Annotated in this window: 38 protein-coding genes; 19 read left to right on the top strand and 19 right to left on the bottom strand. The window is 67.9% G+C overall.

Features of this window, described 5'->3' with window-relative positions:
- Nucleotides 1-40: 40 nt before the first annotated feature.
- The 4 genes from ZRA01_RS12645 to argS are packed head-to-tail and all read right to left on the bottom strand — an operon-like array spanning nucleotide 41 to nucleotide 4,077.
- Nucleotides 41-811, bottom strand: a complete 771-nt coding sequence (locus ZRA01_RS12645; RefSeq protein WP_141352724.1) for an SDR family oxidoreductase — start codon at nucleotides 809-811, stop codon at nucleotides 41-43.
- A 55-nt stretch (nucleotides 812-866) separates the two neighbouring features.
- Nucleotides 867-1,505, bottom strand: coding sequence for a thiol:disulfide interchange protein DsbA/DsbL (locus ZRA01_RS12640; protein WP_141352722.1), 639 nt, complete (start codon nucleotides 1,503-1,505; stop codon nucleotides 867-869).
- A gap of 29 nt (nucleotides 1,506-1,534) precedes the next feature.
- A complete protein-coding gene (locus ZRA01_RS12635) occupies nucleotides 1,535-2,326 on the bottom strand; it encodes an SPOR domain-containing protein (RefSeq protein ID WP_141352720.1) in 792 nt (263 codons plus the stop codon).
- A 17-nt stretch (nucleotides 2,327-2,343) separates the two neighbouring features.
- A complete protein-coding gene (gene argS / locus ZRA01_RS12630) occupies nucleotides 2,344-4,077 on the bottom strand; it encodes an arginine--tRNA ligase (protein ID WP_141352718.1) in 1,734 nt (577 codons plus the stop codon).
- A gap of 156 nt (nucleotides 4,078-4,233) precedes the next feature.
- Between argS and ZRA01_RS12625 the strand changes: the two genes are divergently transcribed.
- From ZRA01_RS12625 to ZRA01_RS12605, 5 genes are all read left to right on the top strand, one after another.
- On the top strand, nucleotides 4,234-4,902 hold the full coding sequence (locus tag ZRA01_RS12625) for a hypothetical protein (RefSeq protein ID WP_141352716.1): 669 nt from the start codon (nucleotides 4,234-4,236) through the stop codon (nucleotides 4,900-4,902).
- Between the two features lie 69 nt (nucleotides 4,903-4,971).
- The gene (gene ubiB, locus ZRA01_RS12620) at nucleotides 4,972-6,498 is read left to right on the top strand and encodes a ubiquinone biosynthesis regulatory protein kinase UbiB (RefSeq protein WP_141352714.1); all 1,527 of its coding nucleotides are present in this window, start codon (nucleotides 4,972-4,974) and stop codon (nucleotides 6,496-6,498) included.
- 96 nt (nucleotides 6,499-6,594) lie between these two features.
- Entirely contained in the window at nucleotides 6,595-8,724 is a 2,130-nt protein-coding gene (gene rocD / locus ZRA01_RS21260; protein WP_141352712.1) for an ornithine--oxo-acid transaminase, read from the top strand.
- Complete coding sequence (locus ZRA01_RS12610) at nucleotides 8,721-9,071, top strand: YajD family HNH nuclease (RefSeq protein ID WP_141352710.1); 351 nt, start codon at nucleotides 8,721-8,723, stop codon at nucleotides 9,069-9,071. Before rocD ends, ZRA01_RS12610 begins: the two co-directional genes overlap by 4 nt.
- A gap of 463 nt (nucleotides 9,072-9,534) precedes the next feature.
- A complete protein-coding gene (locus tag ZRA01_RS12605; RefSeq protein ID WP_141352708.1) occupies nucleotides 9,535-10,797 on the top strand; it encodes an Hsp70 family protein in 1,263 nt (420 codons plus the stop codon).
- A gap of 22 nt (nucleotides 10,798-10,819) precedes the next feature.
- Here the strand turns inward: ZRA01_RS12605 and ZRA01_RS12600 are convergent, their stop codons facing one another.
- From ZRA01_RS12600 to scpA, 8 genes are all read right to left on the bottom strand, one after another.
- Nucleotides 10,820-12,094, bottom strand: coding sequence for a GGDEF domain-containing protein (locus ZRA01_RS12600; protein WP_170182972.1), 1,275 nt, complete (start codon nucleotides 12,092-12,094; stop codon nucleotides 10,820-10,822).
- The gene (locus ZRA01_RS12595; protein ID WP_218028716.1) at nucleotides 12,091-12,828 is read right to left on the bottom strand and encodes an ABC transporter substrate-binding protein; all 738 of its coding nucleotides are present in this window, start codon (nucleotides 12,826-12,828) and stop codon (nucleotides 12,091-12,093) included. The genes ZRA01_RS12600 and ZRA01_RS12595 overlap by 4 nt, the downstream gene beginning before the upstream one ends.
- A 104-nt stretch (nucleotides 12,829-12,932) precedes the next feature.
- Nucleotides 12,933-13,664, bottom strand: coding sequence for a glutamine amidotransferase (locus tag ZRA01_RS12590; RefSeq protein WP_141352704.1), 732 nt, complete (start codon nucleotides 13,662-13,664; stop codon nucleotides 12,933-12,935).
- A gap of 283 nt (nucleotides 13,665-13,947) precedes the next feature.
- On the bottom strand, nucleotides 13,948-15,951 hold the full coding sequence (gene accC / locus ZRA01_RS12585) for an acetyl-CoA carboxylase biotin carboxylase subunit (protein ID WP_141352703.1): 2,004 nt from the start codon (nucleotides 15,949-15,951) through the stop codon (nucleotides 13,948-13,950).
- A 19-nt stretch (nucleotides 15,952-15,970) separates the two neighbouring features.
- Nucleotides 15,971-17,506, bottom strand: coding sequence for an acyl-CoA carboxylase subunit beta (locus ZRA01_RS12580; RefSeq protein WP_141352701.1), 1,536 nt, complete (start codon nucleotides 17,504-17,506; stop codon nucleotides 15,971-15,973).
- Nucleotides 17,507-17,540: 34 nt separating this feature from the next.
- Nucleotides 17,541-18,506 carry a methylmalonyl Co-A mutase-associated GTPase MeaB gene (gene meaB / locus ZRA01_RS12575; RefSeq protein WP_246093660.1) on the bottom strand — a complete coding sequence of 322 codons (966 nt, stop codon included), beginning with the start codon at nucleotides 18,504-18,506 and terminating at the stop codon, nucleotides 17,541-17,543.
- Between the two features lie 25 nt (nucleotides 18,507-18,531).
- Nucleotides 18,532-19,137: a GIY-YIG nuclease family protein gene (locus tag ZRA01_RS12570; RefSeq protein WP_141352697.1), complete on the bottom strand. Its 606-nt coding sequence runs from the start codon at nucleotides 19,135-19,137 to the stop codon at nucleotides 18,532-18,534.
- 24 nt (nucleotides 19,138-19,161) lie between these two features.
- Nucleotides 19,162-21,324 (bottom strand): methylmalonyl-CoA mutase, encoded by a 2,163-nt coding sequence (gene scpA / locus ZRA01_RS12565; RefSeq protein ID WP_141352695.1) that lies wholly within the window; start codon nucleotides 21,322-21,324, stop codon nucleotides 19,162-19,164.
- 282 nt (nucleotides 21,325-21,606) lie between these two features.
- On the opposite strand from scpA, the gene ZRA01_RS12560 reads away from it, so the two are divergent.
- Nucleotides 21,607-22,278 carry a GntR family transcriptional regulator gene (locus ZRA01_RS12560; protein ID WP_141352693.1) on the top strand — a complete coding sequence of 224 codons (672 nt, stop codon included), beginning with the start codon at nucleotides 21,607-21,609 and terminating at the stop codon, nucleotides 22,276-22,278.
- A 122-nt stretch (nucleotides 22,279-22,400) separates the two neighbouring features.
- Here the strand turns inward: ZRA01_RS12560 and ZRA01_RS12555 are convergent, their stop codons facing one another.
- Complete coding sequence (locus tag ZRA01_RS12555; protein WP_141352691.1) at nucleotides 22,401-24,065, bottom strand: cation acetate symporter; 1,665 nt, start codon at nucleotides 24,063-24,065, stop codon at nucleotides 22,401-22,403.
- The gene (locus ZRA01_RS12550; protein ID WP_141352689.1) at nucleotides 24,065-24,400 is read right to left on the bottom strand and encodes a DUF485 domain-containing protein; all 336 of its coding nucleotides are present in this window, start codon (nucleotides 24,398-24,400) and stop codon (nucleotides 24,065-24,067) included. The genes ZRA01_RS12555 and ZRA01_RS12550 overlap by 1 nt, the downstream gene beginning before the upstream one ends.
- A gap of 220 nt (nucleotides 24,401-24,620) precedes the next feature.
- On the opposite strand from ZRA01_RS12550, the gene ZRA01_RS12545 reads away from it, so the two are divergent.
- The gene (locus ZRA01_RS12545; RefSeq protein ID WP_141352687.1) at nucleotides 24,621-25,403 is read left to right on the top strand and encodes an enoyl-CoA hydratase/isomerase family protein; all 783 of its coding nucleotides are present in this window, start codon (nucleotides 24,621-24,623) and stop codon (nucleotides 25,401-25,403) included.
- Between the two features lie 54 nt (nucleotides 25,404-25,457).
- On the opposite strand, the gene ZRA01_RS12540 is transcribed toward ZRA01_RS12545, so the two are convergent.
- Nucleotides 25,458-26,270 carry a sulfite exporter TauE/SafE family protein gene (locus ZRA01_RS12540; RefSeq protein ID WP_141352685.1) on the bottom strand — a complete coding sequence of 271 codons (813 nt, stop codon included), beginning with the start codon at nucleotides 26,268-26,270 and terminating at the stop codon, nucleotides 25,458-25,460.
- Nucleotides 26,267-26,737, bottom strand: a complete 471-nt coding sequence (locus tag ZRA01_RS12535) for an EVE domain-containing protein (RefSeq protein ID WP_246093659.1) — start codon at nucleotides 26,735-26,737, stop codon at nucleotides 26,267-26,269. Before ZRA01_RS12535 ends, ZRA01_RS12540 begins: the two co-directional genes overlap by 4 nt.
- Before the next feature lie 209 nt (nucleotides 26,738-26,946).
- Here ZRA01_RS12535 and ZRA01_RS12530 point away from each other — a divergent pair, with 209 nt between their 5' ends.
- The 5 genes from ZRA01_RS12530 (at nucleotide 26,947) to ZRA01_RS12510 (ending at nucleotide 31,217) form a co-directional block, all read left to right on the top strand.
- Nucleotides 26,947-28,641: a mechanosensitive ion channel family protein gene (locus ZRA01_RS12530; RefSeq protein ID WP_141352681.1), complete on the top strand. Its 1,695-nt coding sequence runs from the start codon at nucleotides 26,947-26,949 to the stop codon at nucleotides 28,639-28,641.
- A 45-nt stretch (nucleotides 28,642-28,686) separates the two neighbouring features.
- Nucleotides 28,687-28,923: a hypothetical protein gene (locus ZRA01_RS12525; protein ID WP_141352679.1), complete on the top strand. Its 237-nt coding sequence runs from the start codon at nucleotides 28,687-28,689 to the stop codon at nucleotides 28,921-28,923.
- A gap of 115 nt (nucleotides 28,924-29,038) precedes the next feature.
- On the top strand, nucleotides 29,039-29,896 hold the full coding sequence (locus tag ZRA01_RS12520) for a DMT family transporter (RefSeq protein WP_174851614.1): 858 nt from the start codon (nucleotides 29,039-29,041) through the stop codon (nucleotides 29,894-29,896).
- Nucleotides 29,893-30,447 carry a crossover junction endodeoxyribonuclease RuvC gene (gene ruvC / locus ZRA01_RS12515; protein WP_141352675.1) on the top strand — a complete coding sequence of 185 codons (555 nt, stop codon included), beginning with the start codon at nucleotides 29,893-29,895 and terminating at the stop codon, nucleotides 30,445-30,447. The genes ZRA01_RS12520 and ruvC overlap by 4 nt, the downstream gene beginning before the upstream one ends.
- Nucleotides 30,448-30,506: 59 nt before the next feature.
- The gene (locus ZRA01_RS12510) at nucleotides 30,507-31,217 is read left to right on the top strand and encodes a hypothetical protein (RefSeq protein WP_141352673.1); all 711 of its coding nucleotides are present in this window, start codon (nucleotides 30,507-30,509) and stop codon (nucleotides 31,215-31,217) included.
- Nucleotides 31,218-31,302: 85 nt separating this feature from the next.
- Here the strand turns inward: ZRA01_RS12510 and ZRA01_RS12505 are convergent, their stop codons facing one another.
- A complete protein-coding gene (locus ZRA01_RS12505) occupies nucleotides 31,303-32,055 on the bottom strand; it encodes a sulfite exporter TauE/SafE family protein (RefSeq protein WP_141352671.1) in 753 nt (250 codons plus the stop codon).
- Nucleotides 32,056-32,307: 252 nt separating this feature from the next.
- Between ZRA01_RS12505 and ZRA01_RS12500 the strand changes: the two genes are divergently transcribed.
- The 5 genes from ZRA01_RS12500 (at nucleotide 32,308) to ZRA01_RS12480 (ending at nucleotide 38,481) form a co-directional block, all read left to right on the top strand.
- The gene (locus tag ZRA01_RS12500) at nucleotides 32,308-33,078 is read left to right on the top strand and encodes a (Fe-S)-binding protein (protein WP_141352669.1); all 771 of its coding nucleotides are present in this window, start codon (nucleotides 32,308-32,310) and stop codon (nucleotides 33,076-33,078) included.
- Nucleotides 33,075-34,481, top strand: a complete 1,407-nt coding sequence (locus ZRA01_RS12495) for a LutB/LldF family L-lactate oxidation iron-sulfur protein (RefSeq protein WP_141352667.1) — start codon at nucleotides 33,075-33,077, stop codon at nucleotides 34,479-34,481. The genes ZRA01_RS12500 and ZRA01_RS12495 overlap by 4 nt, the downstream gene beginning before the upstream one ends.
- Nucleotides 34,482-34,512: 31 nt before the next feature.
- Nucleotides 34,513-35,154 (top strand): LutC/YkgG family protein, encoded by a 642-nt coding sequence (locus ZRA01_RS12490; protein ID WP_141352666.1) that lies wholly within the window; start codon nucleotides 34,513-34,515, stop codon nucleotides 35,152-35,154.
- Nucleotides 35,155-35,248: 94 nt separating this feature from the next.
- Nucleotides 35,249-36,538 carry a cyclic di-GMP phosphodiesterase gene (locus ZRA01_RS12485; protein WP_141352664.1) on the top strand — a complete coding sequence of 430 codons (1,290 nt, stop codon included), beginning with the start codon at nucleotides 35,249-35,251 and terminating at the stop codon, nucleotides 36,536-36,538.
- On the top strand, nucleotides 36,535-38,481 hold the full coding sequence (locus ZRA01_RS12480; RefSeq protein WP_141352662.1) for an ATP-binding protein: 1,947 nt from the start codon (nucleotides 36,535-36,537) through the stop codon (nucleotides 38,479-38,481). Before ZRA01_RS12485 ends, ZRA01_RS12480 begins: the two co-directional genes overlap by 4 nt.
- A 15-nt stretch (nucleotides 38,482-38,496) precedes the next feature.
- Here the strand turns inward: ZRA01_RS12480 and ZRA01_RS12475 are convergent, their stop codons facing one another.
- A complete protein-coding gene (locus ZRA01_RS12475; RefSeq protein WP_141352660.1) occupies nucleotides 38,497-38,916 on the bottom strand; it encodes a hypothetical protein in 420 nt (139 codons plus the stop codon).
- Between the two features lie 211 nt (nucleotides 38,917-39,127).
- Nucleotides 39,128-40,030: an ROK family protein gene (locus tag ZRA01_RS12470; protein WP_141352658.1), complete on the bottom strand. Its 903-nt coding sequence runs from the start codon at nucleotides 40,028-40,030 to the stop codon at nucleotides 39,128-39,130.
- 287 nt (nucleotides 40,031-40,317) lie between these two features.
- Between ZRA01_RS12470 and ZRA01_RS12465 the strand changes: the two genes are divergently transcribed.
- Together ZRA01_RS12465 and ZRA01_RS12460 are read left to right on the top strand one after the other, a co-directional pair.
- Nucleotides 40,318-42,864 (top strand): type VI secretion system Vgr family protein, encoded by a 2,547-nt coding sequence (locus tag ZRA01_RS12465; protein ID WP_141352656.1) that lies wholly within the window; start codon nucleotides 40,318-40,320, stop codon nucleotides 42,862-42,864.
- Between the two features lie 25 nt (nucleotides 42,865-42,889).
- The coding region (locus tag ZRA01_RS12460) for an esterase/lipase family protein (protein ID WP_141352655.1) at nucleotides 42,890-44,562 on the top strand (1,673 nt) is incomplete at its 3' end.

Below are 44,562 nucleotides of genomic sequence, written 5' to 3'. Positions count from 1 at the left end.
TCCCCACGGGGGGCGGGGCGAAGCCCGGCCCTGGGGGCGCTCAGGTGTCGAGCAGACCACGGGGCTTACGCCCCGCGCGCGCAAAAATCCGGTCGAAGAGCGGGTTCGGCAACAGGCGCAGCAGCTTGGCCACCACGCCCATCTGCCAGGGGATCACCGTGTAGCCGGTGCCGGCGTCGATGGCCCGCGCAAAGCGCCGCGCGGCCTCGTCGGCCGGCAGCATGAAGGGCATCGGGTAATCGTTGACGACCGTCATCGGCGTCTCGATGTAGCCCGGCGCGATGGTGACGACCTTCACGCCGCTGCCGTGCAGCTCGACGCGCAGGCTCTCGAGGTAGGCGATCACCGCCGCCTTCGAGGCACTGTAGGCACCCGCCCCCGGCAGGCCACGGATACCCGCCACCGACGCGATGCCCACCAGCCGGCCCGCCCCGCGCTCACGCATCGGCGCGACGAAGGGCTGGAAGGTGGCGACCATGCCGAGCACGTTGGTGCGCAGCACCCGCTCGAAGGCGGCCAGATCGCCGGCCTCCTCGGTGAGGGTTCCCACCGACACGCCAGCGTTGGCGATCACCACGTCGGGCAGCCCGAAACGCCCATTGAAATCGGCCGCTGCCTCGGCCAGCGCGGCCGGTGCAGCCACGTCGAGGCGATACACCGCGTGCTCACCGGGCAGGCTTCGGGCGAGCGCGTCGAGGGCGTCCCTGCGACGCCCGACCAGCCCGAGCGTGGCCCCGCGGGCGGCATAGTGGCGGGCAAGCGCCGCGCCGATGCCGCTGGATGCGCCGGTGATGAAGACCCGCAATGGCATGGGGGGACGAATCGGGAGATCGGCAGGTGCCGCCCGGGCGGGCCGCACCGCCAGCTTACTTGCGGCCCTGCTCGCCGCGGGCGCGGACGATCAGCTGGTCCGCCGACTTGAGCGCGGCTTCATGGCTGCCGGCGATCGAGGCCGACGTGAAGTACTTGCCATCGACGGCCAGCAGCGGCACGCCCTGAACCTTGTAGTTGCGGCCCAGATCTTCGATGCGCTTGAGGCGCACACCGACGTTGAAGGAGCGATAGGCCTCGGCGAACTTCTTGGCGTCGACACCCTTCTTGACCGCCCACTCCTGGGCACCCGCCTCGGTGTGCAGCGGCAGCTTCTCGGACTGCACCGCGTCGAAGATCTGCCCATGCAGGCGGGCGTGGTCGCCGGTGGTCTCGAGGGTCAGGAAGAGCTTGGCCAGGCCGGCGAGCTGCGGGTTGCCCCAGGTCACCGGCACGCGGGTGAAGACCACGTCGGAGGGCAGCTTCTTGACCCACAGCTCGAGCAGCGGATCGAAGCTCTTGCAGTGGGGGCAGCCGTAATGGAAGAACTCCAGGATCTCGACCTTGCCCTTGGCCTCGGTGGGCTGGGGCGGCGCCACCAGCTCGTAGCCCACGGGCTGGGCCAGGGCCGGCAGGCCCACGCCACCGAGAACCGCCAGCGCGGAAAGCTGTTTGAGGACGTCACGACGCTGCATTACGCTTACTCCTAGGTTCTTCAAAGCACTCATTGAGGGGCCGGGGCGGGTTTTGGTTCCTTCGGCTTGATCTTGACGACGGCGGTGCCGATGCCGCTGGCGGTGAGCTGCTCACGCGCCTTGCTCATCGCCTCCTGGCCCATGTAGGGGCCGACGCGCACCCGGTGCATCGTGCCTTTCTCGGGCACGTCGACCTTTTGCACGCTGGCCTCCACCCCCATCAACGCAAGACGCGCCTTCAGGTTGTCCGCCTCGGAGGGATCTTCGAAGGCGCCGGCCTGCAGGTAGAACTTCTCGGGCACCAGCGGCTTGTCGAGGAGGGCCGCCTCGGCCTTGGCACGCTCGGCGTCGTCCTTCGACTTGTCCACCTTGTCGGCCTTGTCTTCCTTGGCAGGTTTTGCCGCCTCGTCGGGCTTGGCGGGCTTGGGCTTGTCGGCCTTGTCCGTCTTGTCGACCTTGTCGGCTTTCTCGGGCTTGACGATCTCGGTGGTCTCCTCGGGCTTCTCCGGTGCGGGCAGCGCGTCGGAACCCTTGGGCAGCACGTTGTAGAAATCGAAACGCGGCTTCTCGACCGGCTTGTCACCCGGCTTGCCGGGCAGGGCGATGGGCTCGCTGGCGGGCTTGGGCGGCTGCGGCGCCGGCGCGGGCCTGTCGTCCTGCCTGGCTTTGGGGAAGGGCGACGACGAGGTGAAGTACAGCGCAATGCCCGCCGCGACCAGCGCACCGAGGATCAGGCCGACGAAAATCCCCACCAGGGTGCTGCCCCGGCTGGCTGACTTGGGTGTCTTGGTCTGCAGGCGAGGCTTTTGATCGCGGGTCATGAACAGGCCGTCTGAAATTACATGGAATCGGGAGCGGACACACCCAGCAGCGCGAGGCCGCTGCGGATCACCTGACGCACCGCCGCGGCCAGCGCCAGGCGGGCCAGCTTGAGGCCTTCGTCGTCCACCAGCATGCGCTCGGCGTTGTAGTAGCTGTGGAACTCGCCGGCCAGATCCTTGAGATAGAAGGCGATCTGGTGCGGCGCGTAGTCGGCCGCGGCGCCCTGCACGACTTCGGGGAAGGCCGTGAGGCGGGCGCACAGGGCCAGCTCGCGCTCGTTGTCGAGGCGGGCGAGGTCGGCGCCGGGCAGGTCGGCCAGCACGCCGTTCCACTGGCCCAGCACCGAGCACAGGCGGGCGTGGGCGTACTGGATGTAATACACCGGGTTCTCGTTGCTCTGGCTCTTGGCGAGGTCGAGGTCGAAATCGAGGTGCTGGTCGGCCTTGCGCAGCACGTAGAAGAAGCGGCAGGCGTCGTTGCCAACCTCGCGGCGCAGCTCGCGCAGGGTGACGAACTCGCCCGAGCGGGTGGACATCGCGGCCTTCTGGCCGTCGCGGTAGAGCACCGCAAACTGCACCAGCGCCACGTCGAGCTTCTCGGGCGGCAGGCCCAGCGCCTGCAGCGCGCCCTTCACGCGCGGGATGTAGCCGTGGTGGTCGGCGCCCCAGATATCGATGATGCGGTCGAAGCCGCGCTCGTACTTGTTGGCGTGGTAGGCGATGTCGGATGCGAAGTAGGTGAACAGGCCGTTCTCGCGCTGCACCACGCGGTCCTTCTCGTCGCCGAAGGCGGTGGAGCGGAACCACTTGGCGCCGTCCTGCACATACAGGTGGCCGCGGGCCTCGAGCTCGGTGACGGCCTTCTCGACCAGGCCGGTGTCGAACAGCGAGCGCTCGGAGAACCACTTGTCGAAGGTGACGCCGAACTCTTCAAGGTCCTCGCGGCCGTCGCCGAGCTGCTCGGTGAGCGCAAAGCCGTGCACCCAGGCGTAGTCGGCGCCGAGCAGGTTCTTGGCGTTGGCGATCAGCGCGTCCAGGTGGCCTTCCTTGTCGGCCTCGACGGACGGCGCGTCCTGCAGCACCTCGGCGGCGCTCACCTTGGCGAAGCGGTCGGCGTGGGCTTCCTTGATCTGGGCGGCCATGTCCTTCACGTAGTCGCCCTGGTAGGCGTTGGGCGGGAAGGCGATGGCGATGCCGAAGAGATCGAGATAACGCAGCCAGGTGGACAGCGCGAGGATGTCCATCTGCCGGCCGGCGTCGTTGATGTAGTACTCGCGGGTCACGTCGAAGCCGGCAAAATCGAGCACGTCGGAGAGCGACGCGCCGTAGGCCGCGCCGCGGCCGTGGCCGACGTGGAGCGGGCCGGTGGGGTTGGCGGAGACGAACTCGACCTGCACCTTGACGCCGCTCTTCTGGCCGCGGCCGAAGGCCTCGCCCTGCTCGAGCACGCGCTGCACGACCGCCGTCTTGGCGTCGGAGGCCAGCGTGAAGTTGATGAAGCCGGCGCCGGCCACCTCGGCCTTGGCGACCAGGCTGGAGGCCGGCAGCTCGGCCAGCAGCAGGTTGGCCAGGTCGCGCGGGTTGCGCTTGAGGGGCTTGGCGAGCTGCAGGGCCAGGTTGCTCGCAAAATCCCCGTGACCGGCCTGCTTCGGACGCTCCAGGTTGATGGGGGTATCGGCCTGTTCGGGGGCCACGCTGAGGAGCGCGGCACGCAGGAGGTCGGCAAGCTGGGTCTTGGAATCGGCGCTCATGGCAAAAAGCTGCGGCTAAAAGTCCCGGATTATATCGAAGCGGGGGGCATCCCGGCGGCTGCGCTCACGCCGGGCGCCAACAAAGTGCGGCGGAGGTGACGAAGACCCGCCCGATGGCGTATGTTTGAGGGATCACGCAGCCCAGCGAGTCACGCCGTGGATCTTCGCCGCCGTACCAATTGCCGCCCCTGGCCCTCCCTCCGCCGTGGCACCGCCACCCTGCTGGGGGCCTTAGGCTTGCTGGCCGCCGGCAGCGCGCTGGCCGAGCCGCCCACCCTCGACTGGCGCCTGCCGCTGCCGGCCGGCGTGGGCTGGCGTGTCGTCGAGTGGCGCGCGGGCCAGGGCGTCCGCCACGAGGAATACATCCCCCGCGACCAGGGCATCGAGGACTACCGCGACCGCCTCCTGGTGCAGCGCTTCGCCGACCAGGGCATGAGCCCCGACGCCTACCTCGGCCACATCGCCAGCGGCCTCGCCTCCCACTGCAGCCCCTTCACCACCAGCGGCCTCACCAGCGGCGAGCGCGACGGCCTGCCCCACGCCACCCGCACCGCCTACTGCGGGCGCTTCGGCGAGCGCAACTACGGCTACGTGCTGGCCCAGAAGGCCATCCGCGACGGCGACCACCTCTTCGTGGTCGAGCGGGAATGGCGCCTGCCCCCCTTCGGCGTCGATAGCGACGGCCTGGCCCGCCTCGACTTCGGCACGCCCGCCGCCGACGAAGCCCTCAGGCGCGACATCCGCAACACCGTGCGCTGGCTCGTCGAGCAGGTCCATCCGGGCGTCCAGCCGCCGCCGCCCGAGCGCCCGCGCCGTCGGCGCTGAGGCCGGCCCGCCGCTTTCACCGCCCGGGCTTTCCGGGCACAATCCGCGTTTTCCCTTCTGCCTGCCGCCGTGCGCCTCTTTCGCCTCGTCAAGATCATCTCCGTCAGCCTGAAATACGGGCTCGACCAGATGATCCTCTCCAACGAGCCGACCGGCCGGCTCGCTTGGCTCAGCCGCTACCGCCGCCGCTTCGACGAGCCCGCCGGCGCCCGCCTGCGCCAGGCCCTCGAATCCCTCGGCCCGATCTTCGTCAAGTTCGGCCAGATGCTGTCCACCCGCCGCGACCTGCTGCCGCCGGCCATCGCCGAAGAGCTCGCCCGTCTCCAGGACCGCGTGCCGCCCTTCCCCACCGAAGAGGCGCTGGCCCAGCTGCACGCCGCCTACGGCAAGCCGGTGGACGAGGTCTTCGCCCGCTTCGACCGGCAGCCGGTGGCCTCGGCCTCGATCGCCCAGGTGCATTTCGCCCAGCTGCCCGACGGCACCGAGGTGGCGGTCAAGATCCTGCGCCCGGGCATCGCCCCGGTCATCACCCACGACCTGGCCCTGCTCGACGCGGCCGCCACGGTGCTCGAGAAGGTGTGGCCCGAGGGCCGCCGCCTCAAGCCGCGGGAGGTCGTGGCCGAGTTCTCCAAGTATCTGCGCGACGAGCTCGACCTGATGCGCGAGGCCGCCAACTGCTCGCAGCTGCGGCGCAACTTCAAGGATTCCGAGCTGCTGGTGGTGCCCGAAGTGCACTGGGACTGGTGCGCCACCAACGTGATGGTGATGGAGCGCATGAAGGGCATCCCCATCTCCCAGCTCGACAAGCTGCGCGCCGACGGCATCGACCTCAAGGCCCTGTCCCGGGCCGGCGTCGAGATCTTCTTCACCCAGGTCTTCCGCGACGGCTTCTTCCACGCCGACATGCACCCGGGCAACATCTTCGTCGCCACCGAGGGCCCCGCCCGCGGGCGCTACATCGCGCTCGACTTCGGCATCATCGGCACCCTCAACGACTCCGACAAAAAATACCTCGCCACCAACTTCCTGGCCTTCTTCCAGCGCGACTACCGCCGCGTGGCGCTGGCCCACATCGAGGCCGGCTGGGTGCCCGCCCACACCCGGGTGGACGAGTTCGAAGGCGCCATCCGCGCTGTCTGCGAACCGATCTTCGACCGCCCGCTAAAAGACATCTCCTTCGGCAAGACCTTGCTGCGCCTGTTCCAGACCGCCCGCCGCTTCGAGATGGAGGTGCAGCCCCAGCTGGTGCTGCTGCAAAAAACCCTGCTCAACATCGAGGGCCTTGGCCGCCAGCTCGACCCCGACCTCGACCTCTGGAAAACCGCCAAGCCCTTCCTCGAACGCTGGATGAACGACCAGATCGGCTGGCGCGCGCTGGTCAACCAGCTCAAGAACGAAGCCCCCGACTGGGCCGGCACCCTGCCCCAGCTGCCGCGCCTGATCCACCAGCACCTCACCGCCCCCCACAGCGACGCCCTGCCCGCCCAGGTCGCCCGGCTGGCCGACGAAACCCGCCGCCAGAACCGCTGGATCGCCGCCATGGCCGGCCTGCTGGCAGTGCTGATCGGCCTCGAAGCCTGGCGCTGGCTGCACTGAGGCCCAGCCTCGCCCACACCCCGCCGGCGGCCTGAACGAATCGGCCGCCCGCCCGCTCCAACAGGCAAGACTTCCGCCCACCCGCGAAGGACCATCATGCCAGCCCCGTTCGTGCCCTCCCGCCCGGTCCACATCGTCGGCGTCGGCTCCTGCCTCGGCGCCCCCATCTTCGGCCCCGCCGCCGGGCCCCGCGCCCTGCGCGCCCTCGGCCTCGACGCCCAGCTCCGCCAGCGCGGCGTGCGCGCCCGCTGGGAGGCCCTGTTCGAACCCTCGGCCCCCAAGCCGCCCCACCCGCCGATGCCCGAGCGCCTGGCCCTGGTCAGCAACCTGCTGCACGACCTGGCCGACAGCGTCGCCGGCATCTGCGACGAAGGCGCGATCCCCCTCGTGCTGGGCGGCGACCACGCCATCGGCGCCGGCACCTGGCGCGGCGTCGCGCGCAGCCTGGCCCCCCGCGGCAAGCTCGGCCTGATCTGGATCGACGCCCACCTCGACGCCCACACCGAGCGAACCACCCACACCGGCAACATCCACGGCATGCCCCTGTCGGCGCTGCTGGGGGTCGGCCACGAGGCTCTCACCGGCCTGCCCGGCCCGCACCTCGACCCGGCCCACGTGGCCATCGTCGGCGCCCGCTCGTGGGAGCCCGAAGAGCTGGAGCTGCTCCAGAAGCTCGGCGTGAAGATCTTCTTCATGCCCGAAGTCCAGGCCCGCGGCCTGCCCGCCGTGCTGTGCGAGGCCATGACCATCGCCCGCGAGGGCACCGCCGGCTTCGGCGTGTCGGTGGACCTCGACTCCATCGACTGCGCCGCACTGCCCGCCACCACCTGCCTGGTGCCCGACGGCCTCGACCCGCAGGAGCTCGTCGACGCCCTCCACGGCCTGCGCAGCTGCGCCGACCTGATGGCCCTCGAGATCGTCGAATACGTGCCCGAGCGCGACCGCGACGGCAGCGGCGCCGGCTGGGTGCGCGACATCGCCGCCGCCGCCCTCGGCCCCACCACCGCCCAGCTGCGCCAACGCGAAGACACCTTCGGCGCCCGCAACTACGCCCCGCTGCCGGTGGTGTTCACCCGCGGCGAGGGCGTCTGGCTGTGGGACGTCGAGGGCCGGCGCTACCTCGACATGATGAGCGCCTACTCGGCGGTCAGCTTCGGCCACAGCCACCCGCGCCTGGTGCGCGCCCTCACCGAGCAGGCCAGCCGGCTCGCACTCACCTCGCGGGCCTACTCCAACGACCGCCTGCCGCTGATGCTCGAGCGCCTGTCGGCCCTGCTCGGCTACGACCGCGCGCTGCCGGTAAACACCGGCCTCGAAGCCGTCGAGACCGCCATCAAGGCCGCCCGCAAGTGGGCCTACAAGCTCAAGGGCGTGGCCGACGGCCAGGCCGAGATCATCGTCTGCGCCAACAACTTCCACGGCCGCTCAACCACCATCGTCGGCTTCTCGTCCGAGGCCCAGTACCGCGACGGCTTCGGCCCCTTCGCGCCGGGCTTCTGCAGCATCCCCTACGGCGACGCAGCGGCCCTCGAGGCAGCCATCACCCCCAACACCACGGCCTTCCTGTTTGAACCCATCCAGGGCGAAGGCGGCATCGTGATCCCGCCCGCCGGCTGGCTCGCCCGCTGCGCCGAAGTCTGCCGCCAGCACAACGTGCTCTTGATCGCCGACGAGGTGCAGACCGGCCTCGGCCGCACCGGCCGCCTGCTCGCCTGCGAACACGAGGGCGTGCGCCCCGACGGGGTGATCCTCGGCAAGGCCCTCGGCGGCGGGCTGCTGCCGGTGTCGGCCTTCCTGGCCAACGACGCGCTGATGCAGGTCTTCCGCCCGGGCGACCACGGCTCCACCTTCGGCGGCAACCCGCTCGCCGCCGCGGTCGCCGACGAGGCCCTGCGCCTCCTCGCCGACGAGCGCCTGGCCGAGCGCGCAGCCCGCCTCGGCGCCACCTTCCTGGCCCGGCTGCAGGCCATCGAGAGCCCGCTGATCCGCGAAGTGCGCGGCCGAGGGCTGCTGATCGGCATGGAGCTCGACACCCGCCGCGTGAACGCCCGCACCGCCGCCGAATGGCTGCTCGCCCGCGGCCTGATGACCAAGGACACCCACGACAGCGTGCTGCGCTTCGCCCCGCCGCTGATCGTCGGCGAGCCCGAGCTCGAATGGGCCGCCGAAGTCATCGAAGACGCCCTGGCCGACCTGGCCACCCGCTTCCCTGGAGCCCAAGCATGAGCGAAAAACTCGACCGCCTCGTCCTCGAAGCCCGCCGCGCCGCCGACAAGCGCGCCGAGGGCTACCGCGAAAAAGCCCTCAAGATCTACCCCTGGATCTGCGGCCGCTGCACCCGCGAATTCACCCACGCCAACCTGCGCGAACTCACCGTGCACCACCGCGACCACAACCACGACAACAACCCGCCCGACGGCAGCAACTGGGAGCTGCTGTGCCTCTACTGCCACGACAACGAGCACCAGCGCCAGCTCGAAGCCACCCAGGGCAACGTCACCGCCAAGCAACCCGGCAAGGCTGCGACGCACAATCCGTTTGCAGCGCTGGCGGGGTTGATCAAGAAGGAGTGAGGCATCCGGGCTGGAAGACATCTCGCGCGCTCCGCTCTACCGCCCCGCGCTGCCAGCGCATACCCGGCGCAAGGTAAAAGATACCTCAGGGGGATTTTTTGATTCCTCCGGGCTCCCAACAAATACGAATTCCTCGTGCCCCTTCACGAGGTCGGGATTTAAAAATCCCAAAACGGCTTTACTTAATCCCGATTCGCTCCTAAAAAATCCCTCGCCGGTCCAAAAAATAAGCTCCGAGGGATCTTTTAATCCCGTTTTTCTGCAGATAAATAAGGCAGCAGGGATTTCATTTTGCCGTCGAGCAATTAATTAATCGCCCGCGGGAATTAATTTGGACGTTTCCGGGATCAAACTCGGCAGATCGGGCCGGCCATCACCCCGCCGCCGAAGGCGGGCAGCCCCCCTCTTCCTCGCCAACGCCAAGGGGCGTAACATCCGCCCCCCGCTCTCTCCACGCCCGCCCATGAGCCCCGCCCCTGCCCGCGCCTGCGGAATCGACTTCGGAACCTCCAACTCCACCGTCGGCTGGCTGCGGCCCGGGGTGCCGGCGCTGCTGCCGCTGGAGGATGGCAAGCCGACGCTGCCGTCGGCGGTGTTCTTCAATGCCGACGAGGAGAGCACCCACTACGGGCGCGACGCACTGCAGGAATACCTGGAGGGCTACGAAGGCCGGCTGATGCGCGCCCTGAAGAGCCTGCTCGGCAGCAACCTGATGGAAGGCAGCACCGAGGTGGGTGGGCGGGCGCTGCGCTACAGCGACCTGCTGGCGAGCTTCATCGGCGAGCTCAAGCGGCGGGCCGAGCGCGAGGCCGGGCGGCCCTTCGAGCAGGCGGTGTTCGGCCGCCCGGTGTTCTTTGTGGACGACAACCCCGCCGCCGACCGCCGCGCCCAGGACACCCTGGAGCACATCGCCCGCCAGGTGGGCTTCCGCGAGGTGAGCTTCCAGTTCGAGCCGATCGGCGCGGCGCTGCACTACGAGGCCTCGCTGGCCCGCGAAGAGCTGGTGCTGATCGCCGACATCGGCGGCGGCACGGCCGACTTCTCGCTGGTGCGCCTGTCGCCCGAGCGGGCCCGCCACATCGACCGCCACAGCGACCTGCTCGGCAACGCCGGCCTGCATGTGGGCGGCACCGATTTCGACCGGGCCCTGTCGCTGGAGTGCGTGATGCCGCTGCTGGGCCACAAGGGCCTGATGAAGAGCGGCGCCGCGATCCCGTCGGGGCTGTTCTTCCAGCTCGCCACCTGGCACACCATCAACTTCGCCTACACCCGCCAGGCCTTCGCCGACTTCCAGCACATCTACCGGGACGCCACCGCCAAGCGCGAGCTCGACCGCCTGGCCCGCCTGATCGGCCAGCGCGAAGGCCACTGGCTGGCGCTGCAGGTGGAGCAGGCCAAGATCGAGCTGTCAGCCGGGGCGAGCACCCGGCTGCAGCTGGACCGCCTGGAGCCGGGGCTGGAGCACGACATCAGCCGCGAGGATTTCGCCCAGGCCACCCACAGCCTGGTGGAGCGGGTCGCCAGAACCGTGGATGAGCTGCTGACCCAGGCCGGCGTGGCCCGGGAGCACGTCGACAGCCTGTATTTCACCGGGGGCGCCAGCGGCGTGCCCCAGCTGCGGGCGCGCATCGCCGCCGAGCTGCCCCGGGCGCGCTGCGTGGAGGGCGACCTGTTCGGCAGCATCGGCGCCGGCCTCGCGGTGGAGGCGGCGCGGCGTTACGGGTGAACCTGGGGTGATCCCGGGGTGATCACAGCCCGTCCGGCCGGCGGGTGACGACCGTGCGGTTGCGGCCGGCGCGCTTGGCTTCGTAGAGGCCCAGATCGGCCCGGGCGAGGCTCTCTTCGAGGCCGCAGCCAGAGGCATCGGCCAGGCCCAGGCTGAAGGTCACGCTCAGGTGGCGCCCGTCGGGCAGCACGGGGGGGCTCTCGAGCAGGCGGGTGCGCAGGCGCTCGCCGAGCAGCTGCGCCTCTTCGGGCGTGGTCTCGGGGAGCACGAAGGCGAACTCCTCGCCGCCGTAGCGGCACACCCGGTCGGTCTGGCGCAGGGTGTCGCCGAGGAGCATGGCGAAGGTCTTCAGCACATGGTCGCCCGCGGCGTGGCCGAGGGTGTCGTTGACCTGCTTGAAGTGGTCGAGGTCGGCGATGCCGACGGTGATCGGCCGGCCGTAGCGGGCCGCCCGCGCCATCTCGTCGGCGGCCAGCGCCATGAAATGGTGCCGGTTGAACAGCCCGGTGAGCCCGTCGGTGGTGGCCAGGCGCTCGAGACGCAGGCGCACCTCGTCGTTCTCGAGCAGGGTGGCGTGGAAGCGGACGATGGCGTCCTCGACGGCCCGGATCTCGGCCATCGGCCCGGGCGGGAAGGCCGGCACCGGCCCGCGGGGGTCGAGGGCTGACAGCACCCGGCGGATCCGCTGCAGAGGGCGGATCAGATAACGCCGCACGACCAGCAGGAAGGCCGCCATGAAGCCGGCCATCAGGGCCAGGTTGAAGAGCAGCTTGTAGCTCGCCTGCGCCATCTCGCCAGACATGCGGCCCAGCTCGCGGCCCATCCGCTTGCCACCTTCCACCGACAGGTCGTCGGCCATCAGGCGCAGGCGGCTGGAGAGCGCCTCCCAGACCTGCATGTCAGCCGGCGTCGCCGGGGCCTCGACCTGCTGCAGGAAACGCTCGACCTCGGCGGCCAGGCTGGCCGTGCGCGGGTCGTCCGCCATGCCCGGCTGGGCCGACAGCACATGCACCAGGAACAGCGCGTCCTGGCGACCGGCCGGGCTGGATGCCGTCAATACGCGCTGGCCCTCGAGGCGCAACTGTTCGAGATTGCGCCCGAGGCGCTGGCGCTCGATGGTCCACGGCACCGTCTCGCCCTGCAGCCGCCCCGCCGCCACGCCGACCGCGTAGAGATCCACCGCCAGCCAGACGACCCCGCACACCGCGATCGCCGCAAAGACGCTGGTGAGCGCCAGCAGCACACGCCCGGCCCGCCAGGTTCGATGCACATCAGCGGGCTTGGCGGGGGTCGTCACTGGAGGCGGAAAGGGATGAAGCGCGTGTTGATGCGATCGAAACGACCATCGCGCTTGATCTCGTCGATGGCATCGTTGAGCTTGTCGAGCAGCGCTCGGTCACGCGGATTGACCCCCAGCGCGGCATCGCCGGCGAGTTCCGGGTCCTGGACCACGGTGCTGGCCAGACCCTGGGCAGACATGCGGGGGTCCTGCTGCAGCGCGACGGCGTTCGCCATCGGCAGCAGGGTGGCCTGGGCCTGCCCGGTGGCAAGCGCTCCAAAGATGGCCTCGTGGTTGTCGAAGGGCAGCTGCGCCCAGCCGCGGGCCTGGGCGTAGCGGGCCTGGATGCCGCCCTTCACGACAGCGACCCGCGCCTCGCCAGGCTTGACGCCGGGCCGGGCAAACCAGACGCTGATCGAGCGGTAATAGGGCTTGGTGAGCAGCAGCCGGGCGCGGCGTTCGGGGGTGACCAGCAGGCTCACGGCGGCGAAGTCGACCTCGCCTGCAGCCACGGCGTCGACCACCCGGTCGAGAGTGAGCACGACCGTCTCACAGCGGGCGGCCAGCTCCTTGCACAGCTCACGCATGACTTCGACATTGAAACCGGTCAACCCGCCAGAGGCGTCGACGTATGACATGGGCGGTGAATGGTGGATCACCCCGACCTTCAGCACGCGCTCGGCCCCGTGGGCCAGGCCGACGACCGCCAGCAAGAGAAAGACGGACCAGCACCGGAAGATCGTTTTCGCCACCCCTTGGCTCCCTGCGGCACTCACGGGTGGATTCTACATGCAAACGCCATCAGCAGCGCCCGGCGCCAGCGACACGGCCCCGGAGGCGCTCAGTTTCGTTGCATTCAGGCACGCACGCCCACGGCTCGCTCCATGACGAAGCGCCCGAAGCGGGCCAGGATGGCCGCTGCGGCCGGGGTATCGATGACCGTCCGGGCGAGGGCCTCGGGGTCGGCCCCGTCGCTGCGCAGGGCATCGGCCAGATGCCGGATATAGCCACGCATCGCGGAGGCGTCGAACTCCGGGTGAAACTGCACGCCCCACGCGGCCTCGCCGACGCGGAAGGCGTGGTGAGGTTCGAAGTCGTTGCGGGCCAGGCATTCGGCCCCCGGGGGCAGGCGCACGGCGCTCTGGCGATGGACGGCCTGGGCATGGAAGACTTCCGGGAGCTCGGCAAACAGCGGGTCGGCGATGGCCGCCGGCGTCTTGCGGACGGCCACCGTGCCGATCTCGATGCCTTCCGGGTGCCAGTCGGCCTCGCCGCCCAGGGCGTGGGCCAGCAATTGATGGCCGTAGCAGATGCCGAGCACCGGCTTGCCGGCAGCCACCACCCGGGCCAGCCAGCGCGCGGTGGTCTCGCTCCAGGCGGCCCGGTCGGTCACCATGGCGCGGGAGCCGGTGACGACGGCGGCAGAGATCTCACCGGGATCGGGCAGGCCATGTGCATCAAAACGGGGATCGACGACCCGCACCGGTGCATCGCCCAGCGCTGCGGCGATCCAGGTTTCGAAGCCTCCCCTGCGGGCGGCGAGGTCAGGAATGGTGTCGCCAAGCTTGACGATGAGCAGGGGTAACACTTTCGGCGTCTCCGGGTGGTTCAGGCCATTCTGCAGCGGGTGCGGCCCGGCTCACCGTTAAATGTTGAACGGATGCGCCCAGAAACGGCCGCGGCCTGCGTCTTCCTGACCAAGCAGATCATGTGCCAACAACAAGGGGGCAAGATAAAAAAAGGGGTCGTCCTTCGACGACCCCAACTCCCTCGACAGGAACCCGCCCACAGGACGGGTCTCCCTCCCCATCGAACGAAACCTTGCAGACCCACCGGGCGGGAAGAACGCCCGGGGGGGTCGTTGGTGGTGCTTATTCGAACTCGATGATGACTTCGTCGACGGCCAGGCTGCCACCGGCGGAGGCCACAATCTTCTTGACCTTGCAGTCCTGCTCGGCCTTGAGGATGTTCTCCATCTTCATCGCCTCGATGACCGCCAGCTTCTCGCCAGCCTTCACTTCCTGGCCGACCTGGACGGAGACCTCACGCAGCAGGCCCGGCATCGGCGACAGCAGGAACTTGGAGAGGTCGGGCGGCAGCTTCTCGGGCATCAGGGCCAGCAGCTCGGCAGCGCGGGCGCTCATCACCATGAAGTCGGCACGCGTGCCCCAGTGGAACAGGCTGTACTTGGTCTTGTGACGCTCGACCTGCAGGGTGAAGGGCTCGCCGTTGCAGGTGCCGTTGAAGAGCGATTCGCCGAGCTTCCAGTCGGACTTGAGCTCGTATTGCTCGCCCTTGTACTCGACGTGGTAGCCGCCGGGGATCGGCTTGGCCGTCACCGGGTGGTTCTCGTTGCCTTCCTTGTTCAGGCGGATGACCATCCAGTGGTCGCCGACCAGACGCTCGTGGCCCTGGAGCTGGCCGGAGATCGAGGCGGAACGGTCGGTGAAGGCGCGGTAAACGTAGGCGGCCACCGAAACCAGCAGCGCCGGATCATCGTGGGGCACCATCGAGGCATCGAAACCCGTCGGGTAGTGCTTGGGGATGAAGCCGGTGTCGAAGATGCCGGAATGGAAGACCGGGTGCTGCATCAGCGCGGCCTGGAACGGAATGTTCGACGAAATGCCGCGGATCACGAAGGCATTGAGCGCGTCGCGCATGCGGGCGATCGCCTGCTCGCGGGTGGCGCCGTGGACGATCAGCTTGGCGATCATCGAGTCGTAGAACATCGAGATCTCGCCACCGTCGTAAACGCCGGTATCGACGCGCACTTGGCCCGGAATCTCGGCCGGCGGCTGGAACTTGACCAGACGACCGGTGGAGGGCAGGAAGCCGCGGAACGGGTCTTCGGCGTTGATCCGGCACTCCATCGCCCAGCCGTTGATCTGCACGTCGGCCTGGGCCAGCGGCAGCTTCTCGCCGTAGGCGACACGGATCATCTGCTCGACGAGGTCGAGGCCGGTGATGAGCTCGGTGACCGGGTGTTCCACCTGGAGACGGGTGTTCATCTCGAGGAAGTAGAACTCCTTGGTGGCGCCGGAGACGACGAACTCGACGGTGCCCGCCGATTCGTAATTGACCGCACGGGCCAGGGCCACGGCCTGCTCGCCCATCGCCTTGCGCATCTCGGGGTCGACGAAGGGGCTCGGCGCCTCCTCGATGACCTTCTGGTGGCGGCGCTGGATGGAGCAATCACGCTCGTTGAGATACACGTAGTTGCCGTGGGAGTCGCCCAGCACCTGGATCTCGATGTGGCGCGGCTCGAGCACGTACTTTTCGATGAAGACGCGGTCGTCGCCGAAGGAGTTGCGGGCTTCGTTGACGCAGGACGAGAAGCCTTCGTGGGCCTCGGCGTCGTTGTAGGCAACCCGCAGGCCCTTGCCGCCGCCGCCGGCGGAGGCCTTGATCATCACCGGATAGCCGATCTTCTTGGCGATCTCGACGGCTGCATCGGGACCGTCGATGGCATCGTTGTAGCCGGGGATGGTGTTCACGCCAGCTTCGATGGCGAGCTTCTTGGACTCGATCTTGTCACCCATCTTGGCGATGGAGTAGTGCTTCGGACCGATGAACTTGATACCCTCTTCTTCGAGGCGGCGGGAGAACTCGGCGTTCTCGGACAGGAAGCCGTAGCCCGGGTGAACCGCCTGGGCGCCGGTCTGCTTGCAGGCGGCGATGATCTTGTCGGCGACCAGGTAGGACTCTTTGGAGGCCGCCGGGCCGATGCACACGGCTTCGTCGGCGAGGTCCACGAACAGGGCGTCCTTGTCGGCCTCGGAGTACACGGCGACGGTGGCGATGCCCATCTTGCGGGCGGTCTTGATGACACGGCAAGCGATTTCGCCGCGGTTTGCAATCAGGATCTTGGTAAACATGTCTTGGCGTCCTCGGCGATCACAGCGGAATGTTGCCGTGCTTGCGCCACGGGTTGTCGAGCTGCTTGTCCTTCAGCATGGCCAGCGAGCGGGCGATGCGCTTGCGGGTGGCGTGGGGCATGATGACGTCGTCGATGAAGCCACGGGCGCCCGCCACGAAGGGGTTGGCGAACTTGGCCTTGTACTCGGCTTCGCGCTCGGCGAGCTTGGCGGGGTCGTTCTTTTCTTCGCGGAAGATGATCTCGACGGCGCCCTTCGGGCCCATCACCGCGATCTCGGCCGACGGCCAGGCGAGGTTCACGTCGCCGCGCAGGTGCTTGGACGACATCACGTCGTAGGCACCGCCGTAGGCCTTGCGGGTGATCACGGTGACCTTCGGCACGGTGCATTCGGCGTAGGCGTAGAGCAGCTTGGCGCCGTGCTTGATGATGCCGCCGTATTCCTGGGCGGTGCCCGGCATGAAGCCCGGCACATCGACGAAGGTGACCACCGGGATGTTGAAGGCGTCGCAGAAGCGCACGAAGCGGGCAGCCTTGATCGCCGACTTGATGTCGAGACAGCCGGCCAGCACCAGCGGCTGGTTGGCGACGATGCCGATCGGGCTGCCGTCGATGCGGCCGAAGCCGATGATGATGTTCTTGGCGTAGTCGGGCTGCAGCTCGAAGAAGTCGCTGTCGTCGACAACCTTGACGATCAGCTCTTTCATGTCGTACGGCTTGTTGGTGTTGTCCGGCACCAGGGTGTCGAGGGAATAGTCGAAGCGGTCGGCCGGGTCGTTGGTCGGCGTGACCGGCGGCATTTCCTTGTTGCTGGCCGGGATGAAGTTCATGAAGCGGCGCAGCATCGACAGGGCTTCGACGTCGTTCTCGAAGGCCAGGTCGGCAACACCGGACTTGGTGGTGTGGGTGACCGCGCCGCCCAGCTCTTCGGCGGTAACGTCTTCGTGGGTCACGGTCTTCACGACTTCGGGGCCGGTCACGAACATGTAGGACGAGTCCTTCACCATGAAGATGAAGTCGGTCATCGACGGCGAATACACCGCGCCGCCGGCACACGGACCCATGATCATGGAGATCTGCGGCACCACGCCGGAGGCCATCACGTTGCGCTGGAACACGTCGGCATAGCCGCCCAGGGAGGCGACGCCTTCCTGGATGCGGGCACCGCCCGAGTCGTTGAGGCCGATCACCGGGGCGCCGACCTTCATCGCCTGGTCCATCACCTTGCAGATCTTCTCGGCGTGGGTTTCGGACAGGGAGCCGCCGAACACGGTGAAGTCCTGGGAGAACACGAACACCAGCCGGCCGTTGATGGTGCCGTAACCGACGACGACACCGTCACCTGGGGTCTTCTCGGCCTGATCCATGCCGAAGTCGACGCAGCGGTGCTCCTTGAACATGTCCCATTCTTCGAAGGAATCGGGATCGAGCAGGAGTTCGATGCGCTCGCGGGCCGTCAGCTTGCCTTTCTTGTGCTGGCTGTCGATACGCTTCTGGCCGCCACCCAGGCGGGCCGCTTCGCGCTTCTTTTCCAGCTGGTGGATGATGTCGTGCATTTACAGCCTCCAGTAAAAATCCGAATTTTGTTCTTCAGCCCAGATAACCCAGCAGCCGCATCGCTGCGGCCGACGGGGTGGTCTGGCCGGCCTCTACGGCCGCCTGCAAACCGGGCAGATCGTGCTGCACCCGGGCGTGACTCGCGAACCGGGCCCGCAGGCCCTGATCGATCAGTTCCCACATCCATGCCCGCGCCTGGTGACGGCGTCGGGCCTCGAACTCACCGCTCCGCTGCATCGTGGAACGATAATTTTCAATGGTATTCCAGAATTCGGCGATCCCCTGCATTTGTAACGCAGAAAGCATCAGCACCGGCGGCGTCCAGTTGGGCGAGGCATGGCGCAACATGCCCAGCGCGCTCTTGATCTGGGAGCGGGCCACCGTGGCCGCCTGGGGGTTGATGTCGGCCTTGTTGATGACGATAAGGTCGGCGATCTCCATGATGCCCTTCTTGATCGCCTGCAGGTCGTCACCGGCGTTGGGCAGCTGGAGCAGGCAGAAGATGTCGGTCATCCCCGCCACCGCGGTCTCCGACTGGCCGACGCCCACCGTCTCGATGATGATCACGTCGAAGCCGGCCGCCTCGCAGACCAGCATGGCCTCGCGGGTTTTTTCGGCGACGCCGCCCAGGCTGCCCGCCGACGGGCTCGGCCGGATGAAGGCCTCGATGCGCTGGGAGAGCAGCTCCATGCGCGTCTTGTCACCCAAGATCGAGCCACCGGTGACGCTCGACGACGGGTCGACGGCCAGCACCGCCACCTTGTGACCCTGCTCGATGAGATAAAGCCCCAGCGCTTCGATGAAGGTGGACTTGCCCACCCCCGGCACGCCGGAGATGCCCACCCGCATCGACCTGCCGGTGTGGGGCAGGAGACCTTCGAGCACGCTGCGGGCGCGCTGCTTGTGGTCGGGCCGCTGGGACTCGATCAGGGTGATCGTCTTGGCGAGGGGGCGCCGCTGTTCGGCGAGCACGCCGTCGACGAGGGCCTGGTCGGACATCTGGGGCAATAGCGTCGTCCCCATACTAGGTAACATCAGCAGGTGGTTTACAAAAGTTGAGAGTCCCCAGAACCTTATTACCTATCGGTTTAGACAAGCGCAATATCAACGCCTCCACATGTTTTGGATAATCCAGATGTTCAACATAGGGAATCTCATACGCAGAGATGAAAGAAACAACTTGCCATCTTTTTTCAGGCGGATTAGCTACAGATTTTGAGAAACTAACACCCAAAGGATTGCGTAGTTGTTGATATATCTCTTTCTTTAAACCTGTACTCGCCTTTCCTACATAAAAAAGATTGCACATGGAGTCATAAAAGGCATAAATACCTGCCTTATTATGATTCCCTCCAAGAACCCTGGACAACTCAGGCCCAATCTCCCCGGAACTATCTACTCTTATCGGTTCATATTCACAAACCACCGTAAACTCTGGCGCAAGTGTCTTTGACATCAAGTAGCGCAGGGTGGCGGCTCTCGGCCTTCTCTCTCCAGCCATCCAACTTTTAATCTGCTGCTTGCTGTATCCAGTGCTTTCGGCCAATGTAGCCAACTCACCGCCGTAATATTGATCAACTAAAAATCTCACCAATTGGCTGGTAAAGTCCGGCGGAGTGTCGGCAGGCATTTAATTACATTCCGATCTGAAAATTTAAACTTTCCTCGCCGCGCGGATCTGCTTGAGCACCTCGCGGGCCGAGGTCTGGATCGGCGTGCCGGGCCCGAAGATGCCGGCGGCACCGGCCTGGTAGAGGGCTTCGTAGTCCTGGGCCGGGATCACACCACCGACGAAGGTGATGATGTCGTCGGCGCCCTGATCCTTGAGCGCCTTGATGATGGCCGGCACGAGGGTCTTGTGGCCGGCGGCGAGGCTGGAGCAGCCCACCGCGTGCACATCGTTCTCGACCGCGTGGCGGGCGGCTTCTTCGGGGGTCTGGAAGAGCGGGCCGATGTCGATGTCGAAGCCGAGGTCGGCGAAGGCCGAGGCCACCACCTTGGCGCCGCGGTCGTGGCCGTCCTGGCCCAGTTTGGCGATCATGATGCGCGGGCGGCGGCCCTCTTCGGCGACGAAGGCCTCGATGTCGGCCTTGAGGGCCTGCCAGTCGTCGTTGCCCTCGACCACCGCGTTGTAGATGCCGGTGACGGCCTGCGGGTTGGCGCGGTAGCGGCCGAAGACGACCTCGAGCGCGTCGGAGATCTCGCCGACGGTGGCGCGCAGGCGCACGGCCTTCACGGCGAGATCGAGCAGATTGCCTTCGCCGGTTTTGGCGCACTCGGTGAGGGCGGCCAGGGCGGCGTCGACGGCGGCCTGGTCACGCATCGCGCGGATACGGGCGAGGCGCTCGATCTGGGCCTCGCGCACGGCGTGGTTGTCGATGTCGAGGATCTCGATCGGGTCTTCCTTGGCCAGCTTGTACTTGTTGACGCCGACGATGACGTCCTTGCCGGAGTCGATGCGGGCCTGCTTGTCGGCGGCGCACTCCTCGACCTTCATCTTGGCCCAGCCGGATTCGACGGCCTTGGTCATGCCGCCCATGGCTTCGATCTCTTCGATCAGCGCCCAGGCCGTGTCGGCCATGTCCTGGGTGAGCTTCTCCATCATGTAGGAGCCGGCCCACGGATCAACGACGCTGGTGATGTGGGTTTCTTCCTGGATGATGATCTGGGTGTTGCGGGCGATGCGTGCCGAGAACTCGGTGGGCAACGCGATGGCCTCGTCGAGGGCGTTGGTGTGCAGCGACTGGGTGCCGCCGAACACCGCCGCCATCGCCTCGATGGTGGTGCGCACGACGTTGTTGTACGGGTCCTGCTCGGTGAGCGACCAGCCGGAGGTCTGGCTGTGGGTGCGCAGCATCATCGACTTCTGGCTCTTCGGCTCGAACTGCTTCATGAGGCGCCACCACAACATGCGCGCGGCGCGCATCTTGGCGATCTCGAGGTAGAAGTTCATGCCCACCGCCCAGAAGAAGGACAGGCGGCCAGCGAAGGTGTCGACGTCCATGCCCGACTTGATGCCGGTGCGCACATACTCGACGCCGTCGGCCAGCGTGAAGGCCAGCTCGATGGCCTGGTTGGCGCCCGCTTCCTGGATGTGATAGCCCGAGATCGAGATGCTGTTGAACTTGGGCATGTGGGTCGACGTGTAATTGAAGATATCAGCGATGATCTTCATCGACGGCGTCGGCGGGTAGATGTAGGTGTTGCGGACCATGAACTCCTTGAGGATGTCGTTCTGGATGGTCCCGGACAGTTTGTCCTGCGAAACGCCCTGCTCTTCTGCAGCCACGATGTAGCCGGCCAGGATCGGCAGCACGGCGCCGTTCATGGTCATGGACACCGAGACCTTGTCGAGGGGGATCTCGTTGAACAGGATCTTCATGTCCTCGACGGAGTCGATGGCCACGCCGGCCTTGCCGACGTCACCGACCACGCGGGGGTTGTCGGAGTCGTAGCCGCGGTGGGTGGCGAGATCGAAGGCCACCGACACGCCCTGGCCGCCGGCAGCGAGCGCCTTGCGGTAGAAGGCGTTGGAAGCCTCGGCGGTGGAGAAGCCGGCGTACTGGCGGATAGTCCACGGCCGGGCGGCGTACATGGTGGCCTGCGGGCCACGCAGGAAGGGCTCGAAGCCCGGCAGGGTGTTGGTGTACTTGAGGCCTTCGAGGTCGGCCGCGGTGTACAGTGGCTTGACGCTGATACCTTCCGGCGTCACCCAGTTCAGCTTGGCGACGTCGCCTTCAGGCGCCGACTTGGCGGCAGCCTTGTTCCAGGCAGCCAGATCGGGTTGGGGGAAGGTCGGTTCGTTGTTGTTCGCCATGCTTTATTCCCTCTGGTTACGGGGCCACCGGACGGCCCGTGTCAGTTCGATCATGTACGGCAGGACCGGCCGTGACCCCTGGCCACGGCCGGCTGTCGTGCCCTGCGCAGGGCATTCTCCCTCCCTCTATGTTTTGTTCGGCCCGGCGGCGAGGCCACCGGACAGATCTGGGTATAGATGCTGCGCAGGAACTTGACTTGATATCTTGTAAATAATACTTTATCCATAATTATGGATGCAATAGCTGAAGCCCCTCATCAACAAAACACATCACGCCAATCCATGAACGCTGGCCGGATAGCCCCTCTCGCCCTGTACCAGGAAGTCGCGGAACGCCTGCGCCAGCGCATTTTTGCCCACGAACTCCCCCCCGGCACCTGGGTGGACGAACAAGCCCTGGCCGCCGATTACGGAATCTCGCGCACCCCGCTGCGGGAGGCCCTCAAGGTGCTCGCCTCCGAGGGGCTCGTCACGCTCAAACCCCGGCGCGGCTGCTACGTCACCGAGATCTCCGAGCGCGACCTCGACGAAATCTTCACCGTCATGGCCCTGCTCGAAGGCCAGTGTGCCGCCGACACCGCGCGCAAGGCCAGCGAGACCGACCTCATTCATCTGCGCTCGGTGCACGACGAGCTCGAACGCGCCGCCGGCAGCAACGACATCGACGGCTTCTTCGAGGCCAACCAGGCCTTCCACCAGGAAGTCCAGCACATCGCCGACAACCGCTGGCTGACCCAGGCCATCACCGACCTGCGCAAGGTCATCAAGCTGTCGCGCCACCATTCGCTGTTCAGCGATGGCCGCCTCAAGCAATCGCTTGCCGAACACCGGGCCATCCTCGACGCCCTCGCCCACCGCGACGTGGCCCGCAGCGAGCGGCTGATGCGCGAACACATCTCCAGCGGCCGCCAGGCCCTCGCCAAGGTGGCCGCCCGCCGCGACAGCGCCGCCTGAGCCGCCCCCCCTCCGAGCGCCAACACCACAGCCGGCCCCACAACACAAAACCCCCGCCGAGCCAGGCTCGAGCGGGGGTTTTTTGCATCCGACAGCGCCCTCGCGGGCGCCCTTCGAATGAATCAGTGCGAGCTGGCGTCGGCAGCGCCGAAGCCGGTCTGGGCACGCACGTACTGGTCTTCGAAGGCAGCGCGCTCGGCCTGGGCCTCGGCGCTGTTGTCGAGCTTGGACACGATGAACGTGATCAGGAAAGCCAGCGGCATGGAGAACAGGGCCGGCTGGTCGTACGGGAACAGCGCCTGGGCGTTACCCAGCACGGTCACCCACACGGACTTCGAGAGCACCACCAGCAGCACCGCAGCCACCAGGCCGGCGTAACCACCAGCGATCGCGCCGCGGGTGGTCAGGCCCCGCCAGTACATGGACAGGATGAGCACCGGGAAGTTGGCGGAAGCGGCGATACCGAAGGCCAGGGCCACCATGAACGCCACGTTCATCTTCTCGAAGGCGATGCCGAGGACGATCGCCACCAGGCCCAGGCCCACGGAAGCGAAGCGGGACACGCGGAGCTCTTCGGTCTCGGTCGCGGAACCCTTGCGGATCACGCGGGCGTAGATGTCGTGAGAGATGGCAGCCGCACCGGCCAGCGCCAGCCCGGACACCACCGCCAGGATGGTCGCGAAGGCCACCGCCGACAGGAAGCCCAGCAGCAGGTTGCCACCCACGGCCTTGGCCAGGTGCATCGCGATCATGTTGCCGCCGCCGACGATCTTGCCGCCGATCTGGCCGCCCTCGAAGAACTCGGGGTTCTGGCCGACGATGATGATGGCAGCGAAGCCCATCAGCAGGATCACGTTGAAGAAGTAGGCCACGAAACCGGACGCGTAGAGCACCGACTTGCGGGCTTCCTTGGCGTTGGTCACCGTGAAGAAGCGCATCAGGATGTGCGGCAGGCCAGCGGTGCCGAACATCAGGCCGAGGCCCAGCGACAGCGCGGTGATCGGATCCGGCAGCAGGGAGCCCGGGAACAGCAGCTTCTCACCCAGCGAATGCAGCGAGACGGCCTGACCCATCATCTTCTCGAAGCTGAAGCCGAACTGGGACATTGCCAGCACCGCCACCAGCGTGCCGCCGGCCAGCAGCATGCAGGCCTTGATGATCTGCACCCAGGTGGTGGCAACCATGCCGCCGAAGGTGACGTAAACCATCATCAGCGCGCCGACGACGAACAGGGCGATGTTGTAGTCGAGGCCGAACAGCAGCTTGATGAGCTGGCCAGCACCGACCATCTGGGCCACCAGGTAGAAGCACACCACGGTGAGCGAAGACACCGCCGCCATCGTGCGCACCTTGCTCTGGTTGAGCCGGTAGGAGGTGATGTCGGCAAAGGTGAACTTGCCCAGGTTGCGCAGGCGCTCGGCCATCAGGAACAAAATGATGGGCCAGCCGGCGAAGAAGGCGATCATGTAGATGTAGCCATCGACGCCCTTGGTGTACACCAGCGCGGTAAGACCGAGCAGGGTGGCCGCCGACATGTAGTCGCCGGCGATCGCCAGGCCGTTCTGGAAGCCGGTGATGCCGCCGCCGGCGGTGTAGAAGTCGGACGCCGACTTGGTGCGGCCGGCCGCCCAGTAGGTGATCCCCAGGGTCATCGAGACGAACAGCACGAACATCCCGATGGCGTGGAGGTTGAGGGGCTGCTTCTCGGTGGCGGAGATCGCGTCACCGGCGAAGGACAGGGCCGGCGCCAGGAGGCCCAGCAGTGCAATATTGAGACGGGCCAGCATTACTTCACCCCTTTCGCGGCATCGCGGACGACTTCTTCGGTGATGGCGTCAAACTCGCCGTTGGCGCGCTTCACGTACACCGCGGTCAGCACCCAGAAGAAGATGAACATGAACAGTTCGGCGGCGATCCCGACCGTGACGTAGGAGCCCTCGGAGAGGCGCTGGCCGATCAGGTTCGGGTTGAAGGCCACGACCATGAAAAAGCCGTAGAAGATCGTCAAAACGATCACCGACAGCAGGGTGGCAAAGCCCTGGCGCTTCGAGACGAGCTCGGTGAAGCGCGGGTTTTTGCGGATGCGTGCGTAGACCGCACTTTGGTTTGAAGTACTCGACATGTTTCCTCCCTAAGAACTGAGTGGATGTGGCGCGAACTGCCTGTTGGTTCTTTCTTGTGGCGACCCGCAGACTGCTTTGTTGTTGTTATATGTAAATTACCCAAGGCGAAGCCGCGCCGCAACAACGCCCAGACGGATGATATAACATATACAAGACTCCATACCACAGCGTATGGGATTTTTTTGCAGCGCAACACCTTCAACCCACACGGAAGCCCCCATGTCCGGAGAAATCCACTTCAGCCAGGCCTCGGGCATCGCGACCCTCAGCCTCTCCAACCCCGACAAGCTCAACGCCGTGGACGCCGACATGTGGCGCGCCCTGCAGGCCCGCATGAGCGCCCTCAACGCCGATCCGGAGGTGCGCTGCGTCATCCTGCGCGGCGCAGGTGACAAGGCCTTTGCAGCCGGCGGCGACATCGAGGAGTTCCTCGTCGTGCGGGCCACCGTCGACGACGCCCTGCATTACCACGAAGAGCTCGTCGCCGCCGCCCTCGACGCCATCCGCGCCTGCCCGGTGCCCACCGTGGCGATGATCCAGGGCGCCTGCATCGGCGGCGGGCTCGAGATCGCCGGCTGCTGCGACATCCGCATCGCCGGCGAATCGAGCCGCTTCGGTGCGCCGATCAACAAGCTCGGTTTTTCGATGTACCCGGGCGAGATGGCCGGCCTGCTCGAGCTCGTCGGCCCGGCCGTGCTGCTGGAGATTCTCCTCGAAGGGCGCATCCTCGGCGCCCACGAAGCCCTCGCCAAGGGCCTGCTGACCCGCGTGGTGGACGACGAGGAGGTGGAGCGCGAAGCCCTCGCCACCGCCGCCCGCATCCTCAAGGGCGCGCCGCTGGTGGCCCGCTGGCACAAGCAGTGGGTGCACCGCCTGATGAAGGGCACCCCGCTGTCGGCCGACGAAAAACGCGCCGCCTTCGACTTTCTGGCCACCGAAGACTACAAGGAAGGCCTCGACGCCTTCTTCGCCAAGCGCACGCCGGTGTTCAAGGGGCGCTGAAAGCAAAGAGCCCCGGGCTCGCCGGGGCTCTCGAAACAAAGGCCGTGCTGGCGGCTAGCCCCCCAGCACCGTATGCAGCATCTTCGCCGACAAGGCGATCAGCAGCCCGGCGAAGACCTTCTTCAGCGTCGCCACCGGCAGCTTGTGGGCGAGCCTGGCGCCGATCGGCGCGGTCAGGCTGGAGAGCAGGCTGAGCAGCACCAGCGCCGGCAGGTACACATAACCGAAGCTCCACTCGGGCAGCCCGGCCACGCTCCAGCCGTTGATCAGGTAGCCCAGCGCGCCGGCGACGGCGATGGGCAGGCCGATGGCCGCCGAGGTGCCGATGGCGTTGTGCACCTTCACGTTGCACCAGGTCATGAAGGGCACCGACAGCGAACCACCGCCGATCGCCACCAGCGACGAGATGCCGCCGATCACGCCGCCCACGCCCATCAGCCCGACGGAGCCCGGCAGCTCGCGGCTGGGCTTGGGCTTGACGTTGAGGATCATCTGCACCGCCACGTAGGCAGTGAAGCAGGCAAAGAAGATCGCCAGCGGCTGGGTGGGCGCCCGCGACGCCACGAAGGTGCCGGCGAAGGTGCCCGCCAGCACGCCCGGGGCGATGCCGCGCACGATGTCCCAGCGCACCGCGCCGTGGGCGTGGTGGGCGCGCAGGCTGGAGATCGAGGTGATCACGATGCCGGCCATCGAGGTGCCCAGCGCCAGATGCACCAGGTGCTCCCGCGGGAAGCCCTGGGCCGCGAAGAAGGTGGTGAGCATGGGCACCATCAGCGCACCGCCGCCCACGCCGAGCAGCCCGGCAAAAAAGCCCACGAAGGCGCCGAGCGCCAGGTAGGCGGCCAGCCATTCGATACCGATGTTCATGTCCAGTCCTGCAGGTCGGTTGCGCCGAGCAGTTGCCCGACGATGAAACGCCACTCGGCCGGCTCGACCGGGGTGATCGACAGCCGGTTGCCGCGGGCGAGGACGCGCATGTTCTCGAGTTCGGGGCAGCCGCGCAATTCGGGCAAACCCACCAGCCGGGTCTTGCGCACGAAACCCACGTCCACATGCAGCCAGCGTGGTGCCTCGGGGGTGGACTTTGGGTCGAAGTACTTGCTCGCCGGATCGAACTGGGTGGCGTCCGGGTAAGGCTCGCTCGCCACCCGGGCGATGCCGGCAATCCCCGGCTCGGCGCAGCCGGAGTGGTAGAACAGCACCCCGTCGCCCACCCGCATGGCGTCGCGCATGAAGTTGCGGGCCTGGTAGTTGCGCACCCCATACCAGGGCACCGTCTGGCCGGGCCGGGCGGCCAGGCTGTCGATGGAGACGTCGTCGGGTTCGGATTTCATCAGCCAGCAGCGCATGGCGGCACCTCGTTGCGGGTTGGACGCGCGAGCGGAGGCGCGCGCCGAAGCCGCGGTTGTCGCGCAAAACGCCGCCGAGCACAAGCCGGCGGGCCCGCAAAAGCGCCTCCCGCCCCTGCGAACCGCTATCATCACGGCATCTCCCGCCCGGTCCGGATGCCCGGCCGGCATACCTCAACCGCGAGTCCACCGCCATGCGCCCCGATTTTCTGTGCCTGCCCCGCGGCAGCATCGTCCGCCTGTTGTTCGTGGCCTGGGCCCTGTGGCTGGCGGCAGCCGGCTGCAGCGCCGCCTCCGGCCACACACGCCACGCGCCGGTGGCCGCGGCCGAGCCCGCGCCGCCGGCGGCTGTCGCCGTGCCGGCCGGAGAAGAGGCCGAGCTGGTGCTGATGAACCGCCAGATCGTGCGCTTCCGGGCGGCCTTCCTGGGTGCCCCGCCCCGCCAGCGGGCCGAGCGCGGGCGGCTGGCGATCGTCGCGCAGCTCGAGCGGGGCGGCAGCGACACCGTCAGCGTGCAGCCCAACCCGGTCGGCAACATCGTTCTGGTCGGTGGCCAGCTGGCCTTCGTGCTCACCCCCGAGGACACCGACAAGCTCGCCGGCGAGACCCTCGACGCCCTCACCGACACCACCCTGGCGGCCCTCCGCACGGCCCTCGCCGAATCCCGCGAGAGCCGCGACAGCAAGACCCTCGTCGAAGGCCTGGCGGTGTCAGCCGGGCTCACGCTGGTGTTCGCCATCCTGCTCTCCGGGCTCGGGCGCCTGCGCGGCTGGATCGCCGGCCGCCTCGCCGCTGCCATCGACGCGCAAACCCGCCGGCTGCGGCCGGGCGGCGCCGAGCTGATCCGCGGCGAGCGCGTGCTGGCCGCGGTGGGCTGGCTCACCGGCGCCGCGTTCTGGCTGCTCGCCGCCCTGCTCGCCTACGCCTGGCTGGCCCGGGTGCTGGCGCTGTTCCCCTACACCCGGGCCTGGGGCGAGCAGCTCGACGACTACCTGCTCGGCGTGCTGGCCCGGCTCGGGCTGGGCATCCTCGAGACCCTGCCCAACCTGCTGGTGGCGGCGCTGATGTTCCTCGTCGCCCGGGCGGTGGTGGGCCTGCTCAAGCCCGTCTTCGACCACGCCGCCAGCAGCGGCAACGGCGTTGGCTGGCTCGACAAGGACACCGTCGAACCGACCCGCAAGATCACCAACATCCTGATCTGGATCTTCGCGCTGGTGATGGCCTACCCCTACCTGCCCGGCGCTCACACCGAGGCCTTCAAGGGCATGTCGGTGCTGATCGGCCTGATGGTGTCGCTGGGCGCCTCGAGCGTGGTCGGCCAGGGCGCCAGCGGCCTGATCCTGATGTACTCGCGCACCCTGCGCACCGGCGAATACGTGCGCATCGGCGAGCACGAGGGCACCGTCGCAGCGATCACCCTCTTCAACACCCGGCTGCGCACCGGGCGCGGCGCCGAGGTCACCATCCCCAACGCGCTGATCGTCGGCAGCGCCACCCGCAACTACTCGCGCACCACCGACGGGCTGGGCTTCATGATCGACATCACGGTAACGATCGGCTACGACACCCCCTGGCGCCAGGTCGAGGCGATGCTCCTCGAGGCCGCCCGGCGCACCGCCGGCGTGCTCGCCGACCCGGCGCCGCGGGTGTTCCAGACCGCCCTGTCCGACTTCTACCCCGAATACTGCCTGGTCGCCCAGGCCGCCCCCACCGGCGACGCGCCGCGGGCGCGGGTGCTCAGCAACCTCCACGCCAGCATCCAGGACGTCTTCAACGAGCACGGCGTGCAGATCATGTCGCCCCACTACATGGCCGACCCGGCCCAGGAAAAGCGCGTACCCCCCGAAAATTGGTACGCCCCACCAGCGCGCAAACCGGATGCAGGCTGAGCGCCGGGTTATCATCCCGCCCGCGCCCTTCCCGGACCGTTGCCCATGAACCCGACCCCCGAACGCCGCAAGAACCTCGCCCTGCGCGAGGCGGTGGACCAGGCCTACCGCCTCATCGAGCCCTTCTTCGACCCTGCCAACGCCTGGAACGGCCAACAGCTGGAGCACCTGGCCTACCGGCTCATCCGCGAGAACCTGCCCCAGCTGCCACCGGCCGACGTGCAGGCCATCGTCACCGCCGCCACCCGCATCTACCGCAGCCGGCACCCGGCCGGGCAGTAGGCGCCGCGGCAAGGCTTCCGGCCATTGCCCCCGCCCCGTCGGCCCTTTTCCATTTTTTCCATCTTTTCCAGGCCACGGCTGGCTGCAGCCAAGCCCCAACGGCCCTTACCCACCCGTGACGCGCTTCTACCCCCTTCTCTTCGTGTTGCTGTGGAGCACCGGCTTCATCGGCGCCCGCTACGGCCTGCCCTACGCCGAGCCGCTCAGCTTCCTGAGCCTGCGCTACGGGCTGGTGATCGTGCTGATGGGCGCCGTCGCCCTGGCCACCCGCGCCCCCTGGCCGCAAACACCCCGACAGTGGCTGCACATCGGCCTCACCGGGCTGCTGGTGCACGGGGTGTATCTGGGCGGTGTATTTACGGCGATCAGCCACGGTCTGCCGGCCGGCATCGCCGCGCTGGTGGTGGGGCTGCAGCCGCTGCTCACCGCGTTGGGCGCCGGCCTGCTGCTGGGCGAGAAGGTGCGGCCGCGCCAGTGGGGCGGGCTGGTGCTGGGCCTCGCCGGGGTGGCGCTGGTGGTGTCGCACAAGGTGGTCGGCGCCGCCGGCACGCCGCAGCTGGCCGCCATGCTCGGCCCGGTGCTGCTGGCGCTGGTCGGCATCACCGCCGGCACGCTGTACCAGAAGCGCTTCTGCCCGGCCTTCGACCTGCGCACCGGCTCGGTGATCCAGTTCGTGCCGACCCTCCTCGCCACCAGTCTGGTGGCCAGCCAGACCGAGGCGATGGTGGTTACCTGGAGCGGCCACTTCGTGTTTGCGCTGCTGTGGCTGGTGCTGGTGCTGTCGGTGGGCGCCATCAGCCTGCTCAACCTGCTGATCCGCAGCGGCAGCGCGGTGAATGTGGCGAGCCTGTTCTACCTCACGCCGCCCACCACCGCGCTGATCGCCTGGGCGGTGTTCGGCGAAACGCTCACCGGTCTGGCCCTGGTGGGCATGGGCGTCACGGTATTCGGCGTGTGGCTGGCCCGCAAATGAGCACGCCGGCCGCGTCCAGCACCGTCGCCACGCGCATCCTGGGCATCGACCCGGGCCTGCGCAACACCGGCTTCGGCGTCATCGACACCCTCGGCAGCCAGCTGCGCTACGTGGCGAGCGGGATGATCCGCAGCGGCGAGGGCAGCCTGCCCGAGCGACTCAAGGTGATCCTCGACGGCGTGCGCCAGGTGATCACCACCTACCAGCCCGACCAGGTGGCGATCGAGATCGTCTTCGTCAACGTCAACCCGCAATCCACGCTGCTCCTCGGCCAGGCCCGTGGCGCGGCGATCTGCGGGGCGGTGTCGTGCGACCTGCCGGTGGCCGAATACACCGCGCTGCAGGTCAAGCAGGCGGTGGTGGGCCACGGCAAGGCCGCCAAGGAACAGGTCAGCCACATGGTGCAGCGCCTGCTCAGCCTGGACGGCAGCCCGTCCAGCGACGCGGCCGACGCGCTGGCCTGCGCCATCTGCCACGCCCACGGCAGCAGCGGGCTGGCCGCCATGGCCGGGGTCGGCACGCGCAAGCGGGGCGGGCGGCTGCGGCTGTAGCCGGCAGTTTTGCCGAAATGATGCTAACAATATAAGTGAGCATACACGGGAGGAAAACCATGGCACGCATCGGCAACTTTTACTGGGCCAGTCTTTTTCTGACGGGCTTTCTGGCCGGTTGTGGCGGGGGCGGCGGAGGCGGCAACGCCTGGACACCGATCGCCTCGACCGAGGTGTTCCAGCTGAAGACCGCCTGGGACAACATCGTCCGCGACACCGGCACGCGCAGCTTCACCGTGTCCGGCACCTACGCAGGGCTGGCCCTCAGGGGCTCCGGCAGCATCACCCAGGGCGGGCTCGTAGGAGCCGTCTTCGAGGGCGTCGCCGCCCAGCAGAAGCTCACCACCGTCAGCGCCACGATCACCGGCGGCGGGCAGACGGTCACCGATACGGAGTCGGGCAGCGACTTCTACGACAGCAACTACCTGCCCCTCGGCACCCAGACCGCCGACGAATACACCGTCGTCAATGGCAGCGCCACCATCCCCCAGACAGCGCGCGTCGGCGACACGGGCACGGCCTATTCCGACAACCGCTACACGAACTCCAGCAAGACGAGCTTCCTGGGCACCAACACCTACACCTACGCGCTGCAGGCCGACACGGCGAGCACCGCCATCGCGCAGATCGTCGGTATCGAAAAGGACGGCCTGGGCGCCACCACCTACACCCGCACGCTGCGCTACCGGATCACCCCGGCCGGAGCGGTGACGCCGCTCTCCGAAACCGTCACCGACAGCGACGGCTCGATGGTGTTCACCTACAACTGAACGCCGCCAGGGGCGGGCCTGCGCCTCCTTGAAAGCGCTCTCCTGCGCGCCGCCCGCGGGCGCGGGCTGCCGTCTTGGCAGGACGTCAGCCCACCACCCCGTCCCACAGCAGCTTCACGCCCGACAGGCCCAGCGCCGCCGTGGCGAAGAGGTAAAACGGGCGCTCCGGGATGTGCTTCAGGATGCGCATGCCACTCCACACGCCAACCGGCACCAGCGGAATGAACAGCGCCGACATCACCAGCGTCTCGCGGGTGAACAGGTCCAGCCCGATGTAGAACGGCAGCTTGGCCAGGTTGATCACCGCAAAGAAGAACACCGAGGTGGCCACGAAGGTCTCGCGGGGCTGGCGGCGGGACAGCAGGTAGATCATCACCGGCGGCGCGCCGGCGTGGGCCAGGGTGCTGGTGAAGCCCGACCCCGCCCCCCACAGCCAGCCGACCGCCCGCGGCGGCCGCGCCTCGCTGGCCGGCGGGCGGCCCTTCCCGAGCAAGCGCTGCACGGCGAAGCCCACCGCGATCAGCCCGATCGAGCCCTTCACCACGCGGTCCGACATCACCCCGAAGGCCAGCGTGCCGAGGGCGATCCCGACCAGCGCGCCGGGGATCAGCGTGCGCAGATCCTGCCAGTCGGCCTTGCCCCGCCAGGCCCGGATACCCACCATGTCCATCGTGATGAGCACCGGCAGCATCACCGCCACCGCATCCCGCGGCGACATCCACATGCTCATGAAGGGCACCGCCAGCCCGCCCAACGCGCCGCCGAGGCCGGATTTCGAAATGCCGGTGATCAGGATCGCAAACCCCGTCACCAGCCAGCCGGCCAGATCCATCTCCATTGCTCGAACACCTGCACGAAAAGGGGCGATCTTTATACCACCCCGACGCAGCCCCCGCCCCCCCACCGGGGCCCCGCGGCGGAGCAGCCGCTGGCCGCAATGGCCCGGCGGGCCAAGGCTGGCGGCCAACTTGCTCACGCCCCGCGCCCGGACGTAGCGGCTAAAATGGGCAGTGGCACCGCCGCCACGCCCGCCACCCCCGTAACGGGCAAACCGCCGCCCGACGCCCGCCCCGTCTTCAAGGAATCATCCATGCCTCCCCGCGTAGGCCTCTTCGCCACCTGCCTGATGAACCTGTTTCGCCCCAATGTGGGTTTTTCCGCGGTAAAACTGCTGGAAGCGGCCGGATGCACCGTCGAAGTGCCCCTTGATCAGACCTGTTGCGGCCAGCCGGCCTATAACAGCGGCGACTTCGACGCCACCCGGGCGCTCGCGAAACAGCTCATCGAGGCCTTCGAAGGTTTCGACTACGTGGTCGGCCCCTCCGGCTCGTGCATGGCGACGATCCGCAAGGATTACCCGCGCCTCTTCGCCGACGACCCGCCCTGGCGCGCGCGGGCCGAAGCGCTGGCCGCCAAGAGCTTCGAGCTGATCTCCTTCCTCACCGACGTGCGCGGCATCACCACCACAGACGCGGCCTACGCCGGCAGCGCCAGCTACCTCGACTCCTGCTCGGGCCTGCGCGAGCTCGGCATCAAGGCCCAGCCGCGCCTGCTGCTCGGCAGCGTGGGCGGGCTGCAGCTCGCCGAGATGGCCGACACCGAGGTGTGCTGCGGCTTCGGCGGCAGCTTCTGCGTCAAATACCCCGAGATCTCCGGCCGCCTCGCCGACGACAAGCTCGCCCGCCTTGCCGAGACCGGCGCCGACACCCTCCTGGGTGGCGACCTGGGCTGCCTGCTGCACCTGGCCGGGCGCCTGAAGCGCTGCGGGTCAAAGGTCAAGGTCTTCCACACCGCCGAAGTCCTGGCCGGCCTCGCCGACGGCGACGGCATCGGCGGCGCGGCTGGGGGCGCCTCACAATGAAAGTCAGCAGCCCCCAGTTCAAGGCCAAGGTCGTCACCGCCCTCGCCGACCCCCACCTGCGCGATGCTCTCGGCCAGTCGCGCAAGGGCTTCGTCAATGGCCGCGGCGCGCTGGTGGCCGGGCTGCCCGAGTTCGAGCAGCTCCGCGACCAGGCCCGCGACGTCAAGAACCACGTGCTGGCCCACCTCGACTACTACCTCGAACGCTTCGAGGCCCAGGTCACCGCCGCCGGCGGCCAGGTGCACTGGGCCGCCGACGCCGAGGACGCCCGCCAGATCATCCTCGGCATCTGCCAGCGGGTCGGCGCCCGGACGATCACCAAGGGCAAGTCGATGGTCTCCGAGGAAGTCGGCCTCAATGAAGCCCTGGAGGCCGAGGGCTACCAGGTGATCGAGACCGACCTGGGCGAGTACATCATCCAGCTCGCCGACGAGCCGCCGTCCCACATCATCGCCCCGGCCATCCACAAGACCCGCGCCCAGGTGGCCGAGCTCTTCGAGGCGGCCCACGGCGGGCCGCGCAAGACCACCGTCGGCGAGCTCGTCACCGAAGCCCGGCTGGTGCTGCGCGACAAGTACTTCAAGGCCGACGTGGGCATCACCGGCGGCAACTACCTGGTGGCCGAGACCGGCTCGTCGGTGATCGTCACCAACGAAGGCAACGGCGACCTCACCCAGACCCTCGCCCGGGTGCATGTGGTCACCAGCGGCATCGAGCGCATCGTGCCCAGCCTCGAGGATGTCTCGCTGTTCCAGCGCCTGCTGGCCCGCAGCGGCACCGGCCAGGAGACCGAGACCTACACCACCTTCTCCACCGGCCCGCGCCGCCCCGGCGACCCCGACGGCCCCGACGAATACCACGTGGTGCTGGTGGACAACGGCCGCAGCAAGATGCTGGGCGGCAAGTTCCAGGACATGCTGCGCTGCATCCGCTGTGGCGCCTGCATGAACCACTGCCCGGTGTATGGCGCGGTGGGCGGGCACGCCTACGGCTGGGTCTATCCGGGGCCGATGGGCTCGGTGCTCACGCCGCTCTTCGTCGGCCTCGACAGCACCTACGACCTGCCCAACGCGTGCACCCTCAACGGCCGCTGCCAGACGGTGTGCCCGGTGCGCATCCCGCTGCCCGAGCTGCTGCGCGAACTCCGCCACCGCCAGAGCCAGGCCGGCCTGCGCCCGCGCGCCGAAACCCGGGCCCTGCAGGCCTGGCGCTTCGTGGCCGAGCGGCCGCGCCTCTACCGCGCCGCCAACCGCCTCGCCGCCCGGGCCCTGAAGGCCGCCGGCGGCAGCCAGGGCCGCCTCGCCCGCCTGCCCTTCGGCGAGGCCTGGAGCGGCCTGCGCGACCTGCCCGCGCCCGAGGGGCAGACCTTCATCGAAATGTGGCACGCCCAAAAACGCCGCTGACACGGCCGCCCTAACCTCAAACATCCCGCCCATGTTCTCCCGCTCCGCCATCCTCGACCAGATCCGCCGCCAGCTCGGCCGCGGCCCGCTGACGCCCGAGGCCGTCGCCGCCCTCGAGGCCCGCCGGCCCGCCCACACCCGCATCGCCGTGGGCGATGAGCTCGTCGAGCGCTTCATCGCCAGGTTCGAGAACCGCTCCGGCAGCGTGGCGCGGGTCGCCACCCGGGGCCAGGTGCCCGAGGCGGTGGCCGCCTACCAGGCCCGCCTCGGCCTGCCGGCCCGCGCCGCCGTCGCCCGCCCGCTGGCCGGGCTGGCCTGGCCGGCTGGTTTCAGCCACCACCCGGGCCCGGCCGGCCAGAGCGAGATCCTCTCGGTCACCACCTGCCTGGCCGGCATCGCCGAGGTGGGCAGCGTCGTCCTGCCCTCCGGCCCCGACAGCCCGACCAGCCTCAACTTCGTGCCCGACCACCACCTCGTCGTACTGCACTGCAGCCAGATCCTGCGCCACTTCGAAGACGTCTGGCCGCTGGTGCGGGCGCTGCCCGGCGGCATGCCGCGCACCGTGAACATCGTCGCTGGCCCGTCGCGCACCGGCGACGTCGAGCTCACCCTGCAGCTCGGCGCCCACGGCCCCCGCAGCGTGCATGTGATCCTGGTGGACGCACCCATGTGACCCCTATCACGACGCGAGGCCGGGCGGGGCCGGAAAGCCTCAACTTCACCGCAGCCAGGCCGAAATAGCCTTACTGATCGCCCTTTTTGCCACCATGCCCGCGCCTCCGCCCCAGGACTTCGTCGTCACGCCCGACCAACTGTGCGTCGGGCTGTTCGTGCACCTCGACCTGCCCTGGTTCAGCCATCCGTTCAGCTTCAACAGCTTCAAGATCCGCACGCCGGAGCAGATCAAGACCCTGCGCGAGCTGGGCGTGCGGCATTTCCGCTACGACCCGGAACGCTCCGACACCCAGCCCCGTAGCAACACGCTGCAGCCCGTCGTCGCGCCGCCCCCGCCACCACCGCCCGCAGACCCCGCCACCAGCGCCAGCCTGGCCAGCAAGCGCGAACGCATCGCCCGCCTGGCCGAGCGCAAGCGCAAGGTGGTCGAGGTGGAAAAGGCCTTCGTGAAGGCCGCCGGGGTGATGCGCAACATCAGCAAGAACCTCTTCGCCCGGCCCAAGGAGTGCCTCGAGGAAGTTGGCGAACTGGTCAATCAGATGGTCACGGCCTTTCTCGACCAGCCCGAAGTGGCCCTGCACGTGATGGGCGAGCACCCGGGCGGCGAGGAAACCTACTTCCACGGCCTCAACACCTCGATCCTGGCGATGATGCTCGCCAAGGAGCTCGGCTTCGAGCGGGCCAGCAGCCAGGCCCTCGGCGTCGGCGCGCTGCTCCACGACATCGGCCTCGCCGACATCCCCGACCGCGTCGCCCGCCCCCGCCACGAGCTCACCGCCCCCGAACGCCACCTGCGCGAGCTGCACTGCGACTACGGCGTGCGCATCGGGCGGCAGATCGGCCTGCCCGAGCCGGTGCTGCGCATCATCGCCCAGCACCACGAGCTGGCCGACGGCAGTGGCTACCCGAAGGGCCTCAAGGGCGAGCAGATCGACCCCCTCGCGCGCATCGTGTCCCTCGTCAATTACTACGACAACCTGTGCAACCCGGCCGACCTGGCCAAGGCCATGACGCCCCACGAGGCCCTGTCGCTGATGTTCGCCCAGCGCCGCGCCAAGTTCGACGCCCGCGCGCTGCAGGTGATGATCCGCTGCCTCGGCGTCTACCCGCCCGGCTCGGTGGTGCGCCTCTCCAACGACGCCCTCGCCCTGGTCTCGTCGGTCAACCCGCAACGGCCCCTGCGGCCGTGGGTCACCGTCTTCGACCCCCAGGTGCCGCGGGACGAAGCCATCATGCTCGACCTCGACGAAGAGCCCGACATCAACATCACCAAGGCCCTGCGCCCCATCCACCTGCCGCCCGAAGTGTACGAGTACCTCAGCCCGCGCAAGCGGGTGACCTACTACTTCGACGCCGACGCTCGCCAGGGGCGCACAGCATGATCCGCACCTATCAACGCGCCCTGCTGGCCGCCGCCGAGGAGATCCTGCTGCTGGTCGACCCGGCCAGCCTGCTCATCCTGGCCGTCAACCCCGCCACCACGCGCCTGCTCGGCTACCCCGAAGAGCAGCTCGTCGGGCAGGCCGTCACCGAGATCGAGTGCGCCCTCACCGACGTCTTCTTCTGGGAAGACGTGCGCAGCGGCGGCCGGGTGGACGAGCAGGTCATGGAGGGCCTCTACCGCCGCGCCGACGGCAGCCTGCTCACCGCCCGCAAGACGGTGCGGCGGATCCCCGAAGGCGTGCTGGTGCGCGCCACCGACATCGGCGCCCAGAAGCGCGCCGAGGACGAGCTGGCGCAGATGGCGTCACACCTGCGGGCAACCCTCGAAGCCACCACCGAAGGCATCCTGGTGCTCGACGGCGAAGGCCGCATCGTCAACATGAACCGCCGCCTGGCCGACCAGTGGCCGCTGCCCGAGGCGCTGCTGGCCCGCCGCGACGACGCCGCCATCCTCGCCCACATGGCCGCCAGCCTCACCAACCCGGCCGCCTTCCAGGCCCTCGTCGCCACCAGCAGCCAGGCCGAGACCTTCGACATCCTGCACGCCACCGACGGGCGCATCTTCGAGGTCAGCTCGCGGCCGGCCCGCCACGACGACGAGGTGATCGGGCGGGTGTACTGCATCGTCGACGTCACCGAGCGCCGGCGCGCCGAGCAGGCCATGATCGACGCCCGCGACGCCGCCACCGCCGCCAGCCGCGCCAAGAGCGACTTCCTGGCGATGATGTCCCACGAGATCCGCACCCCGATGAACGGCATCATCGGCATGGCCCAGCTGCTCGAAATGACGCCCCAGAGCCCCGAGCAGCGCGAATACATCGCCACCATCCGGCACAGCAGCCAGGCCCTGCTGGGCATCCTCAACGACATCCTCGACTACTCCAAGATCGAGGCGCGCAAGCTCAAGCTCGAAAAAATCGGCTTCGACCCGCACCAGCTGGTCAGCGAGGTGGGCGCCCTGTTCCAGCCCAACGCCGCCGAGCGCGGCATCCGCTTCAACTGCAGCGTGGCCCCGGATGTCCCCCACGCCCTCGTCGGCGACCCGACCCGGCTGCGCCAGATCCTCCTCAACCTCGTCGGCAACGCCTTCAAGTTCACCACCCAGGGCGCGATCCGGGTGCATCTGCGGGCCGGCGAGCAGGCCGGCGGCAAGGTCGGCCTGCACTGCAGCGTGCACGACACCGGCATCGGCATCGCCCCCGACAAGCGCCGCCACATCTTCACCCCCTTCGAGCAGGCCGACATGTCCACCACCCGCCGCTACGGCGGCACCGGCCTGGGGCTGGCGATCTGCCGCATGCTCTGCGAGCTGATGGAGGGCAGCATCGGCGTCGAGAGCGAAGAGGGCGTCGGCTCGGAGTTCTGGTTTGCGGTGAAACTCGAGACCGGCCTGCTCGAGGGCGCGGCCATCGCCCACCAGGCGCCGCGCATGATCCTGCGCCGCGCCACGCGCATCCTGGTGGTCGAGGACAACCCGATCAACAGCACCGTGCTGGCGCGCATGCTCGAGAGCATCGGCGCCCAGGACATCGTCTTCGCCCGCGATGGCGAGGATGCCCTCGCCCGCTGCGCCGAAACCGACTTCGAGCTGATCTTCATGGACGCCCGCATGCCACGGATGGACGGCCTCACCGCCACCGTCGCGCTGCGCAAGGCCAACACGCCCGCCTACATCATCGGCGTCAGCGCCGACGCGATGAGCGAGGAACGCCAGGCCGCCCTCGCCGCCGGCATGAACGACTACCTGCCCAAGCCGGTCGACCGGCTCGCCCTCGCGGCGGCCATCGAGCGCTGGCGTGAAACCTTGATGGTGGCCAACGCTCGCCCGGCCGACGCCGAAGACATCGCGCCGCAAGCGCCCGAAGACCGGCGCCGGGCCTGAACGCCCGGCACCGCCTCAGCGGAGGGCGCCGCGCTTCAGCCCGGGCAGGCCCGGCGCGGGCAGGGCGCGCTGCGGCACAAAGGGCAGCAGGCGCAGGGGCAGCGCTTCACCGCCGGTCTCGAAGGCCGCCTCGAGGCAGCGGATGTGGGCGTTGGTGAACTCCTCGATGTAGCTGCGCAGGATCGTCACGCAGCCCTCGGCCCCCGCATCGAAGAGCACCCCGAGCCGCTCCTCGAGCTCCACGCAGTCGGCGGCATAGTAAGCCTCGTCGCGCCGCAGGATGAACTGACGCAGGCTGTTCTCCATCACCCCCATCGACAGACGGCACGCCAGATACTGGAGGCGCTGGGTGACATCCGCCTGGGAGAGGCTGAGGCGCCCCAGCAGTTCGGTGTAATGCAGACCCAGCAGCGCGGGGTGGCGGAGGACAGGCATGGTTGAACTCTCGTTGGAAATCATCGCGGGGAATTCTGAAATCTAGTCGGCGGGCCGCACGAGTCAAGGCCGGGCGAAACGAGGCCCGGCCCCGGGTACAGGCTGCCGAACATTGCTTCACGGCCGCAACCCATCAGGGCCGGGCGTTTCCGCCCCTTTGCGCCCCATAAATGCAACGTCCCCCATTTTGCGCCATCCCGGGGCAAAACGGTCAATCGGGCCACAACCAGGCCGCACCCCACACCCCCGACGAATCCCCGTGCCGGGCCTGCACCAGCCGCGTCGCCACGTGGTCGGAGAACACATGGGGGCACCACAGGCTGGGCACCCGCTGGTAGAGGCGCTCGATGTTCGACAGCCCGCCCCCCAGCACGATCACGTCCGGGTCGAGGATGTTGATCACCCCCGCCAGGGCCCGCGCCAGGCGTTGCTCGTAGCGCGCCAGGCTGGCCTCGCAGGCCGGGTCGCCCTCGGCGGCGCCCGCCACGATGCCCTCCGGCCGCGCCAGCTCACCGCTGCAGCGGGCATGATCCATCGCCAGGCCCGGCCCCGACAGATAGGTTTCGATGCAGCCCGCGCGGCCGCAATAACACGCCGGCAAGGGCAGGTCGTCACCCGCCGGAAGCGGGAGCGGGTTGTGGCCCCACTCGCCGGCGATCCCGTTGGCGCCATCCAGGGCCCGCCCGTTCACCACGATGCCGGCGCCGACCCCGGTGCCGAGGATCACCCCGAACACCACCTGCGCCCCCCGCCCGGCCCCATCCACCGCCTCGGACAGGGCAAAGCAGTTGGCGTCGTTGGCGACGCGCACCTCGCGGCCCAGCAGGGCCTGCAGGTCGTCCTTCAGCGGCTCGCCGATCAGGCAGGTGGAATTCGCGTTCTTGATGAGGCCGCTCACCCGCGACAACGCCCCCGGCGTGCCGACCCCCACCGTGCCCCGCCGGCCGGTCTCGCGCTCGACCCGCTCGACCAGCCCCACCACCGCCGCCAGCGTGGCCGCGTAGTCGCCCTGGGGCGTCGGCACCCGGTGCCGGGCGAGCTCCTGCCCCGCCGCGCCGAGGGCGATCACCTCGATCTTGGTGCCGCCGAGGTCGATTCCGATACGGAGTTGCATGATCAATCAGCCAAAAGGGTTTGCCATCTTGTCGGAGGTCCCGTCGCATCCAGCCCGCACGGGGCCACATTCTAGCGGGCCGCGCACCGAACTCCGGGCTTCTGCAAAGGTGGGCGCAGCGACCGGAAAACGGTAGTGCGGGTTAAGATCTCGCCGAAACTTGCCAAAACGTATGACTTTAGTTTAATTCCATTCATATATACGACCCTCTACAATGCAGTGCTCCAGTGCCGACACACACACACGAAATGCCTCGCGCAATGTGAAACGGGCAGAAAGGACAAGGCATGGCTCCATCGAATACGCTCGACACCCTGCTCCACGCACAGCGCCAGCACGGACGCCTGCTCAAGCTCGCCTTTCCCCACGACGACGCCCCCGCAGGCAGCCAGCTCGTGGCCAATCGCCTGGAGGCCGACGAGGGGCTCTCCCGCGATTTCGAGTACACCGTCGACGTCCTCTCGCTCAACCCGGCCATTCCCCTGAAAGAAGTCATGGGCAAGATGGTCACCGTCGAGCTCCAGCGCGAAGACGGCTCGGTCCGCTACTTCAACGGCCACGTGTTCGCCTTCAGCTTCCTCAAGCACGACGCCGGGTTTGCCCACTACCAGATGACCCTGCGACCCTGGCTGGCCTTCCTTCGGCAACGTCGCAACAACTGCATCTTTCACGGCAAGACTCTCGAAGAGCAGACCCACCACATCCTCGACGCCTACCCGATGCACGACTGGCAGACCCGCCAGCTCGGCCCCGATGCGCCGATGAGCGATGCCGTCCAGTTCGCCGAGGACGACCACAACTACCTGCACCGGCGGTGGGAGGCCCAGGGGTGGACCTACTGGTACGAACATCGCCAGGATGGCCACACCCTGGTGCTGTGCGGCGACAGCCGGGAGGCCGACCCGGCCGATGGCGGCGGGCATCTCACCTGGGAAGGCCGGAGTGGCGTAACCCCCTGCGGCGTCTGGGCGTTAACCGCCAGCCGCCGGATGATCCCGAACCACTACAGCGCGGCGAGCTTCGACTTCAAGACTCCCCACCCCCGGACGGCCTACGTGCCATCCCTCAATGACCAGGGCCAGCTGCCGCCGCTGGAAGTCTACGACTATGCCGGCGCTTACGGCTTCCGGAACACCGCCGACGGGGATGCGCTCGCCCGACGGCGCATGGAAGCCTACGAGGCCGGCGCCAAGCACTTCTCGGCCGAAGGCGACGCCGACACCGTCCAGCCCGGCCGCAGCTTCACCCTGGCCGGCCCCTACGACATCCAGGCCATCGGCAGCGGAGCGGGTGACAACGAATTCCTCATCATCGATGCCCATCACCTCGTCAACAACAACTACGAAACCGGGCAGGATCAGACCGCCGAGTACCGTGCCCGCTTCACCTGCCTGCGCAAGCGCATCCCGTGGCGCCCGACGCCAGGCCACAGCAGCCACACACCCCGCATCCACGGCCTGCAGACCGCCCTCGTCGTCGGCCCGCCTGGCCACGAGATCCACACCGACGAATACGGCCGGGTGCGCGTGCAGTTCCACTGGGACCGCATCGGCCGGCACGATGACCTCAGCTCGGCCTGGGTGCGCGTCGCCACCGACCTGGCCGGCCAACACTACGGCCAGCTCGCCCTGCCCCGCGTCGGCCAGGAGGTGATCGTCCAGTTCCTCGACGGCAACCCCGACCGGCCCCTCATCACCGGCCGCGTCTACAACGCCGACAACCGCCCGCCCCATTTCAACAACGCCGGCAGCCTGCCCGCCAACCATGCCGTGAGCGGCTGGAGCACCCGCGAACTGCACGGCACACGCCTGCAGCAACTGCGCTTCGACGACAGCCCAGGCCAGATCGGCGCCCAGCTTGCCAGCGAGCACGGCCATACCGCCCTCAACCAAGGCTGGCTCGGCCACCCACGCCACGACGGCAAAGCCGAACCGCGCGGCGAAGGCTTCGAGCTGCGCAGCGATCTCGCCGGCGCGATCCGTGCCGCGCAGGGGTTGCTCATCACCACCGACGCACAAGCCAGAGCCCAGGGCGAGGCGCTCGCCCGACAGGAGCTCGCCGGCCAGCTCGACACCGCGCTCGCCATCGCCCGGCAGCTCGCCGAGCTGGCCGACACCCACCAGGCCGGCACGGCCGATCTCCAGCCAGCTGCCAGGCTCACCGACGACATCAAGCGCTGGCAAGCCGGTGGCGGCTCACCGGCCATCGCCATCAGCGCTCCCGCAGGCCTCGCCATGAGTAGCGCTGGGGCCATCACCGCCGCCAGCGGCAGCGCGCTCAACCTGACTGCCACCCAGGACGCCCACCTCAGCACCGGACGCAAACTCCTCCTGCACGCCGGGCAAGGCCTGGCCGCCTTCGCCCACAAGGCCGGCATCAAGCTCATCGCCGCCGCCGGCAAACTGAGCCTGCAGGCCCAGTCGGACGAAATGGAGCTGATCGCCGCCAAGCTCCTGCGGCTGGCGTCCCTCGAATCGATCCTGCTTGAATCTGGCAAGGGCATCACGCTGCGCAGCGGCGGCGCGCAGATCACCCTCGCCGACGGCAAGATCACCCTGTCCGCGGCCAACGGCGTCGAGATCAAGGCACCCGGCTTCAACTTCAACCAGGGCGGTGGTGGCAAGGCCGACCTGCCCGACCTGCCACAGTCGAGCCTCGCAACGGATGAACGCTTCGTGATCCACAACGAGCAGACCGGCGCGCCGATCGCCGGCCGGGCCTATCGGGCGACGCTCGACGATGGACAAGTCATCGAGGGCCTTACCGATGCGCAAGGGCGGACGGCGTTGTCCCCCGCGCAAGCCATCCAACTCGTCCGTCTCGTCCTTCCCTGATTCCAAAGCTAACCAGGCACTCATCATGAGCGAACCCATCCGCCGTGTCCCCGTTGAAATCGACGCGCAAGGTCAAGTCAAGGCACAGAGCGTGACCAGCCCGATCCGTTTCGGGGTTCGCGCCGGGGTCGGCGTACCACCCTCCAAGATCATCCCGATCGTTTTCGTGCCCGGGATCATGGGCAGCAACCTGAAAACCAAGGCCAGCAAGGGCAAGCCGTCCGAGATCGCCTGGCGACCGCCGAATGGCACCATGGATGCGGCAAATCAGGCATTTCGGATCTGGAAGGGTCGCAGCCCGAGCGACCGTCAGCGCCTGCTCGACCCCGACGACACCGAAGTTGACGATCGCGGCGATCTCCAGGTCGGCTGGTTTGCCAGCGAGGCCCAGTACCGGGAACGCGGCTGGGGTGAGATTCACTGGGACAGCTACGGCGAATGGTTGCAGACCCTGGAAGAGAGCTTGAATCGAACTTTCGTGCGCAAGGCTGACGGTAACCGCGTGATCGCGGCGCACTGGCAGTCCGTCATACGAGCCGACCGTGGGAGCTGGGACGCCAGGGATCTGGCAGCACTGAGTGAAGCCGAGCTCGAAAAGTCCGCCCAATACCACTACCCCGTTTATGCCGTGGGTTACAACTGGTTGCGCTGCAATTCGGAGGCCGCAGCGCGCCTCGCCCGACGAATCGACACCTGGATCGCGGAATGGAAGGCCCGCCCCGGCTACCAGTGCGACAAGGTGATCCTCATCTCCCATTCCATGGGCGGACTGGTATGTCGCGCCTACGCCAAGCGGCATCCGGACAAGGTGCTGGGCATCATCCATGGCGTCCAGCCCGCCGTGGGAGCGCCGCTCGCCTATCGGCGCATGGCCTGCGGCACCGAAACAGGAGATGCCAAAGGAGAAAACCTGAAAACCAAAGGATTCGCGACAATCGCCGGCAAGACCCCCGCCGACACCATCCCCGTGATGGGCGTCTCTCCCGGCCCACTCGAACTGCTGCCCAACCATCTGCATCCGCCCGGCTGGCTGAAGGCCTTCGTAAAGGACCGCAAGGGCACGACGGCGAGGGAAATGCTCTCGCTGCCTCAATCCGACCCCTACGACGAGATCTATCGGGACATGAAAAGCTGGTACAGATTGATTGATCCGGCGCTGCTCGATCCGGGAAAGAAATACGCCACCGATTTCGGCCAAGGCGAGACCAACGGAGCGATGGCGAAATGCATTGAGGCGATCGGACAAGCCGAGCACTTCCACAAAGAAATCATCGGCAACTATTACCACCCGAACACCTACGCCTTCTACGGACGGGATGCCGACCAACTAAGCTACGGAACTGTCCGCTGGGCCGGCACCTGGCACGGGCAGGACGCCATGCATGAAGCCAGACTACGCCAGGGCAAGCCTGCGTCATCCAACACGCCCGGCAGGGTGATTGCCGATTTCGGCTTGGGCACGGCCACGGCCGACCACCCCGCCCTCCAACCGACAAACGGTACCCGGCCACGGCCGATCGCCAACTCCAGCATCGAGTTTCACATCCAGCCCCAGGACGCGCCAGGCGACGGCACGGTCAACTGGCAGTCCGGCGAGGCACCCGGCCTAAACATCAAACGGCTGTTCTGCACCACCGGCTATGACCACCAGGGAAGCTACAACGACCCCAACATGCGCCAGCTGACCTTTCACCTGAT

Source organism: Zoogloea ramigera (genome assembly GCF_006539865.1).
GTDB lineage: Bacteria > Pseudomonadota > Gammaproteobacteria > Burkholderiales > Rhodocyclaceae > Zoogloea > Zoogloea ramigera.
This window is presented reverse-complemented; position numbering and strand designations above follow the sequence as displayed.

Coding starts and splice junctions, on each gene's coding strand:
- ZRA01_RS12645 (WP_141352724.1), bottom strand. CDS start 811: ATGCCATTGCGGGTCTTCATCACCGGCGCATCCAGCGGCATCGGCGCG.
- ZRA01_RS12640 (WP_141352722.1), bottom strand. CDS start 1,505: ATGCAGCGTCGTGACGTCCTCAAACAGCTTTCCGCGCTGGCGGTTCTC.
- ZRA01_RS12635 (WP_141352720.1), bottom strand. CDS start 2,326: ATGACCCGCGATCAAAAGCCTCGCCTGCAGACCAAGACACCCAAGTCA.
- argS (WP_141352718.1), bottom strand. CDS start 4,077: ATGAGCGCCGATTCCAAGACCCAGCTTGCCGACCTCCTGCGTGCCGCG.
- rocD (WP_141352712.1), top strand. CDS start 6,595: ATGCCAGCCCCGTTCGTGCCCTCCCGCCCGGTCCACATCGTCGGCGTC.
- ZRA01_RS12610 (WP_141352710.1), top strand. CDS start 8,721: ATGAGCGAAAAACTCGACCGCCTCGTCCTCGAAGCCCGCCGCGCCGCC.
- ZRA01_RS12605 (WP_141352708.1), top strand. CDS start 9,535: ATGAGCCCCGCCCCTGCCCGCGCCTGCGGAATCGACTTCGGAACCTCC.
- accC (WP_141352703.1), bottom strand. CDS start 15,951: ATGTTTACCAAGATCCTGATTGCAAACCGCGGCGAAATCGCTTGCCGT.
- ZRA01_RS12580 (WP_141352701.1), bottom strand. CDS start 17,506: ATGCACGACATCATCCACCAGCTGGAAAAGAAGCGCGAAGCGGCCCGC.
- meaB (WP_246093660.1), bottom strand. CDS start 18,506: ATGTCCGACCAGGCCCTCGTCGACGGCGTGCTCGCCGAACAGCGGCGC.
- ZRA01_RS12570 (WP_141352697.1), bottom strand. CDS start 19,137: ATGCCTGCCGACACTCCGCCGGACTTTACCAGCCAATTGGTGAGATTT.
- scpA (WP_141352695.1), bottom strand. CDS start 21,324: ATGGCGAACAACAACGAACCGACCTTCCCCCAACCCGATCTGGCTGCC.
- ZRA01_RS12560 (WP_141352693.1), top strand. CDS start 21,607: ATGAACGCTGGCCGGATAGCCCCTCTCGCCCTGTACCAGGAAGTCGCG.
- ZRA01_RS12555 (WP_141352691.1), bottom strand. CDS start 24,065: ATGCTGGCCCGTCTCAATATTGCACTGCTGGGCCTCCTGGCGCCGGCC.
- ZRA01_RS12550 (WP_141352689.1), bottom strand. CDS start 24,400: ATGTCGAGTACTTCAAACCAAAGTGCGGTCTACGCACGCATCCGCAAA.
- ZRA01_RS12545 (WP_141352687.1), top strand. CDS start 24,621: ATGTCCGGAGAAATCCACTTCAGCCAGGCCTCGGGCATCGCGACCCTC.
- ZRA01_RS12540 (WP_141352685.1), bottom strand. CDS start 26,270: ATGAACATCGGTATCGAATGGCTGGCCGCCTACCTGGCGCTCGGCGCC.
- ZRA01_RS12535 (WP_246093659.1), bottom strand. CDS start 26,737: ATGAAATCCGAACCCGACGACGTCTCCATCGACAGCCTGGCCGCCCGG.
- ZRA01_RS12530 (WP_141352681.1), top strand. CDS start 26,947: ATGCGCCCCGATTTTCTGTGCCTGCCCCGCGGCAGCATCGTCCGCCTG.
- ZRA01_RS12525 (WP_141352679.1), top strand. CDS start 28,687: ATGAACCCGACCCCCGAACGCCGCAAGAACCTCGCCCTGCGCGAGGCG.
- ruvC (WP_141352675.1), top strand. CDS start 29,893: ATGAGCACGCCGGCCGCGTCCAGCACCGTCGCCACGCGCATCCTGGGC.
- ZRA01_RS12510 (WP_141352673.1), top strand. CDS start 30,507: ATGGCACGCATCGGCAACTTTTACTGGGCCAGTCTTTTTCTGACGGGC.
- ZRA01_RS12505 (WP_141352671.1), bottom strand. CDS start 32,055: ATGGAGATGGATCTGGCCGGCTGGCTGGTGACGGGGTTTGCGATCCTG.
- ZRA01_RS12500 (WP_141352669.1), top strand. CDS start 32,308: ATGCCTCCCCGCGTAGGCCTCTTCGCCACCTGCCTGATGAACCTGTTT.
- ZRA01_RS12495 (WP_141352667.1), top strand. CDS start 33,075: ATGAAAGTCAGCAGCCCCCAGTTCAAGGCCAAGGTCGTCACCGCCCTC.
- ZRA01_RS12490 (WP_141352666.1), top strand. CDS start 34,513: ATGTTCTCCCGCTCCGCCATCCTCGACCAGATCCGCCGCCAGCTCGGC.
- ZRA01_RS12485 (WP_141352664.1), top strand. CDS start 35,249: ATGCCCGCGCCTCCGCCCCAGGACTTCGTCGTCACGCCCGACCAACTG.
- ZRA01_RS12480 (WP_141352662.1), top strand. CDS start 36,535: ATGATCCGCACCTATCAACGCGCCCTGCTGGCCGCCGCCGAGGAGATC.
- ZRA01_RS12475 (WP_141352660.1), bottom strand. CDS start 38,916: ATGCCTGTCCTCCGCCACCCCGCGCTGCTGGGTCTGCATTACACCGAA.
- ZRA01_RS12470 (WP_141352658.1), bottom strand. CDS start 40,030: ATGCAACTCCGTATCGGAATCGACCTCGGCGGCACCAAGATCGAGGTG.
- ZRA01_RS12465 (WP_141352656.1), top strand. CDS start 40,318: ATGGCTCCATCGAATACGCTCGACACCCTGCTCCACGCACAGCGCCAG.